A 45,231-nucleotide genomic window follows, 5' to 3' on the forward strand; every position below is an offset into this window, starting at 1 on the left:
GAATAATATGTCGGAAAGCCAATGCTTATTGGTCGCGGCATCTGGTGAGGCCATTAATACTTCACCATTTTCAACGAAACCAGAGGTACTTGAAAATGCAAACATATATACGGTTTGCTCAATTGGTGAGCGTGATGTAAAGGTTGACGAGCGCACTAAACATGCTTGGACACAAGATGTGTCGACGGTTAACGCCGAAATAGCAAGGTTAAGACCGACTCAGTTGCTAATGGAACTTGCAAACCTATACTCAGCGAACATTTCTATACTATTCAACATTTGCGGCGAAAGTTTGACCTTTATCGGTGAGCAAAGCGGTGCTTCTCAAGCTTTTAAGCATGCAATTGAACACACGTTGACTGCGACTGAGTCGCCAATTTCACTCGTTGGTGGTGTCAGCAATGGAAGTCGAGAGATCATCGCTGAAGCAATCGAGCATTCGGTAAACTCGCTTGCTGAAGGTCGAAAGTTTGCGAAAGCTTCTGCCAGTGCATTGATCTCGACTAGTGAGGCTCATCGTGATATCGCAGTAGCTAAGGTCTCACTTGTAGGATCTTATGATGATGAAGCCGCTTTGCTTGAAAAAATCAATGAGCCGCAGTACGTAAGTTGTTTAGTTACCACAGAGCTTACTACGGATGTTGAAGGCAGTCTTGACTCAATCACTGAAGGAGATGGTACCAAGATTATAAATTTAACTAAGCGCTTTGGGTATCTTGCAGAGGCGTCATTGAGCTTCCAGTTTGCACTTGCCGTTGTGTTATTAAATAAGCAGCCAGAAAAGCACTTCCTTGTTGCTTGTCAAATGATAGATGGTCGCTATCAAACGTATGAAATATCTAAATAAAACTGAGAGATAGAGATATGTTAGTAGGTAAAGAAGCGCTCGAATACTCTTCAAGGAATATACTGAACAATCAGCGTTATCCTTTTTCTCCTTATCCTGAAGGGTGGTATGCCGTGGCAATGGCGGCTGATATCCCGGTTAAGGGCGTAGAGGCAACGAGAGTGTGTGGTGAAGAAGTCGTTGTTTATCGTGCACAAAGCGGTGAGATTAACGTCGTCAATGCTTTTTGCCCCCATCTCGGTGCACACTTGGGCTTTGGAGGCATTGTACAAGGAGAGTCTATTCGCTGTCCTTTTCATGGCTGGAGGTTTGATTGCTCCGGCAGCTGTGATGATGTCCCTGAAATGCAAAAACCCATAAAAGTTAAGATTGGTACTTTTCCCAGTAAAATTGTCAACGGAATGGTGATGGTTTGGTGGTCACCGGAGCGAGACAAAAAGCGCCAGCCAAGTTGGGATATTGAGCCGGTTGACTTAACGGGGTGGACTGAGCCTGTGTTGCATGAAGAGTGTATTTGGATATTGAATACCCATGTGCAAGAAATTGCTGAAAATGGGGTAGATATTGCACATTTCAGCGTGGTACACGGGGCAAATAAGGTCGGTGAAATCGAGTCGGTTGAATATGATGGTGCGGTCGCTACTTGGCAGTCGATAAGCCAAATTTCTACTCAAACTGGCGATGTTGACTCTGTTACACGCGTCCGTTTATTTGGCTTAGGATTGCAGCAAGTTCATGCACTATCAGCGAACAAATTTCCGTCTGCGAGAACCTTTCTACATTCTACCCCAATAGATGAACACTCTATTTGTATTCGTTTGGCGGTTTCGATTCAAAAAACCGGTAAAGAAAATCGCGACTCGCAAATGCTTAGCTTTTTAATCCCAAAACTTGCGGCTGAATTGGCTAAAGATTTTGATATTTGGGAGCGAAAAAAATATCTAGWAAACCCGCCAATAAGTAGAGTTGATGGTCCAATCCGACAATTTAGAAAGTGGGCAACACAATTCTATATTGAGTCACCAACTTCTGATTGATATCAGTTTTAGGGGGGACGGCAGTATTGTGTTTTTACGATATCAATGAAAACCCATTGATATTGACTAAGTCTCCCAATACAGAATTACAATTTTTGAATAGGGAACCTTTCTATGTATCTTTCTACAGAGGTTGAAAAAGTCGCGAGTAAATTCAGTGCGCCACCGTTTGATTTTGATGGTTGCTTTATTCATGACTATGACGGAGAGGCATATTTTAAGTTTATTCTGATTAATGCGTTTTCTATCGCTTTACCGAGTGGTGAAAAGTTTTTCATTGATAGCTTAAAAAAAAGCCTATCTAGTATTGAAGATCCAGAGACTAAAAGTGCAGTGCGTATCTTCATGATGCAAGAAGCGGTGCACAGCAAGTATCACAGCATTTATAACAAAACATGTTGTAGGGAAAACGGCTACTCGCTGGCCCGCTTAGAAGCGCCATTTTTATTTAATAGCGCTTATGTAGCAAACAATAATAGTGACCAATATTGCTTAGCCTTAACGGTGTGTTTAGAGCATTTGACCGCTGTGGCGAGTGAAGCTTTGCTGACCCATGATTGGCTAGATATTTGTGCACCATCAGTCGCAGAATTTTGGAAATGGCATGCCTTAGAAGAAATTGATCACCGCTCGGTTGCCTATGATCTGTATATGACTACGTATAAAGATAAGGCATTTTTAAATCAAGTGATGAGTGAGGTTTATCTAAAATTTGCACGCTTTTTGGAAAAAACCATGCACACAATGGCAAGTAGTGATGGTAAAAGCGCCAAAGCACTAAAAGTTTGGCTTCGAGAGTCTGATTTTATGGTAGGGCAACAAGGGGTGATCCCCTATTTTATGCAATTAATTGAGCGCTTCTATGAAGCTGACTTTCATCCAGATACACATTTTGACTTATCAATTTTAGCGTCTTTATAGTGAAATCGCCTCGCCGAGTTGGCGAGGCAATTAAAACTAGCCAAAAAGCTTATAAGCCATGCCAATTACAGCCACTGCAGTGGCGAATAACACGACGTAAGACATCTTCTTCGCTGAATCAAGTTCTTCACCATAGCCCATATCGTTGATCATGTGCTTGATACCAGCAAAAACATGGTAGATAAAGGCAGTGAAAACTCCTAAGGTGATCAGCTTAACAAACCAGTGGTCAAGCGCTGATACAACGGTATTAAAACCCGCTTCTGAAGCTAAGCTCAGATAGAAAGCGTATAGCACAAGAGGGAAAGAAAGAAAAAATAGTACACCTGTTACCCTATGTGCAAAAGACACATAAGCCGTGATCGGCACTTTCACTTTATGAAGACTAATAAAGACCGGTCGTTTCTTACTTTTATTCATACTAACTTCCGTTTACGATAGACATTTTGTTTACGCATTTTACGAAAAATGCAACATTGACACAAGTTATAAATATATTCAGATTTGCTACCGGACTCTATTAAATTTTTATTATTTATATACTTATCGTGCGCGCTGAGTCATGTGTAAGGTGGGGGACTCTAGCGCCAAAAACAAAGCTTTTAGCATTCGCTCAGAGATATCACTCCCACATTGCTTCAAAGTAGCTTTCAAGAATGATACAAGCAGACATGCCATCTACCTTACCTTTTGCAAGGTTCTTATAGCCACCTTGTTCAAATAAGCGTGCCCTGGCGTCTGCTGTCGTCAAGCGCTCGTCTTGCGTTTCTACCGGCAACCGGAAGTGGTTATGCAGGCGGTTGGCAAACTTTTTTGCCCTGAATGTTAAATCTTGATTAGTACCATCCATATTCAGTGGTAAGCCAACTACTAATAAATCAGGTTGCCATTCGTTAATAAATACCGCAATGTCATCCCAATTTGGGATGCCATCGTTTGCCTTAACGGCACCCAAACTTGATGCGGTTGCGGTGATTTCTTGGCCGATGGCCAAGCCGATACTTTTAGTGCCAAAGTCAAAACCGATGACGCTACGTTTACCTTTTGGTACTTTTTCTTTTTTGTTTTCCATGAATACTTCGTTTATTAACCTAAGCTCAAAATGGCAGGCTAGTTAAGCATGGCCTGCTTGTGAGCTTAATTGTGCAACGTCGATACCAAGCATTTGCACTGCTTTTTCCCAACGTTTTTCGGGTGGTGTATTAAATATGATTTCGGGGTCAGCCTCGACAACCAACCAAGTGTTGTCTTTGAGTTCTTCCTCAAGTTGGCCGCTAACCCAGCCTGCATATCCCAAGGTAATGATAAACCCTTCAGGAGAGTGTGCCGATGTTAAAGAGGCTAAGACGTCTTTGGAAGTGGTGATCATAATTTCAGAGCTAAGTTCTTGGCTTGAGGCGTAACCAAACTTTGGCGTGTGTAATACAAAGCCTCTATCGGTGTGAACCGGCCCGCCAGCGTAGATATTTACCTTAGCCGCATGACTAGACTTATCATTATCTATATCAATTTGATCAAGCAATTCGCCCACGGTGATATCGATAGGGTGGTTTACCACCAACCCCATCGCGCCATCTTCGCTGTGTTCACAAAGATAGGTTACCGTATGATTGAAAAAAGGGTCGTCCATGCTGGGCATTGCCACTAAAAAGTGATTAGCGAGTGATTTCATAACCAGACCCCCTTAATGGTTAGTTTTTAGTATGGTCGAGTTTTCGCTCGATCGCATCATAAAACTTATCCATAATTGAAATGTCATATGCTGCTTCAATTTCTTTCACACAAGTTGGTGCGGTGACGTTGATCTCGGTGAGCTTATCGCCAATGATATCTAGGCCAACGAATATCAGACCCTTTGCCTTTAACGTTGGGGCAATGGCTTCGGCAATTTTCCGGTCCGATTCGCTAATAGGTCTTGCTTCACCACGGCCGCCTGCCGCGAGATTACCACGAGTTTCACCGCCTTGTGGAATGCGAGCTAAGCAGTATGGCATCACTTCACCGTCTACCACTAACACGCGCTTATCACCGTCTTTAATGGCTGGAATATAGTTTTGCGCCATAGCATAGCGAGAACCATGCTCGGTAAGCGTTTCGCAGATCACACCAATATTTGCGTCATCTTGTTTTACTCTAAAAATAGACGCGCCGCCCATCCCATCTAAAGGCTTGAGAATGATATCGCCATGTTTAGCTAAAAACTCGCGAATTTGTGATTGATTACGTGTAACCAAAGTATCTGGAGTATGTTCGCTAAACCACGCTGTAAATAGCTTTTCATTGGCGTCGCGCAGGCTTTGTGGTTTATTTACCACCAGCGAACCCGCAAGTTCGGCGCGCTCAAGAATATAAGTGGCGTAAATATATTCGGTATCAAAAGGCGGATCTTTACGCATTAAAATAACGTCAAGGTCGCCTAAATCGATTTCTTGTTTCTCAGCTAGTTCATACCAATGGGAAGTATCGTCAAATACCTGCGCTTTTGCTGCGGTCGCTTTGGCAACGCCTTGGTACAAGAAAAGGTCATTCATTTCCATGTAATACAATTCATAGCCGCGCTGCTGTGCCGCCAGCATCATGGCAAACCCGGTGTCTTTTTTAATGTTAAAGCCACTGATTGGATCGGAAATGATCCCTAATTTAATCGTCATAGACGCTCCCATTGCGCTTGCTGAGTTTACCCATGATATGGGGGTTGCTCGGTGTATTTAAAGTGCTAAATCGCCAAATTGCAGCTGTAGTGCGCTCAGTACCGTTAGCGCTGCGGTTTCTGTACGAAGTACACGTGGGCCTAAACGGACATCAACAAACCGCTGTTGAGCAGTGGCGTCTAGCTCTTCATCGGTAAAACCGCCTTCTGGTCCTACTAAAAAGCGGATCCCAGACTGAGTATACGGCAGTGTTTTTATTGAATGTTCTGCACGAGGATGTAGCGTAACTTTTAGCTCGTCGCTTTGCTGTGCAAGCCACTCAGACAACTCCATCGGCGGGTGAATTACGGTGATGGTATTGCGCCCGGATTGCTCGGCTGCGGCAATTGCAATCTTTTGCCATTGCTGGTGTTTTTTTGCTAGACGCTCACCACTTAATTTAACGCCACAGCGTGTGGTAAACAAAGGAGTAATTTCGCTCACACCCAGCTCTACCGACTTTTGAATAGTGAAGTCCATTTTATCGCCGCGAGAGATCCCTTGTCCAAGGTGTATGGCAAGTGGAGATTCTACATTTTTGTCTTCAAATGACTCAGGCACAGCAACGACTTTCTTTTTCCCAACTTCACTTAATTGACATAGGTATTCGCCGCCTTGTCCGTTGAACAGGCTGACTTTATCTTTGGTTGTCATTCTAAGTACTCGGCCTATGTGCCCAGCAGCGTCGTCATCTAAAGTAACTGGCACACCAATGGCCAAAGGTGAGTTGTGATAAATGTGTGGAATACGCATAATTCGATTATTCAGTTGCTGTTTTGTGGCAATGGTAAGCGCTTGTGCGCGGTTAGTCTATAGGCTCTATTATCCCAGCACTTTAGCTTTACCACATAGTAACCCGGTGAGCTTGGCAAGCATCAAGTCAGGGTCGGGCAGGCCTGCGGTATCAGGATGGCAGGATAAGTGATTGATAGTCGCTTGTGAATGTAGTTTAGTAACTTGAAAACCTTGCAAAGATTGTTCAATTAAAAACCGGAGTGGATGAAGGGAATCAAAAATGAAGCGCTGCTCCTCGGTGGCTAAATGGTAGTCAAGAGAATAGAGCAGCACGGCATGAATGTTATGGTGACGATGCAAATAGCTCGCAAGTTCAGAAACGCTGATTTCATTGCTAAAGTCGCAATAGCAATAGTCTTTTATTTGTTCTTTAAACATCATCTTGAGCATTTGCTTAGTGTTGTCACCTGCGATAACTATGTTGCTGGCATGGTTAGCGCGCACATTTTGCAAATGTTCGACGAGTTCTTGGCTAAAATCCCAATTACTATCGACCAGTAAAAATCCATCACTTAAAACATTCATGCAGTATTGCGTTACACCGAAAACAAGTTAATAAGTAAATAGCCTATGGAGCAGAAAACCGCAAACTCCAAGCACGCTATGCCAACGTTATCTTGGTGGTCTACCTCTAGACCAATATTGACCTTAGGTAAGGATAAGTGCAGTAACACGTAACTGCCGATGTAAAGGAAAAGCCACATTACACCGCAATGCATGACAACTGAAAACAAGTTTTCTACCACTTTTGCTCCGTGGTAGGGAGCGCTGTGCAGTCCCGCATACATGGCTAAGGAGAGACCGATAGATTTACCCGCATAACGAATGCCGATAGAAGTGTTTCTGAGATTAAAATTTTGCTGCAATGAAGCGCCTTGATTAAGCTTGGCAAAACGACTTTCTCTGATTTTACTATCTAACGCGAAAAGCAGTTGCAATAGCATAAAGCCGAGGGCTACGACTAATAAATCACTCCAGCCTTTCGGATGCACCCAATGATATAAGCCGAGTACCAAAATGGTATTACCGAGTAACATGCCTGAGTCCACCATAGCAGCGCAGATATTTTGTTTTAAAATCGCTTCTTCTTCGTCAAACTGGTACAAAATCCATTTGCGATGGATCCATTGGCCAAAGTATACAAAGGCAATGATCAACCCAATATGCAAGGCAACTTGCAGAGGGTGTGTTTGTGCTCTCACCACGCCTAAATCATTAAATAAGTAAGCAACACAAATACACAGCATCGTCACTTGACTGGCATAGCTGATCCCAAGTGCAAAGTTGTCACGTTGTGCGAGCTCATCATCAAGTAGATGATTGGCGCTACGTTGGATCATTAAGCGTAGCGATATCGTTAAACCGCAGACAATGGCAAAGCAAATCAAAATCGCTAAAAAGTTGATATTGTTTAAAGACAAGTAACTCATACTCGGTGTAAGGTTGTGTTTTAGATAGAGTTACTATAACACTGCTCACAAAGAGAGCCAGTCTACCGGGGAGTTTTTTATGTCGGAATTGTTTGTTCAAGCAGCGCTAAATACGCTTGCGCAAGAGCGGTACCAAATGATTTATGGTGACGCGCCGATGGAGCCCAAACTGGCACGGTTGCTGGCGCTAAGTGATTTTGCCGAGCGTACACTTGCACGATTTCCTGAGTGGGGAGCTTGGCTGCTTGATGATACACAGATGCAAATGCGCGACTGTCCTGATGTGTTTGACTTTTCCGCGCCATTGATTGAAGAAAAGCAAGCTTGGCAGCAACTGCGTCACTATCGATTAAAGTATTGGCTTAAAGTGATGTGGCTGGATTTGGTCGCAGGCAATGAGATTGATGACAGTATCCGCTACGTCTCGCAGTTGTCCGATACCTTGATTTCAAACGCTTATCAATGGGCATACTTAAGCGTAGAAGCACAATCATCAGGCTCACCAAAAGATGAAGATGGTAGCCCGATACCCATGACGGTATTAGGCATGGGGAAGCTTGGCGGTAAGGAGCTGAATTTTTCCTCTGATATCGATTTGATCTTTGCCTATCCAAGAAGCGTCGATACATCCGGTGGCCGGCGTAGTGTTGAGGCGCAAGTTTTTTACACTCGAGTGGCACAAAAGCTTATTTCGGCGCTAAATCAAGTCACGATTGATGGTCAGGTATTCAGAGTCGATATGCGTTTAAGACCATTTGGAGATAGTGGTCCTTTGGTGATGAGTTATGCCGCAATGGAAGATTATTACCAAGATCAAGGTCGCGAATGGGAGCGCTATGCGATGTTAAAGGCGCGGCCAGTTGGCGAGCCATCGCCGTATTGGCAGGAGTTTTACGACCTAATTCGGCCGTTCGTCTATCGCCGCTATATCGACTTTTCTGTGATAGATTCACTGCGAAAGATGAAAAACATGATTGCCCAAGAAGTGAGGCGCAAAGGCTTAACAAATAACATTAAACTGGGCGCGGGTGGCATTCGAGAAGTAGAGTTTATCGTGCAGGCTTTGCAACTGATACGCGGCGGTCGCGAAACGCCATTACAAACCCCTTCTTTGTTACAAGCATTAGAAGAGCTTGAAGCGCTTGAGATTGTCCCTGTCGAGGTCAAAAATCGTCTGCATGAGAACTATTTAGTGCTGCGTAAAGTTGAGCAATACCTTCAAGCATTTGACGACAAACAAACGCAAACTTTACCCGATAACAACATAGACTGTCTGCGCCTGAGCCACTTATTGCAATGTAACGATTACGCTGAAGTAGAGCAAATGCTAAAGGTTGTGACGCAGCATATTCGAGCTGAGTTTAGTCAAGTCATTGGTGAACCGCCTGAAGAAGAATTAGATGAAGACGATAGCGCGGTTTATGCGTGGCAAACGGGAGAAATCGCGCAGCTGGGCCAGTGCCGAGCTGCACCGTGTTTTGATACATGGCAAACTGACTTGATGGAGTTTAAGCAAGGGCTGAGTAAAAAGCAGGCGGGCACTCGTGGTCGCGATATTCTCGATAAGTTAATGCCTGCTTTATTACGAGAGCTCAGTAAACAAAACATGGAGCCGGCGCTCGCTCGTGTGCTCAGTGTGATCAATAAAGTGGCATCTCGTACAGCCTATTTGGAGCTACTGTATGAAAATCACGGTGCGTTGACTCAACTTATCAAGCTTTGTTGTCATAGCGCGTGGATTGCTGAGCATATAGCTAAATATCCAATTCTCCTTGATGAACTTATTGATCCGCAAACTCTTTATAAACCTTTGCCATTAACGGCCTATAAAAACGAGATCCAGCAAGCTTTTTTGCGTATAGACGAACAAGATGTCGAGCTACAGATGGAAGCGCTGCGACAATTTAAACAAACGCATCAGCTAAAAGTTGCGGCTGCAGATGCCACAGGCGTGTTGGATATTATGAAGGTGAGCGATCATCTAACTGCGCTTGCTGAAGCGATTATTGCAAAGGCCGTCGATATTGCTTGGGGGCATATGGTGGCGCGCTTTGGTGCACCTCAAGGTGCAACGATAGAAGAAAAAGGCTTTGCTGTAATCGCCTATGGCAAGGCGGGGGGATATGAGCTCGGTTACAACTCAGATCTAGACCTAGTGTTTGTGCATAATCGTGACGGCGAAAGTCAAACTCAGGGTGATAAACCTATCTCTTCAAGACAGTTTTATATGAAGCTGGCACAGCGCTTAATGCATTTGTTCAATACCAAAACGCTCTCTGGCATGCTTTACGAATTAGACACTCGACTTCGCCCTGAAGGAAATTCGGGCTTACTCGCTATCAACCTCGAAAGTTTTTATCAATATCAGTTAGAGCAAGCTTGGACTTGGGAGCATCAGGCGTTAGTGAGGGCTCGTATGGTGCTAGGAGAGCCACAAATGGCCACACGATTTGATGAAATACGTCATGCAATACTAATGCAGCAGCGAGACGTGCCTAAATTAGCGGAAGATGTTCGCAATATGCGTGAAAAAATGCGAGCTCACCTAAATCAAGATAGTGTCAGTCATTTTGACTTAAAGCAGGGGAGCGGTGGCATGACGGATATTGAATTTATCAGTCAGTACATTGTTTTACGATATAGCAGTCAGTATCCAGCACTTTGTTCTTATCCAGATAATATTCGTATTTTGGAGCAAGCGGGTGAAGTTGAAGTGATTGATGGTGATGAAATGAAGCATTTAATCTCTGCATATTGTTTGTTTAGAGATCAATACCATTTTAATAGCTTAAATCAATTAGGTAGAGTTGTGGAGCGTGAAGCATTTGACCAACACGCTCAACAAGTCGTTCAAATTTGGCAGCGGGTACTGGCTTAACCCGCTAGCTTACGGCAGTTTTCACGTACATAGATTGGTGGGTTTTCGGTGATAACCGCGGCGCGCTCTCGCGGACAGAAAAAAGTATAGACTTGAAATTCAAAGTCGTCGTTTATCGCCGTTCCAACTTGGTAAAGAGCCGTAATAAAGTCAGTATCAAGACGGAAATTATATTTCACCACGTAATCACGCTCTAGATACCAAAATAGTTCCACACCTTCTTCTTTGGCTTGCTTGGTAAGCACATCTTTTAAGGTGTCGCCTGTATCAAAGCGTCTTGGTTGCTTTTCACCGGTCCATTTAGGATTAGATGGTTTAACAGCAAGCGCCCTTTGCGCCAGTGCATCATCAAGAGGATAGGTCGGTTTCCCGAGTGTGATAACGTACTTTTCACGATCAGTATCACGATTGCTCATGCTATTTCTAAAGCTTTCGTAAAATTGCGACAGGCCTTGCGCTGCAACATTGGTGGTCTCCCTAAAGTTCATATCTTTAGAGGCACCAAAAAGGAAATAGTAGGCAGCCCAAATGAGTAACACACCTAGTGATAGGTGTTTAGTCCAAAACCAGATTGACGATAATTTATTTTTTTTCTTCTTAGCCATTTCAAACTACTCCAAGACTCTAAGCCCTAATAAAACGAAGGTGCCTTTTCATCAGGTCGCGTTTTAAAGCGACGATGTACCCACATGTATTGATCCGGCGCACAATTGATTGCTTGCTCCATTCTCTCGTTGACGCGAGTAACATCCGCAAGATTATTGCCACTTGGGAATGATTCTAAAATAGGTTGTATATCTAAATGATACATCCCTTTTGCGTCTCTCGTACAGTGTAAGCTTAAAGTCTCAGCCTTTTTGCTTGCAGAAAATAATAAAGTACCAGTTGTTGTCGCTGCATCAGGGACCGCAAAGAAAGGTGCGAACTCACAGCGCTTGCGGCCATAATCTTGATCTGGCAAGTAATAACAAACGCGTTTGCTTGAGAGTGTTTTCAATAACCCTTTGACGTCTCGCTTGGTGACTAAGTACTCATTTGAGCGTAGTCGCCCACGGGTCATAAAAAACTCCATAAGTGGGTTATTGTGTGGGCGATAGAAGCCAACACCTTGCATTTTAGTGCCTAGCACTCGGCTGGCCATCTCAAGGTGCAACATATGGGGAACCAGCATAAGTACCCCTTTTCCTTGCTTTTGCACGGCTTCAATATGTTCTAGCCCTTTAATCGAGCCTACCACTTGATTGATGCGCCACTGTGGCCACCACCATGCCATCCCCGTTTCAAGTGTTGCTATGCCGGTATTTTCCATGTTTTTTAGTAGCATAGCTTTGTGTTCTGATTCACTTAGGTGGGGAAAGCAAAGTTTCAAATTGACATCAGCAATATGACGGCGACGCTTCATATATTTATGGACCAGACGTCCAAGGCCTCTGCCCAGTGCAAATTGAACACTTTGCGGGAGCCATGAGATTAAATACAGGGCGAAAACACCAAGCCAAGTCAGCCAAAATTTAGGTGCTAAGAATGACCATTTGAAAGGTGAGTGAGTAACCAAAGTAATATACCTAAGACTTAATTTAAGCGGCTAGTTTATCTATATTGCTGTAAAAATACAAAAAGCCAGCATAGCTGGCCTTTTCAGAGGTGATAATCGAAGTACTTAGCCTTCAATCAAACCTTGGTTGATTGCTTCAAGGTCGGCACGAGATAGCGTACCTGCAGCTTGCTTTAAACGTAGCGATGATAGTACATAGCGATAACGAATATCAGCAAGGTTACGCTTCGCGTTATAAAGGTTTTGTGTGCTGACCAGTACGTCCACGATGGTACGAGTACCTACATCAAAACCAGCTTCCGTTGCTTGCAACGCACTTTCTGCAGAAACAACTGCTTGCTCTAGCGCACGGTAAGTTGCAACGTCAGACACCACTTGGTTATAAGACGTGATCACTGAGCGCGTCATGTTACGCATTGCCGCTTCCATATCTTCGCTGCTAGCAACAAAGTTTGCACGAGCTTGATCGGTTGCTGCAACCGTACGACCACCTGTGTAAATTGGTACGTCTAACGTTAAACCTACTGAAGTTCTGTCACTACGTGGTGCGTGTTGTCTACCTGCACTGTCAGCTAATGAATCAGAATAAGTAGCGTTTAAGTTTAGTGTTGGGTAGTGTCCAGCTTGAGCCAAATCAATTTGATCTTTGGCGATGTCTACCGCAGATTTTGCAACTTGAAGATCTAGGTTCTTCGCTTTTGCAATCTCGATAAAATCGCTCGTATTTTGCGTAGGCTTTACCGTTGAGAAGGTTTCAGTATTCAACTTATCTAGTTTAGCGTGATACTTACCCGTAATTGTACGTAATGTTTCACGTGCCGTTTCAACAGCATTACCCGCTATAATTTCGTCAGCAACTGCACGGTCAAATTGCGCTCTTGCTTCATGCACGTCTGTAATTGCAGTCAGACCTACTTCGTAGCGCTGTTTTGTCTGCTCTAGTTGACGTTCAATAGCACGCTTCTCTGCTTGTACAAATTCTAAGCTATCTAATGCGCTTAGCACATTAAAATAGCCTTCAGCGATACGGACGATCAAAGTCTGCTTTTGCTGCTCATATTGAGTCGATGCTTGCATTGCACGTTTTTCAGCGATCGATAGCCCCTGCCAAGATGCCATATTAAAAATGGTTTGGTTTAGGGAAATTGAACGTTGAAAAGTATCTGTGTCAGACTCATGTAATGTATAACCTGTGCCGTCATGTTGCTCGCTCAACGCACCTTCTGACGTGACATCGGTATAGCTCATTTGAAAGCCAAGCTGAGGTAGTAATACACCTAACGCTTGGTCTTGAGCATATTTTTGCGCATCAGCCTGCGCTTTAGCTTTTAATACGGTAGGATCGTTAGCAGTTGCAATGTCGTATACTTGCAGTAGGTCTTCCGCGTGGGACAGGCTGCTTGAAAGTGCGCACGACAACCCAACGACTAATGATAGTAGAGTTTTTTTCATTTTTCGCTCAGTCCTTAGACAATTTTTATACTGTCAGCATGTTACCCTGTTTTTGCGGCCCAATTAAAGACCCAATGCGTAAATCATCGCCAACAAGTGTAACAGAATATATTAATACCACTTGGGTATTGTAAAGTGGAAAAAGTTAAAGGTAAACGACTTCGTTTACTTATTCAGGCATGACCCTAATATAAGGGTGATTGGTTAGCTTTTAAACCATTGCTGTAAAAAAATGCAGGATTATTTTATGAAACCTTTGAGTCAGTTCAGTAAAGTCGATGTCACTGTTTCTTCAATCGAAACAATCTTCAATGGCTTTTTTACCATTCACAAGTACCAGTTTACCCATGCACTATTTAATGGTGGGGTATCAGAGCTTATAACACGCGAGATCTTAGAACGCGGTCATGCAGTTGCAATACTGCCGTACGATCCTATTACTGATAGCGTGCTGCTTATTGAACAAGTTCGAATAGGGGCGTTGGCTTCAAAAAGTTCCCCTTGGCTTTTGGAATGTATTGCAGGTATGGCTGAAGGGAGCGAAGATTATGAGTTTGTTGCGAGAAAGGAAGCCAAAGAAGAAGCTGGACTTGAGCTTGATAAGCTCATTTATATGCGCTCTTATTTATCAAGCCCTGGTGGTACAACAGAGCGACTATATTTGTATTTAGCGCTTGCTGATTTATCTGAAGCGGGTGGAGTCTATGGGCTGGCTGAAGAAGGCGAAGATATCAAAGTGCATGTAATGCCATTTGATGAAGCCCTCGCGCGCCTTGATAATGAGGAAATCGATAACGCTGCCACTGTAATTAGTCTACAATGGTTGGCATTAAATAAAGCGCGGATAGAAGCAGTTTAGGAGTCGTATTTTTGTCACAAGTGCTGAGCTCAAAGCAGTATATTCAATCTCTGCCCCGTTATATCACACTGTGCGAACGTAATTATTTACGGGCGCTAAAATTGCTACCTGAAGAAGTGGTCGGCGAAAGCCGAGTGATTGACTTAGCGTCTGCACGCTACTGTTTGAGCGTAGCTGGGGTCAGTAAATACACAACGGACGTTCACATCGAGCAAATGGCGACGATAAGCGCCCATTTACCACACTTTTCGTTGTCTGTGCGCCTTTATCATGATGCTAAAGTGGCCGAAGTCATTCACCGTGATTATCATCGCCGAATAAAGCCATCCTATGATTACCCAAATCCAGATATGCATCAAAAAGATGAAAAATATCAAATTAATGCGTTTTTAGCTGATTGGCTTATGGTGTGCTTAGAAAAAGGCCGCGTGCATTTAAACTGGGATGTTAACAATGGCTTGGTTTGATCTTGAGCTACAGTTCGATACTGCGCAAATTCGTATTGGCCATTTTACGGATTGTCATTTGTTTGCCACGCCCGCTGGGGAATACTTTGCAGTAAATACCGCCGCTAACCTTAAGCGCACTCTGGCCGCGATGGCCAAGGAGCATTTTGATTGTGTGGTGTTTGGCGGTGATTTAACACAAGATCACAGTGCGGCTTCTTATCATGAGTTTGCCCGTATAGTGAGGGAGAGTGAGTTGCAATGCCCTGTGCTTTGGGTGCCGGGTAACCACGACGAGCTAGCTTTACTCGAAGAAATGAGTATAGGGCAAATCGTTCGTCATAAGCGCATCTCAGGTCCGTTTGGCCAAGTGCTATTGTCAAATTCAAAAGGTGAAACTCCCGCCGGATGGTGCGCTAAGTCACACTTAGCGGCGCTCAAAGACATGCTTAACAATAATACGATTGTTTTTACTCACCACCATCCTAGGCCGATTGATGGCTATTTAGATAAACACATGCTCGAAAATGGTCCTGCACTGTTAAACCTGTTGGTGGACTCAGGGCAAGCTTCAGGGCTATTTCATGGTCATGTGCACAATGAATATCAACAACAATTTCGCACTTTACCTATCTATGCTACGCCTGCAACATCAATCCAATTTGATAAGCACACAAAGGACTGGTGTCAGTCTGATTTGGGTCCTGCTTATCGTGTCATCGCATTTAGTAAAAGCGCTATAACAACAGAGGTAAAATGGCTCGGAAAGTAGTTTATATTCACGGCTTTAATAGCTCTGAGCTATCCTATAAAGCAACGGCATTTGGTGAATATATGTTGGATAAACAAACGCCATATATTGTTCCAAGACTGCATTATGACCCGAGAGTCGCATTGGCACAGTTGGATAGCGTCATTGATTCTGATACTGTGTTATTAGGTAGCTCGTTAGGCGGCTATTACGCCACCTACTTTTCGCAACATCTTGGCTGTAAAGCGGTGGTGATAAACCCTGCAGTTAGGCCTTTTTCATTATTAAATGGCTACCTTGGACCACAATACAATCCTTATCAGGATTGTCATTATGAGCTGCTGCATGAGCATATTGATGCGTTAAAATCCTTGTATGTCGAGCAGCTTAGTAATCCAGAAAACTTGCTATTATTGCAACAAACGGGCGACGAGGTGCTGCCTTTTGAAGAGGCTGTGCGTTATTATAGCCACTGTCGTCAAATTATTGAGTTTGGTGGGGATCATAGCTTTATTGAATTTCCACGCTATTTTGACACCATCACCAAATTTTTAACTATCAAAAATTAGAATTTATGCACAAAGCTCTGCTCAAAGCTGTACGTTGTGCATATACTAGCGGATAAAAAGATAACTAGAACTAGCCTATGAGTCAGCAAAACTATAATGCCGAAGCTATTGAGGTACTCAATGGCTTAGAGCCAGTTAAGCGCCGTCCAGGCATGTATACCGATACCACCAGACCTAATCATTTAGGCCAAGAGGTTATCGATAACAGTGTCGATGAAGCCTTAGCCGGACATGCCACCAAAATTGACGTGATCTTGCACGAAGACAACTCTTTTGAAGTCATCGATGACGGTCGAGGAATGCCTGTGGACATTCACCCAGAAGAGGGCGTGCCTGGGGTTGAATTGATCCTGACCAAACTTCATGCCGGGGGCAAGTTTTCCAATAAAAACTACCAGTTCTCCGGTGGTCTTCATGGGGTGGGTATATCAGTTGTTAATGCGTTGTCGACTCGAGTCGAAATTACCGTTAAACGCGATGCGCAAATCTATGAAATGGCATTTGAAAACGGCGATAAAGTCGAAGACTTACGAGTGACAGGAAGTGTTGGTAAGCGTAATACCGGCACCTCAGTACACTTTTGGCCCGACGCGAGTTATTTTGACTCAGCTAACTTCTCAATTACTAAGTTAAACCACTTGCTCAAAGCCAAGGCTGTATTGTGTCCTGGGCTTAGAATTCGTTTTGTAAATAAACAGACGAAAGAAACGCAAGAATGGCACTATGAGGCAGGTCTTGAGGATTACCTAAAAGACAGCGCTGAAGGCTATGAAGTGCTGCCGAAATCTCCATTTACAGGCAGTTTCAGTGGCTCAACCGAAGGGGTTGATTGGGCGCTTCATTGGTTGCCAGAGGGCGGCGAATCTATCGCTGAAAGCTATGTAAACCTAATTCCAACGGCACAAGGTGGAACCCATGTAAATGGGTTACGCCAAGGCTTACTTGAAGCGATGCGGGAGTTTTGTGAATTCAGAAACCTGATCCCGCGTGGCGTGAAACTGACGCCTGATGATGTTTGGGATCGCTGTAGTTATGTCTTGTCGGTTAAGATGCAAGACCCACAATTTGCCGGTCAAACCAAAGAAAAGCTGTCATCGCGTTCGTGCGCTACCTTTGTATCTGGCATTGTCAAAGACGCCTTTAGTCTATGGTTGAACGAACACACTGAAACTGCAGAGTTACTTGCTGAACTGTGTATCAGCAATGCGCAAAAACGTTTGCGTGCTGCGAAAAAAGTGGTTCGTAAAAAAGTCACTTCGGGTCCTGCTTTACCGGGTAAATTAACCGATTGTTCTGGAAGTGAAACCGAACGCTCAGAAATCTTTTTGGTGGAAGGGGATTCAGCAGGTGGCTCGGCAAAACAAGCACGAGACCGCGAATTCCAAGCAATCATGCCACTGCGCGGTAAAATCCTAAATACCTGGGAGGTGGAATCTGGGCAGATCTTAGCCTCGCAAGAAGTACATGATATTTCTGTTGCCTTAGGTATCGACCCTGACTCTGAAGACTTATCTGGTCTACGCTATGGTAAAATATGTATCCTTGCGGATGCAGACTCCGACGGACTTCATATTGCTACTTTGTTATGCGCGCTCTTTGTAAGACACTTTCCAGAGCTTGTTCGTAAGGGACATGTTTTTGTTGCTATGCCGCCGCTATTTCGTATCGATGTTGGTAAGGAGGTTTACTATGCTCTTGATGAAGATGAGAAAAAGGGCATTTTAGACCGTATTGAGGCCGAAAAGAAACGCGGTAAAGTTAACGTTCAGCGCTTTAAAGGATTGGGTGAAATGAACCCGTTGCAATTGCGTGAAACCACTATGGATCCAAATACTAGGCGTTTAGTTCAGCTGACATTAGATGAGCCTGAGCAAACCCTCGAAATGATGGATATGCTGCTAGCTAAAAAGCGCTCTGGCGACCGTAAAATTTGGCTTGAACAGCACGGAGATAAGGCAGAGGTTTAACATGAAAATACATAGTAAATTGACCACGATAGCGACGACGCTGGCAGCTGCGCTATTAAGCTCACAAGCACTGGCAAACGATATGCTTTCGCGCCTTTCAGTACCTAAAGGGTATGAGCTGAGCTATTTTGCTAAAGATGTTGAGAATGCAAGACAAATGGCGGTGGGCAAAGACGGCACTGTGTACGTTGGCTCTCGCAAAGCGGGCAAAGTTCACGCACTCATTGACAATAATCGTGATGGTGTAGCCGACAAGAAAATCTTAGTTGCAGAAGGGCTGAATATGCCCTCCGGTATCGCCCTAAAAGATGGTGACTTATATGTTGCTGAAGTTGAGCGTATTGTACGTTTTAAGCAAATCGCAAAAAACCTCAAGGCACCGATAAAAGAAGTGGTGTTCGATGATTTGCCTGACAAACGTCACCATGGCTGGAAGTACCTGACAGTATCGCCTGAAGGTGAACTGATCATTCCTGTTGGCGTGCCTTGTAATATTTGTGCCGAAGACCCGAAGTTTGGCCGTATATTTTCACTAAATCTTGAGACGAAAAAGCTTTCGACGATTGCCAAAGGCGTGCGTAACTCAGTGGGTTTTGATTATCACCCAGTAACCGGAAAGTTATGGTTTAGCGATAATGGTCGCGACATGATGGGAGATGACATTCCACCATGTGAAATTAACCGCGTTGACGAAATAGGTCAGCATTTTGGCTTTCCGTATGTTCATGGCGGCAGTGTGCTAGACCCTGAATTTGGCGAGGGTAAATCGGTGACTGACTACACCATGCCAGCACTTGCATTACAAGCACACGTTGCACCGCTGGGCATTCACTTTTACCGTGGCGAGCAATTTCCAAAGGCAATGAAACATCAGCTTTTTGTTGCTGAACATGGCTCTTGGAACCGCAGCAAAAAGGTGGGCTATCGAGTAATGCGAGCAAACGTGCAAGATGGCCAAATTAGAGGCTATGAGCCTTTCCTTACCGGCTTTATGGAAAACGAAACAACCTATGGTCGACCTGCCGCAATTGCAGAGCTTAGCGACGGTAGCCTGCTCGTTTCCGATGATTACGCCAATGCGATATATCGCATCAGCTACAACAACAAGTAAGGTGTAACATGACAGATCCTCAAGCCTTGTCCTTGCAAGGCATTGAACAACTTCCGATGGGGCGTTTTACTGAAGATGCCTACCTGAACTACTCCATGTATGTGATCATGGATAGGGCGTTGCCGCATATTGGCGATGGCCTGAAGCCTGTACAACGTCGTATTGTATATGCGATGAGTGAGCTGGGCTTATCTGCTCAAGCAAAATACAAAAAATCTGCCCGTACCGTCGGTGACGTATTGGGTAAATATCATCCTCATGGCGATAGTGCTTGTTATGAGGCCATGGTTCTCATGGCGCAGCCGTTCTCTTATCGCTATCCGTTGGTGGATGGCCAGGGTAACTGGGGCGCTGCGGATGATCCTAAGTCATTTGCTGCGATGCGTTATACCGAGGCGCGTTTATCTAAGTTTTCAGAAGTACTGCTGAAAGAGCTTGGTCAAGGTACGGTTGATTGGACCGCTAACTTTGATGGTACCTTAGATGAGCCACAAGTGTTACCCGCGCGTTTACCACATATCTTATTGAATGGGGTGACAGGTATTGCGGTGGGAATGGCAACTGATATTCCACCGCACAACGTGCGTGAAGTTGCTGAAGCTTGTTGTTTGTTATTGGATAAGCCTAAATCCGAACTAGAAGAAATTCTAGAATTGGTCAAAGCGCCTGACTATCCAACCGATGCGGAAATCATTACGCCGCAAGAAGAAATCAAAAAGCTTTACACCACAGGTCGAGGCTCAATCAAGATGCGTGCTGTGTACACCGAAGAGCAAGGCGAAGTGGTGATCACCGCGTTGCCACACCAATGTTCGGGTGCCAAGGTGCTAGAGCAGATAGCAGCGCAAATGACAGCGAAGAAACTCCCCATGGTAGCGGATTTACGTGACGAATCGGACCATGAAAATCCGACGCGTATCGTCATCGTACCGCGCTCAAATCGAGTTAAGGTCGAGCCATTAATGGCACACCTATTTGCCACGACGGATCTTGAAAAGAACTACCGTGTTAACATCAATATGATTGGTTTAGACGGCCGTCCACAAGTTAAAGACTTGCGTCAGATTTTATCTGAGTGGTTAGTATTCCGTCGTGAAACGGTACGTAGACGTTTGCAGTATCGTTTAGACAAAGTACTTGCGCGTTTGCATATTCTTGAAGGTTTGATGATTGCGTTTTTGAATATCGATGAAGTCATCGAAATCATTCGCAACGAAGACAAGCCAAAAGAAGAGTTAATAGCGCGTTTTGGTCTTTCAGATAAGCAGGCAGAAGCAATTCTAGACCTGAAATTACGCCACCTTGCAAAGCTTGAAGAAATGAAGATCCGTGGTGAGCAAGATGAGCTTGAAAAAGAGCGCGATGGACTGGAAAAAACCTTAGGCTCTGAACGTCGCATGTCGACGTTGATGAAAAAGGAAATTCAAGAAGCTGCTGAATTGTATGGCGATGATAGACGCTCACCGGTAGTTGAGCGTGGTGAAGCCAAAGCGCTTAGCGAAAAAGATTTGATCCCATCAGAGTCTGTAACTGTTGTGCTATCTGAAAAAGGTTGGGCGCGTTTTGCAAAGGGTCACGATATCGATGCTGAAGGACTAAATTACCGCTCAGGAGACAGTTATAAAGCTTCTGCGAAAGGCAAGAGTAATCAGCCTGCGGTGTTCTTGGATACCTCAGGGCGAGCCTTTGCAACCGATGCGCATAGTTTACCTTCAGCCCGAAGTCAGGGTGAACCGATGACGGGTCGCTTTAACTTGGCGCCAGGATGTAACTTTGAACATGTAGTCATGGGCGAAGAAAAGTCGACTTACCTGATGGCGACTGATGGCGGTTACGGCTTTATTAGCGATTTTGCCGATATGGTGAGCAAAAACAAAAATGGTAAAGCGTTCGTTAGTGTACCAAAAGGTGCCCATTTGATGGCGCCAATTCAAGTATTCGATGTTGCCACCGATATGTGTATGGCGATTTCGAGCGAAGGCAGAATGCTGCTATTCCCATTACGTGATTTACCTAAGCTTGGTAAAGGTAAGGGGAATAAGATTATCTCAATCCCTAGCGCGAAAGTGCAAAGCCGCGAAGAGTTTGTCAAAGTGTTAGCGGTAGTACCTGAAGGTGTTTCTGTTACCTTACATGCAGGTAAGCGCAAGCTAACCTTAAAGCCGAGTGATTTAGAGCACTATTACGGTGAGCGAGGTCGTAGAGGTAATAAGTTACCGCGCGGATTACAGCGTGTTGATAGCTATGACTTAGAGCACAGTGGTGGCGAGACACCAGAAGGCAATGACGCTAGCGTAGATACCGAAGAATAACCGATATAGGCCGCCCACCGCGGCCTTATTTTTATCTCTTGAAAACCATCGCGAGGTGAACTCGCTCCCACCAAATTAACAACCCTGTGTAGATTTCTGTTCATCCATTGAACTTTGTGTAGGAGCCGGTTCACCCGGCGATCTTTTAGCAGCTTAGCACATCGCGAGGTGAACTCGTTGCCACCAATTAAATAACGCTATGCGGTGTCTGTTCACCCATTGAACTTTGTGTAGGAGCCGGTTCGCCCGGCAATCTTTTAGCTGCTTAGCACATCGCGAGGTGAACTCGCTCCCACCAAGTAAATAACACTATGTAGGTGTCTGTTCACCCATTGAACTTTGTGTAGGGGCTAGTTCACCCGGCGATCTTTTAGCAGCTTAGCACATCTCGAGGTGAACTCGGTGCCACCAAGTAAATAACACTATGTAGGTGTCTGTTCACCCATTGAACTTTGTGTAGGATCTAGTTCACCCGGCGATCTTTTAGCTGTTTAGCACATCGCGAGGTGAACTCGCTCCCACCAATTAAATAACGCTATGCGGTGGCTGTTCACCCATTGAGCTTTGTGTAGGGGCTAGTTCACCCGGCGATCTTTTAGCTGCTTAGCACATCGCGAGGTGAACTCGCTCCCACCAAGTAAATAACACTATGTAGGTGTCTGTTCACCCATTGAGCTTTGTGTAGGGGCTAGTTCACCCGGCGATCTTTTAGCTGCTTAGCACATCGCGAGGTGAACTCGGTGCCACCAAGTAAATAACACTATGTAGGTGTCTGTTCACCCATTGAACTTTGTGTAGGGGCTAGTTCACCCGGCGATCTTTTAGCAGCTTAGCACATCGCGAGGTGAACTCGTTGCCACCAATTAAATAACGCTATGCGGTGTCTGTTCACCCATTGAACTTTGTGTAGGAGCCGGTTCACCCGGCGATCTTTAACTTTAGGATACGGCGTCCCAAATCAAAAATGAAAATAAAAAGACACTATTATTGCAGCATTTTATTGCGCTTTACGTTAAAATATTCGGTTATACCAATCACACAAGTGCCTATGACTTGCAAATAATTGTAATTGGTATCAATTGGCAGCGCTTGCTGCTTGTCACCATTACACGGGCTTCCTAACGGGGTATTTATGTCAGATAAGTGCTATATCACAGCGCAACAATTGCTAGAAGATTCATTTCGCTTAGCCGCTAAAGTTTATGAAGACGGATTTAGACCTGACTTTATTATCGGTATTTGGCGTGGTGGTGCGCCTATTGGTATTGCAGTTCAAGAATATTACGATTACAAAGGTATAGAGACTGATCATATCGCAGTGCGTACTTCTTCTTACTATGGCATTGGTAAGCAATCTAAAGAAATCAAAGTACACGGCCTGCATTACATCGTTGAAAATGCAAATGCTGGCGATTCATTACTAATCGTTGATGATGTGTTTGACTCTGGTCGCAGCATTTTTGCGTTGAAAGAAAAGCTCGCAGAGCTAATGCGTTTGAACTTGCCTAGCGATATTCGTGTTGCTTGCCCATACTACAAGCCTGCGAACAAGAAAGTACCAATGACACCAGATTATTTTATTCACGAGTCTGATGAGTGGCTGGTATTCCCTCACGAGCTATCAGGTTTAACACCGGAAGAATTAGTGGATGGAAAGTCTGACTTAGCAAATATTAAACACCTATTTGCAAAATAAGCTAATCAGTACTCAAGGGCGAGCAAGTACTCGCCCTAGTTATTCTTATCGAGAAAGATTAAGCTTGCGCGAAGCTATCAACAAAATCCTCAAGCGCATCAATATCGACCGGCTTTAAGCCTTCACTACTGCGTACTATCAAGCCCTTTTCGACCAATTCACTGACCACACGACGATATGCACGCTCAGTGGTCGCAAATCTTTCGGCTTCAGCACTTACCGTTGAGTAGGCACGAAGTAAAGTTGGATTTGAATTCTCGGCACGTAATAAGCAATCTTTAGCGATGTTGTAACTAAGCGGGAGCAGCAACTTGTCTAAATTTATCTTTTGATTTTCAGTAAACTTAGCGGCGATGGTCTGCGCGGTATATAGGCTCAGTTCCGGTTGCTCTAGTAGTAATTTTCGCCAATATTTTAGCTCAATGAGGTGATAGGTTACATCACTCAAGCAAGTCACGGTATAAATACAAGGCTGGTGATTCAGCGCTTCGATTTCACCAATTAGCGTGTTGTTACAGTCCAGCTGACCGAGCAATAAGCGGCGGCCGTTACCGACATCATAACTAAAAGACACAGTACCACTGGTCACCAATATGAGTTTACTCAATGGTTCATCTTGGTGGATCAAGACTTCTTTTTTGCTGTGCTGAAAACTATTACCAGCAAAAGCGAGTAACTGTTCGACCAAATTGGTTGAAAAATGATATTGAAACATCTAGATGGCTCTTCGGACAAATGTCCTATTTATTAAACTATAATGACGTTAGCATGAATTTTTCAGTTTTACGCTAACTCACACCGTTTAAGTAGTATCGGTTTTATCTCAGCGCTGTGGCGAAGAATTTAATAAACGATATTACCATTAAACCCCCACTTCCCGTGTTAGAGCTAATTTATTGGTGCTAATTTCTAGGGGCTTGTGGGTTAGCCTTTTTATTCTGCTCGATACGTAAATCCGAGCATAAACTATATGCTAACGCAACTTAGGGGAGAGGACAAATGAGTTGGGAATATTTAGGCTATTTAGCCTCTGCTTTTTTGGTCGTTTCTTTGATGATGAGCGATGTTGCTAAGTTGCGTTGGTTCAATTTAATGGGTTGTATTTGTTTTACTGCCTATGGTGCACTTATACAAGCTTGGCCGGTGGCATTAACTAATGGTCTATTGGCACTAGTTAACACCTACCACTTGGTTAAATTACAAAAAGATCAACGCTGATATTTAAGTTCACCTGCAATCCACGTCTGCTCGACTTTAATATCATCAATTTTATCTTCGGTTACGGTAAAGTAATCTTGGTCAATTAAAATAAAATCGGCCCACTTTCCTTGTTCTAAACTTCCCAGTTTATACTCTTGAAATGCGGCATACGCAGCATCAACAGTAAATGCTTGTAGTGCTTGTTCTCTGCTTAGCTTTTCTGTTGGGCGCCAGCCATCTTTGGGTAAATCCTGATGGTCTTGTCTGGTGATTGCGGCATGCAGACCATGGAAGGGGTTTGCAAGCTCCACTGGAAAGTCAGAACCCGCCGCCACTCTACTTCCTTGCTTTAAGAATGTTTGCCATGCGTAAGCGCCGCTAAGTTGTTTGTCGTCTAGGCGCTTTTCGGCCATATGCATATCAGATGTGGCATGAACAGGCTGCATTGATGGAATGATATCTAACGTCTTAAAGCGGGGGATATCATCTGGATGGACAATTTGTGCGTGCTCAATGCGATTTCTGAGCAGTCTGCCACCTGCTTTTTTAAAAACGTGTTGGTATGAGTCGAGCACGATGCGATTCGCTCTATCGCCAATGGCGTGCGTGTGTGCGCTGTAGCCGCTGCGTATGGCTTGGGTGATCAATGCTTCAAGCGTCGCTTGATTTTCGAGCATCAGCCCTTTGTGGCCTTTGCGATCATGATAGTCGCGAATAAGTGCCGCACCTCGGCTGCCAAGTGCACCATCAGCATAAATTTTTACACTACGAATAGAGAGTTGATCTCGTGTATCTTTGATTACTCCGGCGTCTAACATCTCCGCGAGTTTAGGTGAGCTTGCACTGAGCATAGCGTAGACACGTAGAGGCATTGAGTGTTCCTTAGCGCGTGCTTGGTAAACCTGCCACGTAGTGTAGTCAATCCCGGCATCATGGGCTGAGGTAATGCCTAGACTCAGCAAGTGTTCTCCGGCTTTATTCAGTGCCTTATTTACCTGTGCATCCGACTGAGCAGGGACATGAGTGCGAATAAGATCTTCCGCTTTGTCGATAAAAATTCCGCTCGGCATACCGCTATTCAGTGTAATGATTTCACCGCCTTCAGGCGTCTTTGTTGATTTCGAAATGTTGGCAAGCGCCATCGCCTTTGAGTTTACCCAAATAGCATGACCATCTACTCGAGTGAGCATGACGGGCTTATCTTTTACGTATTTGTCGAGATCGGCTGCGGTTGGGAACTGTCCGCCGGGCCATAAGGTTTGATCCCAGCCTCGACCTATTATCCATTCACCTTCATGGGTTTTTGCGTAGTGGCTAAGCCGCTTTCCTACTTCTGCAATGGTTTTGCTACCGCGTACGTCGAGTGTGAGTAAATTGTTGCCAAGGCCTATGATGTGGCCATGTGCATCAATTAAACCAGGTAATAGGGTTTTTCCCTCACCATCAAATTTGGTTGCACTCGGATATTGGGCGCTGAGATCCTTTGGACTCGTTTTTACGACTTTACCGTCTTTAATGACCAAAGAAGAAAAGCGCTCAACTTGCTGTGATTTAGTCGGTGTATAACCATTTACATTGTGAATTACGGTTACTTGAGCTGTTGATGACAGGCTAAAGCTAGCCAAAAGCGCGAGGAATGTTTTTTTCATTATATTGTCCTTCACTGAGAGTGTTTATTCAGAATAATCATCTAACTCAATAAAGCCAAGTCTTTGAGTTGAGAGTATACTTGGGTTTTAAAGGAGTGGAGTGTCAAAGTGAAGTTGTTTGTTGTATACCTAGGCGGCCGTATTCAAGGTTGCCATATTGAAATGCATGATGTGCGCTTTGTCGCGGCAAATACAATTGAAGAAGCTTATCCAAAATTAAAGCAGCAATGGGTTGGTGATAAAAACTCGGTGCATATGGATAGCTACACAATCATTGAACATGCCGATGGCTATGCTATTGAACTTACCGAAGAGCGTGTTGAGCAAGCTGAGCATTTGTATTTTGTGAACTTGGGAGGATATAAGCCTGATAGTTTAGTTGAGGCGCATGACTTTGGGCTGTTCGTTGCAACGAATGCGGATGAAGCAAAAGAGAAGGCAAAAACGTTTTTGCTTAACGGCTTTAGCCATATTCATAAAGACGATTTACATGATGTGGATGACTGCTTTGCGATTGATTTATTTGATCAAAACTTAAATATCAAGCTCTCGCACAGTGGCCAATCAACACCGCTTACCCCGTTGTGGTTTGGTTATTATCCTCTATAACCAATGTGAGGGATATTCTAACCCTCACCTTCATTGCTTTCATCGTTATCTGCCTTTATAGCTATTTTGATAGCGACAATCACAATGGCGAACATTAAAAATGGCAGTGCAGCTAGAGAATACTCAACTATGTGGCTGTCTTTGTAGCTAGGTTGCAAAATAAAATGGCCACCCACACACATTAAGATCACCACAAACAGCAAAGGCAGCATCATAATCTCTTTGTTCTTTTTGTGTTTTTTCATTCTGAACTCAGCTAGTTATTCTTAATTGAACAGTGATCACTCTCTCACACACGGTGCAAAAAAGCCTTGATCGAAATCAGTGCGGCGGATTATACCAATTCACTCTGAGTTAGAAATAAAATTCATGAGTTTATACCAATTGTATTAATTAAATGAGCTATTTGAAGCGGAGGAATAGCTTTAGTAGCACCGCTCTCGCGTCCTGCTACCGCTAAGGTACCTATATCCATATAGGCAAGGCAAAAATTTTGCTATTTAGTTGTTCTAAATGAGAAATTTTTAACGACGCTAATATGGTATTTCACCCTTCAAATTGGTTGGAGAGTTAATGCAATTGGTATTATTACTTGGGAGGGGGGAAGGTCCGTGGTATAACGAAAGCCTATCGCTGTAAAAACCAACAAATACTATGACCAAAAACAATAAACAAACCATTGTTATCAAGCTCGGCACAAGTGTTTTAACTGCAGGCAGCCAGACCTTAAACAAACCCAGACTTGTTGAGCTGGTAAGGCAGTGTGTAACGTTACGCCAAGCAGGCCACCAGGTCATTGTTGTCTCTAGCGGTGCTGTGGCCGCAGGGCGCGGTGTATTACAGCAACCAATTGGTCATTCACTAGCTGAAAAACAGATGTTGGCTGCGATTGGGCAAGGCCAATTAATTCATTTATGGCAGTCATTGTTTAGTATTTACGACGTCAATGTGGCGCAAATGCTACTGACACGAGCCGATCTTGAACACCGCGAACGTTATCTAACGGCACGGGACATGCTCACTAAGCTTTTAGAGCATCATGTTGTGCCAATCATAAATGAAAACGATGCAGTGGCAACATCTGAAATCAAAGTTGGCGATAACGACAACCTCTCAGCCTACGTCGCAATTTTAGCAAATGCTGATAAATTGGTATTACTCACCGATCAGCATGGTCTCTTTACTGCGGATCCCAGAGCCAATCCAGATGCGCAGTTAATAGAGCAAGTAACACATATAAATGATGAGCTTAGAGCACTAGCGGGTGGCAGTGGTACACAGCTTGGCACGGGTGGCATGGCTACGAAGCTACAAGCGGCGGACATTGCTCAACGAGCAGGCGTTGATGTCGTGATAGCAAAAGGCAGCGAATATGACATTTTACCGCAAGTACTCAACCAAACCGCACCAAGCACGACGTTTTTGAAGTTTGACGCGCCTGTTGGAGGACGCAAGCGCTGGTTGCTTTCTGGCCCTAAATCAACAGGCAGGATAATTTGTGATAGTGGGGCTATCAAGGCGATATGTCACCAAGGTGCAAGCTTACTCGCCAAGGGAATTATTGCCGTTGAAGGCCAATTTCAGCGTGGTGAGTTGGTACAGGTATTTTGTCAAAAAGGCAAACTCAAAGCACAAGGGTTGACCAGTCTAGATAATCAAGAGCTCAGCCTTGTGCTTGGCTGCCACAGCAGTGAGTTTGCGCAGCGCCTTGGTTGTGAGAGCGCGGAGGAAATTATTCATCGTGATAATTTAGTTGTGTTAAACCAGCCTGATCATCAAGATGCGATAAATACGATATAAATTGCAGTAAATTCAGATAGCTGTTCTACACTTATTAGAGTCGCGTTTGCTAAGAGGTCTTGAATGTCTATCAGCTATTCACCTTGTGGTCATGAGTTGGCCCTAGAGCTTTTAGCGCAAAAGAGTGAACTGGTGTTAACACAGGCACTTGAACGGGTGATCTCCGGTGTTTGTAAGGAAAGTTACGCGTTTTATTTCAGCAAAAGCTTATCGGAAAAAGAAGTCCCCAAATCCATATTTGTGAGCCATCGCGACTTTTGTGTTGTGGTGGGGCCAGTGGATGCGGTGGTAGATAAATTACAGCAGCGCCAAGACGACAAACATCTCATACAATACCACGGCGATAGTGTCATCCCGTTTTATCACCAAGCTCAGCTCGTTGGTTTTTTATATATAGAAGGCCAAGTAAATCTAACCACTGCGACTTTAATGAAGCACTTACTCACTGTTTTTGCACATCAAATGGCAACGTTGTACTTTGCTCGTATCGATCCGCTCTCCGATCTACTCAATCGCCAAACGTTTGATGAAAAAGTGATGGAAATAACCAATGGGGACGGGTTTACGGTATGCCGTGATGACAGTGAAGACCGCAAGTGGTATTTAGCGATGGTAGATATCGATCACTTTAAACAGGTAAACGACAATTTTGGTCATGTGATTGGCGATGAAGTGATCCTGTTGGTAGCGCAAAAGATCAAAGCTAACTTTAGAGCAGAAGACTATGTGTTTCGCTACGGCGGAGAGGAGTTTGCGGTGCTATTTCAAAGTCGCAATGATGACTCTGCTGCAGTAGCACTTGAGCGCTTGAGAAGTACAATAGCTTCCAGCCGATTTCCGCAAGTAGAGCATGTTTCTGTGAGCCTAGGTTTTACTGAAGTGGTCGATACACTACAAGTTTCAGAGCAAGTTCATAAAGCCGATTTAGCGCTTTACCATTCCAAAGAGCATGGCAGAAACCAAGTCACAAATTACCTCACCTTAGGGTTAACTGAATCACAATACGCATGCGTGGAAATAGAACTGTTTTAAACTCACCTTATATATAGCGCTTAAAGATTATGCTAAACTCCCCAACCTATTTTTTAGCGAATTTAGCAAAGGTTTGGGAAACGTTATGCAATTTGTAAGATGGTTTTTAGGACGTCTGATTTTACTTTTTGATTTTATTTTTACCCCACGCAGTAAAAAACGTGCCGCAGAACAACAGCAAAAGCTAGATGCAATGACGGCAAACTTAAAGTTATATCAATTTAAGGCATGTCCATTTTGCGTCAAAGTGCGCCGTGCAGCCAAGCGTGAAGGGCTTAAGCTTGAAACCCGTGATGCCAAAAATGATGAGCAATATCGCCAAGAGCTGCTAGAGCAGGGTGGTAAGGTGAAGGTGCCATGCTTGCGAATCGAAGAGCAGGGCAAAGTCACTTGGTTGTACGAATCCAATGACATTGTTGCTTATCTAGAAAAGCTTGAAAAAGCAGCTTAATTCACGCGCCTTACTATGCGCTAATCAGGCGCTATGCTAGCATAGCGCCATTAATCGACTAATCTATTTTTAAGAGAATTTTGATGACTATCCGTACTCGTGTTGCACCCTCTCCAACAGGTGATCCGCATTTAGGAACGGCTTATATTGCCTTATTCAACTATTGCTTTGCGAAGCAGCAAGGTGGTGAGTTTGTATTACGAATTGAAGATACCGATCAGGTACGTAGTACTGTTGAGTCTGAGCAAGCTATCATGGACAGCTTGCGCTGGTTAGGGCTTGACTGGGATCATGGTCCGGATGTAGGTGGCGAGTTTGGTCCATACCGTCAATCAGAGCGTTCTGACTTATATAAAAAGTTTGCACAGCAGCTTGTAGATGATGGTAAAGCGTTTTACTGTTTTGCAACGGCTGAAGAGCTAGACCAAATGCGTGAAGAGCAGATGGCAGAAGGCTTGCGTCCTAAATATGACGGCCGTGGCTTACGTCTATCTGAAGAAGAAATAAAGGCAAACCTTGAAGCAGGCAAGCCTTACGTTATCCGCATGAAGATCCCAGAAGATGGCACATTTAAATTTAATGATTACCTGCGCGGTGAGATTGAGATCCCATGGGAAAACGTAGACATGCAAGTATTGTTGAAAGCTGACGGCTTCCCAACTTACTTCCTTGCGAACGTAGTAGATGACCACCACATGAAGATAAGCCATATCTTCCGCGGTGAAGAGTGGATCAACTCTGCACCTAAACTACTAAAGTTGTACGAAGACTTCGGCTGGGAAGCGCCTGTACTTGGTCACTTACCGCTACTTCGTAACCCTGATAAGTCTAAGCTGTCAAAGCGTAAAAACCCAACTTCAATTAACTACTACAAAGAAATGGGTTTCTTACCAGAAGCACTGCTTAACTATTTAGGTCGTATGGGTTGGTCAATGCCGGATGAGCGTGAAAAGTTCACTTTGGCTGAGATGATTGAACACTTTGATATGAAACGCGTATCACTTGGTGGGCCTATCTTTGATATCGACAAGCTTAACTGGTTAAACGGTCTGTGGATCCGCGAAAACCTAACCGATGCCGAGCTTATCCAGCGCTTTGTTGACTGGAAGTTTAACGGTGATATGTTGGCTCGCGTACTTCCTGAAGCCAAAGCGCGTATCAACACGCTATCTGATTTGGTGGGGCTAGCCGGTCACTTTGTAGCGGGTTTACCTGAATACGATCCCGCGTTATTAACGGCTGGCAAAGCGGACGAAGAAGTGGTTCGTCAAGCTCTGCAATTCTTTATTTGGGAATTGGAAAAGCTGCGTACGTGGAACAAGTCTGAGATCTTCTCTATCGCAAAGGCCGTTTCGACACACCATGAGTTGAAGATAAAAGAGTTCTTAGAGCCTATTTTCGTTGCTATTACAGGCAAAACATCATCGACTTCAGTAGTAGATGCGATGGAAGTGTTAGGCTCAGACCTTTCTCGTGCGCGTTTAAGAGTGGCGCTAGAGCATATTGGTGTATCTAAAAAGCAAGCTAAAAAGCTTGAAAAAGCATACCGTGAGTATCCGTCTATCGCGTAATGACGAGACTACATGAAAAAAGCCGCTAATGAGCGGCTTTTTTATTAACTGAGCTTTTAGTATCACTTAAGGTGATGAAACGCCCATGCAATCCATGAGTGTTTCATCGTTGTGTATTTATACTTTAAACTGCTCTACTGATAAGCGTAACTCTTCGGCGAGTTTAGCAACCTCAGAACTGGAAATTGAAGTTTGGCTTGCCCCTTCAGCTGTTTGCTCTGCAATGGTTACAATCGACTCTAAACGTTCGCTAATTTCCTGTGCTACTTGCTGTTGCTCATTCGCAGCGTTTGCAATCTCTTCACTCACATCGTGGGCTTGAGAAACGGCAGCAGTAATAGAGTTGAGTGCTTCATTAGCAAGGTCGCTCTGAGTTACGCATGACTCCGCCTGCTGTTTGCCTTTCGACATTGCACCTACAGCTTCTTCGGCACCAGCTTGTAAGGATTCAATCATTGCTTGAATTTCTTGAGTCGATTCTTGAGTCTTACTTGCAAGCGAGCGCACTTCGTCTGCTACCACAGCGAAGCCACGACCCTGTTCACCAGCACGGGCCGCTTCGATTGCTGCGTTTAGTGCAAGGAGGTTAGTCTGCTCGGCAATGCCACGGATAACATCCAAAATACTACCTATCGACGCGCTGTCTTGGTGTAGTTTGTTAATCACGCGAGAGGCTTCATCTACCTCTCTTGCGAGTTGCTCAATGGTATGTTTGTTCTCATGTGAGATACCTTTGACACGCTCAGCTTCTTTATCAGCATTTTTAATTTCTTGTAATGCCTGATGCGCGCTGTTACTCACACCGTGGGACGTACTACTCATCTCAGTTGTAGCGGTAGCTGCTTGCTCTACTTGCGCCTGCTGATTCTTAATTGCTTGGCTTGACTCTGTTGTGATGGTCGATGTCTCTTCGGACGCTGCAGCGAGCTGTGTTGAACGAGAAATAATGCCAGTGATAAGTTCACGCAAGCTTGAGATCAGCGTGTTACAACTTTTAGATAGTTCGCCAAACTCATCTTTTGCCGTATCATCTAAGCGCTGTGTCATATCGCCACTGGCGACAATGTTTAAAACTCGGTTTACTTCCGATAGTGGTTTCGTGATTCGGCTAACGGTAATGTAAGCAACACCCACGGCCATTAGCGTTGCCACAATCATCCCAATCCAAGTCCATAGGTTTGCTGTGCCTACATCGGCACGTACGCCTTGCTGTAAGTTAAAGGCGACTTGGCTTGCTTCAGAGAGTAAGTCATCTAGCTGAGATAGAGCGGCTTTTGTGGTTTTCTCTGCGTCTGATAATTCTTTACGCGTTTCGGCTAATGCATTGATCAAGCGTTTTTGATTTTCTGCGATGCTATTACTGCCAGTGACGGCATCTTTCAAGTTAGTGTAATAACCTTCGAGATCAGCAAACAAACTACTATCTAGTGTGCTAACTGGGCCGCGAATTAAATCAATATTACGACCTAACTCTTCAACGAGATAGCTTTGATCTCTACTTACAATTTCCAGCGTATTGATATCTTCAACAGTGACAATATCGTTGGCGCTGGTTACAACCGAAGAAAAGTTGTTTTCTAAGTTATTTGCAGCTTGAAAAGCGCGCTTGTCAGCATCTTCCAAGCCATCCAGATCGATAATATCAACTGTCACCATTGTCGCATCTTCTGCGGCAATATCGATAGTTGATAGCTGTTCTTTCAACTTGTCGCGTAGCGAAAGCTCAGATGTTTTCTCGTTTAGCAAGCTGTTCATCGCTTTGACGAAAGCATCGTAACTTTTGCCAACATCACGGCTGCTTGAGGCTAGTTTATTATTAGCGGCAACGACCTGCTGCAGCTCAGAGTAGGTTTTGTCAAAGATCTTCTGACGCTCAGTGAATTGTTGTTTAAGCGTCGCCAGCTCAGTCTCTGAGCGCGCGTAAAAACTTCCCTGAGCCATTTTGCTCATTAAAGTGAACTCTACTTGCAGCGCAGAGCTCTTCGAGAGCGCAGGTAGAGACAGGTTATTAACCTGCTGAGTTGAGTTGTCAATGTTTGCAATTCTTAATAAAGAATTGCCCCCGATAAGAAGAAGCAACAAAGTGATGGTAATAAAACCACCCCAAATACGTTGGCTAACAGTCAAATTCATAGCTGTCCTACAAAATTTACAAAGCAATACGGATACTTATCGGATTTATTGCGGATAAGTTAAGTATTTTATAGCAGATGTGACAAAAAATTTCAGTAAAAAAGGTCGGATTACAAAAAATAGCAGCTCAACGGATAAAAATAAAAGCTTCAGGTTTTCTTCGAGTGTAGTTCAGTTTAATAAAAATTGAAGTAAGTGTTTACCTTATCGTCGATTTAGGGCCGCTAAACGGGTTAACTGTGCTGATACTTTTCGCCACTGTCGATATTTACCATCGTCATAGGGCCTCCCCACACGCAGCCGGTGTCGAGGGCAATAATATTTTTTTTGTTAGTTTCGCCTTCTAAAGCAGCCCAGTGGCCGAAAAGTAGGGTAGTGTCGGCTGGTGTTTGGCTGAGTTCAAACCACGGAGTGAGATCAGCAGCATCTTTTAGGCCAGATTTGTTCTTAAGATCCAGTTCGCCATTTTGTTTTAGAAAGCGCATTCGAGTGAAGACGTTAACAATGGCTTTAAACTTATCTTGTTCACTGAGCTTATCGAGTTCAAGTCCAGGGTGAGCGCCGTACATATTTGCGTAAAACTCAGGGGCTTTTGTTGATTGATAAATAGCTTCGGCAAAGCGTGCATATTCTAGCGCTTGCGTAATACTCCAGCTTGGATGAATACCTGCATGAGAAATAAAAGTTTGCTGCGTTTCAAGCCAAATAGCGAGGGGCTGTGCACGTAACAAGTCAGCATATTTCTGGCATTTAGGACTAGCAAAAACCGCGTCTAAATTATCTTTTGGGTTCGCAGCGGTTCCCAAAGCAAGACAAGCTAAAAAGTGGAGATCGTGATTGCCGAGTGTAATGCTAATAGAGCCAGCATGTTGATAGAGGAACTCGAGGCAAGCAAGTGAGTCAGGCCCTCTGGCGATGATGTCACCGACAAAATATAAATGGTCTTGGCTTGGGTTAAAGTCGACTTGGTCGAGTAGCCCGATGAGTGGAGTGAAGCAGCCTTGCAAGTCTCCAATTGCGTATTTTGCCATCTATTACCTGTGTTTTTTATAACTCGATGTTTTTATTCCGATGTCTAACATGTATGAGGAACGCGGGCAAACCCGCTTCCGCACAATAAAAACGATATTAATGCAAAATATTTGGACAGGAGAGTCTAAATACATTGATTGGCGCTTTAAACTCGGTGCCAAACTCATTACGCATTAAATAATAGCCTTCCATCGTACCAACTGGGGTATCGAGTACCGCGCCGCTGGTGTACTGATAGCTTTCACCAGGACGAATGGTAGGCTGCTCACCAACAACACCATCGCCTTCTACTTCGGTCTCTTTGCCATTCGCATCGGTAATGAGCCAATAGCGACTATGTAGCTTAGCGTTACATAAGCTATGGTTTTTGATGGTAATTGTGTAGGCAAACACATATTTGTCCTTTTCAGGCTGTGATTGCGCTTCAACGTAAAAGGTCTCCACCGATACTTTGATCGGTGAGCCAATATTAGTTTGAGTTGTCATATATCCAATTTGCAATTTCAATAAACTGGTTAAGCGACAGATTCTCAGCGCGAAGCGTAGGGTCGATACCTAAGTTTCGCAACTGCTCTTCGGTTAACAGGTTCGATAAGCTATTTCTTAGTGTTTTGCGACGTTGATTGAACGCTTCCAAACATACAGTATTCAAAAGTTTAGTGCTCTTAGCTGTACGTTGTGACGGATCTTTTGGGATCAATCGAACAACGGCCGAGTCAACTTTTGGTGCAGGTTTAAAGCAATGTGGCGGTACTTCAATCACAGGAATAGCGTGACAATAGTACTGCGTCATTACGCTTAAGCGGCCAAAGGCTTTGCTACCCGGGCCCGCAACCATGCGGTTAACCACTTCTTTTTGCAGCATAAAGTGCATATGCTCGACTTGATCGGCAAATTCAAATAGGTGAAATAGCAAAGGGGTTGATACATTGTAAGGTAAGTTACCAAAGATCTTTAGTTTTTCCCCTTCTTTGATTAAAGAAGAGAAGTCAAACTTCATCGCATCACCTTGGTGAACCGTTAATTTAGGTCCCAAGAATGGATGATGGATCAAGCGCTCGGCAAGATCTTTGTCGAGTTCTACAACGGTTAGGTGACCACTTAAATCACAAACTGGCTCAGTGATAGCACCTAAACCAGGACCGATCTCAACCAGATTGTCTTCAGGTTTTGGGTCGATAGCAGTTACTATCTTGTCGATAATATTGTTGTCATTTAAGAAGTTTTGACCAAAGCGTTTACGCGCTCTGTGTCCGAGATGTACTTTATCTGTCATGCATTCTGTGCTTTTTTGGTTGCGAGCTTAATTGCTTCGCGGATCGCTAATTCAAAACTACCCACTTCAACATCACCAGAGCCGGCTAAATCAAGCGCTGTACCGTGATCGACCGATGTGCGAACAAAAGGTAATCCTAGGGTGATGTTTACTGAGTTTCCAAAACCTTTATATTTTAACACAGGTAAGCCCTGATCGTGATACATTGCAAGCACAGCATCAGCATTATCTAAATATTTAGCTTGGAAAAGGGTGTCAGCTGGCAGCGGTCCAACCAAGTTCATGCCTTGTTTATTCAGCATTTCCAGTGTTGGCTCAATGGTTTCTATTTCTTCACGACCAAGATGACCACTTTCTCCAGCGTGCGGATTTAATCCACAAACTAATACTCTTGGTTGTTCAATACCAAACTTGGTTTGTAGGTCGTGATGTAAAATATGAATGACTTTGCTGAGACGCTCAGGCGTAATCGCCTTTGATACATACGCCAGTGGGATGTGCGTCGTTACTAGCGCTACACGCAGCCCTTCGGTTGCGAGTAGCATAACGACATCAGCGGTATCAGACTGCTGTGCAAAGTACTCAGTATGACCGCTAAACGAGATCCCAGCTTGGTTAATTATACCTTTATGAACAGGGCCCGTGACTACCGCTGCGAATGTCCCATCCATATTTTTTTCAGAGGCAATGCGCAAGGTTTCGAGCACATAATGGCCATTAGTTTCATCTAATTGACCAGCGACCACTTCAGCACCTTTGTCTACTTGAAGGTAGTAAATGGCACCAGCGGGTGCCGCTTCAGGCGTAGCATCACTATCAAATGGCAGTAACTTGATTTGCTCACCAAGTTCTTTGGCACGTTTTTCTAGAATGCTTTTATCAGCCACCGCAACCAACTGAGCAGGCCATGCATGCTGAGCCAGTTTGATAACAAGATCTGGGCCAATACCTGCAGGCTCACCTGGTGTAATTGCGATTCTGAGTGTCATAGCCGTTATTCCGTTTCGATAATTTCAATATGCGCTTGGTCACGCATTTCTTTAATCCATTTAAAGCTTTCTTCTTTAAATTTACGGTTAAACAGCAGACGGTGTGCGCGATTTAACTTGGCTTGTTCTGTTTTATCGGCTACGCGTTTATCTAGCAGTTGTACTATGTGCCAGCCAAATGTACTTCTAAATGGTTCACTGATCTGATCTTTTTCTAGCGACAACAAAGTGTCTCTAAACGCTGGTACGTATGTAGTCGGATCTGTCCAATCGTATTCACCACCTTTAAGTGCAGAGCCTGGGTCTTCAGAATATTCTTTAGCCAGTTCTGCAAAGTTAGCGGTACCTGCGCGCAAGTCTTTTACAAAGCCCGCTAGCATCGAGCGTGCTTTTTCTTCACTTAGGATAATTGACGGCTTGATTAAGATATGACGTGAACGCACCTCGACAGTTTCAACAACTTCACGACCACGAATATCTTGTACTTTTAGAATGTGGAAACCCGCGCCTGAGCGCAGTGGACCAACGATGTCATCTTTTTTCGCGCCTTTAATCGCTTCAGCGAACAAGGTTGGCATTTCGTTAATCCCCATCCAGCCTAGTTGACCACCATCTAGCGCTTTTGAGCCGCTCGAGGAGGCAATTGCGATACGCTTAAATTCTTTGCCTTCGTTCAAAAATTTAATCACGTTATCAGCACGCTCACGAGCGTCTTCAATCTCTTCTGGGGTCGCTTTGTTTGGGATTTTAATCAAGATATGGCCGATATCGTATTCTTCTGAGCTACCAGTTTGCTCACTCAAGATTTTTTGTAGGTTAGTAACCTCTTGAGGGCTAATATAAATACGGCGATCAACGCTAGCACGACGCACTTGGCTTGTGGTTATTTCTTTACGGATCTCTTCTCGATATGCCTGAAAGCTTTCGCCACTCGCTTCCACTGAGCGACGTAAGTCAGCGATAGTACCGCCCTGATCTTGGGCAATATTTGCAATGGTCTGGTCTAATTGTGCATCAGAAATTTGCATACCCATGCGATCACCCAGTTGCAACATTAAAGATTGCTCAATGAGTTTATCGATGGCTTGCAAGCGTAATGTTCTATCGCTAGGAAGTTCTGTGCCTTGTTGCTCAGCCTGTTCTTTAACCCGATTTATTATTTGATCGACTTCGCTTTGTAAAATTACACCATCATTTACCGTGGCAACAACAGTATCTAGCTTTACACGCTCAGCATGTGCTTGAGTAAACAGGCCTGCACTTAATGAGGCCACTAATAACAACTTTTTTAAATTCATACGGCTTTCTAAATTCTATTTATTCAAAAAATACGGTCTACGGTAACCAAAAATACCCTGTTGAAGGAGTTTACTCGCATCACCACTGCTTTGGCTTCCAAGCCCTGTAAGGACAAATTTCAGGCTGAAGCCAGAATCAAACACTGCTTCATCATTGGTAAGTGTTTGGTTTAAGTTTGTTTCAATTTGACGATTCGCAGTCACCTGAATGGCCCAACAACAAGACTGATATTGAACACCCACAAAGGATTCAACGCTTCTGTTTGCTGTCATATCACGGTGATAGCTTGCTACAAATTGCCAGTTATCGTCAATTGGTAAACTTGTAAATAGACCGACTTGGTCAATTTCATAGTCTGAGACATCATTAATATAACGATGGTTCAATTGTACTAACTGCTTGTTGTCTCCTTTATAGTCCAGGGTAAAGTGAGACTGCACTAACTCTTTGCTATCCACGTCATATTGTACCCCACCCGAAAGGTACCACCGCTTATGCCAATGTAACATGGATTCGGCGGCAAACAGTGCATTATAGTTAGTATCATCAGTAAACAGCTGTTCAGAAGGCTTTACAGATGACTCGAGGTAAATGATTTGACCTGCACTGAAGTTAAAGCGTTCGACATTGCTGCTATCGAATACACGAGTGGTTGCCCCCACGGTGAATTGGTTGGCTTCTGCAATACGGTCATAACCTGAGTAGCGGCGTGCTCTAAACAGACCAATGAAGTCATCTTGTAACTTAGCCGTGTCGTACCAGCCAATTTGGCTTTGCTCTCTGTGCGGTGTGTAAAGGTACTGAATTTGTGGCTCAAGTGTTTGTGTACCTTGTTCAAAAAAGAACTCGGTACTGCGTTCAAAATTCAGTTGTCCATGTACTCGTAAACTTGGCAAGGTACGTGTGACGGACTCTTCATAGTCTGTATCGGGGGCATCTATATTTTGTTCGTAGCGAGTGTGAAGTAGACGTGCTTCTGAGGTAAATGACCAAGCGTAGTCGCTGCGCGAAAAAGACACGCGAGGTTCTAAATGTAACCTCGATGCTTCAGAGATTGCCAATGTATCATTTTGAAAATAGGCAAACTCACCCTCAAAGTCCCAATCAAGGCCAACAAGTTCATAACTGTCACGTGTACGGAAGCTAATTTGCGGTAGTGCAGTGTAGGATTCTCTATGATCACCCAATACTTCAAAATCTTGCAGTTTTAAGTCAACCAACCAGTCGTCACCTAGATAACTCAAACTGCCGGTACGATACAATTGGGTGTCGGTTTCGTTGGCGTACTCGGATGTTAAGTCAGTGAGGTAGTTATCGTCACTCACATTGGTGACATCAACAAATGCGCGCCATTTATCACTTAAATAGCTTTTTTGTTGCCAATGCACTAAATAGCGATCGTCTAGCTGCGGCTCTGAATCATCCTTACTGAGATATTCCACCCCGATTTTACCTTGATGTTGTTCAGTTAGATATCTGAACTCGGTAATAAGCTGAAATCCTTTATTGGCCATGTATCTTGGCGTTAAGGTCGCATCATAGTTAGGGGCTAGATTGAGATAATAAGGGGTGATCAGCTCTAAACCAAACTTATTCGAGCTAGAAATTGTTGGCGTCAGCAAGCCAGATTTTCGTCTATCATCGATTGGAAATGTAAAATAGGGTAAATAAATAATAGGCGTGTCCATAATTTTGAACACCGTATTATAGGTCTCACCCCAACCGTCTTCACGAGAAAGTACAATGCTGCTTGCCTCGATACTCCAAAATGGGTCATCAGCAGGACACGTGGTAAAGCTGGAGTTGTCGAGTGAAATTTTGCTGCCTGAGGCATGCAATTTCTCTGCACCACCGCGGCCCTGCTGGTCTGTTAATTCATATTCAGCACCAAGCAAGCTCACGGTGTTAGCATTTAAATCCGCGAATAGCCCATTACTGTGAACTTTGGTAAATTGATCACGATAGAGTAGTGGTCCAGAAGCGCTGAGCAGGCCTTCTTTTTTATCGATTAGCGCACGTCTAGCTTCTAAGCTCATGGTTTCAGTGTTAATCACCACATTGCCCGAAAACTCAGCACTATCAGTACCTTGTAGTTCTAAGTCATCGGCAACGATATCAATGGCATGTTTGGGCAGAGAGGCTAACGGCTTCCAGTTTTCTGGCTGCATATAGTCTTTACATTGTGCGGCGACAATGTTCGTATTAGCAAAAGCTGTAGAATGAATAGCGGATAATACAGCCAAGCCCCAAATTTTGCGCATTTAATAACCTATTAGCTGAGCATTTAATAATAAGCTCATCATGATAAATGAAAACTGTCGGAAATACAGTAGCATTTAAATATTTACAAGTAGAAGGTGTAATAGTAAATCCATGAATAGTCAAAACCAGCGCGTCGAGTTTATTCAGCAAACACTACAAAGCGACGATTTTACATGTGAGGCTATCACCTCGGATGCCAGTTTCCGCCGTTATTATCGCGTCAAACAACAAACGAAGTCGTGGATCTTAATGGAGACACCGGTCGATAAACTCGATAATGCCCCTTTTATTGGTTTAAATACGGTGTTTGCAAAGCAAGGGCTCAATGTGCCACAAATCCTTGCGCGTAAAGAAGAGCAAGGGCTGTTACTGTTACAAGATTTGGGTTCTGAGCATTTGGCCGATAGGTTGGCATTGCCTTCTCGGCTAGAGGACTATCGTGCGTTGATAGCGCTTATTCCTAAAATAGCCAAAACACCAAAGAGTGAATGGATGAAACCCTATGATGCTGGGTTCGTTGATATGGAACTTAATATCTTTTATGAGTGGCTTGTAACAAAATGGCTTGGCTTAACACCCACCGAATATCAACAAGTGCAGTGGCATAATGTGAAGTTGAAACTCGTTGATGCGATGACTCGTCAGCCGCAGGTTACGATGCATCGAGACTTTCATAGTCGCAACCTGATATGTCATCAGTCTCAGTGGTATCTCATTGATTATCAGGATGCGGTACAAGGACCTGTCACTTATGATGCGGTTTCTTTGTTGCGGGATTGTTATACTCGCCTTGATGCACATGAGTTAACTGAGCTTCAGCAACATAGCTTTGATTGCTTAAAAGCGGCAAATTTATTAGGCGGTATGGATTTTAGTACCTACCAACATTACTTTGACTTAACGGGGATGCAAAGGCACCTTAAAGCGGCCGGAATTTTTACTCGCCTATTGCAGCGAGACGGCAAAGGCGGGTACTTAGAAAATATTTTGCCAACCTTACACTACCTCGTTGAAGTGGCGAATAAGTATAAAGAATTTCAGTGGCTTGCAAGCTGGCTAGAGAATGACATAATGCCTCAAGCTCAGGCCAAATTAGGCACAAAATAGAAGTAATAATGAAAGCGATAATTTTATCTGCTGGTCGTGGTAAACGTATGATGCCACTGACCGCAAACCAACCAAAACCTATGCTTAACGTTGCAGGAAAACCACTACTAGAGCACCATCTCGAGCGCTTAAAAGCGGCTGGGATCTGCGATATCGTGATAAATCTTGCATGGCAAGGTCAGGTGATAAAAGACTATTTCGGTAATGGTAGTCAATTTGGTGTCAATATTGAGTACAGTGATGAACCTGAGGGGGGATTAGAAACCGCAGGTGGAATCATTCAAGCTCTGCCGATGTTATGTGAACAGGATGACAGCTTTATTGTACTCAATGGCGATATTTTTACGGACTATGATGTTAGCAGCTTGGTGCAGTTACAGCTCGGCAGCGCAGCAGAGGGCCATTGCGAAGCGCACATTGTATTGGTAGAAAATCCCGAACATAACCCTGAAGGCGACTTTTGTCTTGCCCATCAGCCGCTCAATCAGCAAAAGTATACCTTGTCCGGCATTGGTAAATATCACCAAAGTTTTTTTGCCGAGCTTGGGGCTGGCTTTATAAAACTAGGGCCGTTGCTGCGCAGTGGGCTTGAGCAGCATAAAGTTTCTACTGAACTGTATTTAGGCGCATGGGACGACATCGGCACGCCGGAGCGACTAAAAATGATCAATGATAAGTTAGGATATAGCGATGTGGGGTAAGTTATTAGGCACAATTTTCGGCTTTTTATTTGGTCGTTGGTTAGGCGCTATTTTAGGTTTTTATCTCGGCCATTTATTTGATAAAAGTTTGCGTCAGGATTTTGATAAGGTCGGTGGCTTTCAAGGTTTCATGAAAGGTGAAGATTTACATGAGCGCCAAGCTTTGTTCTTTTCCAGCTGTTTTTCTGTGATGGGACATATTGCAAAATCTAATGGTCGTGTCAGCGAAATCCACATTCAAGCCGCGTCTGCATTTATGAGTGAAATGGGCTTGCAGGGTGAAGAGCGAAAAGAAGCGCAACATGCGTTTACAGCGGGAAAAAGCGGTGACTTTTCGATAAAAGAGGCTGTGACTGATTTTAAAGAGGCTTTTGCTAGACGCTATGATTTGAGACAGCTGTTTTTAGAAATTCAGATTCAAATGGCATTTTGTGATGGTCATGTGTCTGACGCGGAGAAGGCCTTACTTAAACAGGTTAGTAAGTATTTAGGCTTTGCAGAAACCCACTTTTTATTCCTGCTAAAGCGCTACCAAGCAGAATTTGAATTTCGCCGCTCGCAGGCGTCGGGGAGATCGCAACACCAACACCAGCAACAGGGCGGCCGTCAACCGGCATCACAAGATAATGGCTTAAACCGTGCTAAAGCGCTGGCTGTACTGGGGTTGAGTGAAGAGGCCAATGAGCGTGATATCAAAAAAGCCTATCGCAAATTGATGTCGCAGCATCACCCTGATAAATTGGTGTCACAAGGCTTGCCTAAGCATATGATGGAAGTGGCAAAGCGCAAAAGCCAAGACATTCAGTCTGCTTATGAATATTTAAAAAAGAGCTAACCTGAAAACTATAAGACGCGTAAAAAGCCGAGTAATTCCTTTCTGAGTCTTTGATGTTGGAGAGGATCGGTTTTTTCTCCAAAAAGCTCCCGTTGGCGATAATCAAGCTTACTATTCTTTCTTGCCCAGCGCGCTCTATCCTGCGTATTATCGACCACAATTGGATTGTCAAAACTGTAGTAAACATCCAGCAAAGCAGGGCTTATCAGAGAAAGGTTGGATGCCAGATGCTTTTGCCGTGTTGCATTAGGCAATTGTGGGCTAACAACGGCAAATGCATCTATACGTAGGTTGGGCAGTGTTGCTAAATACTCACCGAATAAACCTGCGCTATTACCAAATGCGACAACCACCAACTTTTCTGTTTGAGTCATGGATAGCGTGTTATAAAGTACCTCGAAGCGGCTGACCAAGGCCATTTTATATTCATCGAGATTTGATTCAGAAATGGGTGAAATCAGTTTCTGAACAGGCTTTTCAGCGTCGGGGAGCACGATGTCTTGCTCCAGCAAACTCGGTGCATAAGAAAGATCGGGCGGAGTGAGGGTATAAGTATCATAACCATCGTCGCTTAATCGCTTTGCAAGAAAGCTTATGCCGCTGTTATTGAGCGGTGGAGTTTGCATGTCGGGCAATAAGATCACGATGCCTTCGCGAGCGGCTGCCATATATTCTTGATGAAACACATAAAAGCTTTCATTTTCACTTTCCAGCTTGATTAGCTGCGATGGCTCGTAGAAGCGATTAGCGTCTTGCTGATAAAGAGAACCAAGCGGTGCTGCATCAATGTGCTCTGCTGCAAAAGTCGTGATGGATATAGAGGTTGCGAGTAATAAAAGCGTTCTTATGATCATGGTACAAGCGCATAAAACATCATAATTTGTTATCGACCAGTTAAGTGAAAGCTTTAGCTGTCGCTATTTTTTGGGTTAAACTGCTCGGCAGTGAAAATGAAAGGAGAAATTTGTGCAGTACAAAGATAGCAAACGAGACTATCTCTTTATGTTTTTAAAAGGGGCTGGAATGGGCGCTGCGGATGTGGTCCCGGGCGTTTCTGGTGGTACCATCGCTTTTATTACTGGTATCTATGCACGTTTTTTAAATGCCATTAAAAGTGTAAATTTACAGGCCTTGAGCACATTGCGCCGTGACGGTCTAAAAGCCACTTGGCAGCACATTGATGGTGGCTTCTTACTGGCGGTATTTTCTGGTTTGCTCATCAGTGCAGCGTCTTTGGCGAAGGTGATCACTTATTTATTGGAGGCACACCAAACACTGGTATGGTCATTTTTCTTTGGTCTTATCGTCGCATCTTTTATCTATGTTGCAAAACAGGTCTCTCATTGGAGTGGCCAAAATATTATCGCCTGCGCAGTCGGTGCTATCATAGCTTTTGCTATTACTGCCCTTTCACCGGCTGAAGCGCAAGCATCTCATTGGATGTTTTTTATTTCAGGTGCTATCGCCATTTGCGCGATGATCTTACCTGGGATCTCAGGGAGCTTTATTCTACTGTTGCTGGGTATGTATGGCCATGTACTCAGTGCGGTGAACCAGCTTGAATTTGGCTTAGTGAGTCTATTCTTACTCGGTTGTATTGTGGGGTTAATGTCGTTTTCGCGTCTACTCAGCTGGCTATTGGCGCACTATCAGCAAGTAACGTTCTCGCTACTAGCTGGCTTTTTGCTGGGCTCGCTTAATTTATTGTGGCCTTGGAAACAAGTGCTTACGACTTACGTGAACTCCAGTGGTATCGAAAAGCCATTGAGTCAGGCCAACATTCTGCCTGCGCAATACAGTACGCTGTACGGTCAAGACCCGAATACGCTGGCATGTATTGCGCTTGCCGTCGCTGGCCTTGCGTTGATCTTAACCATCGAAAAGATAAGCGAAAAATATTAATAAAATAGACATCTAGAACAATAGATACGTAAGCTCAACGAATGCCTATATGTCTATTGTTCTAAAC

At 44.1% G+C, this 45,231-nt stretch carries 43 protein-coding genes; 22 read left to right on the forward strand and 21 right to left on the reverse strand.

Translation table 11 applies throughout. From position 1 onward, the window contains the following. From L1D50_RS04555 to L1D50_RS04565, 3 genes are all read left to right on the forward strand, one after another. Positions 1–847: beta-ketoacyl synthase N-terminal-like domain-containing protein (locus L1D50_RS04555; RefSeq protein ID WP_239965611.1), on the forward strand; the 847-nt coding region annotated here is incomplete at its 5' end. Between the two features lie 17 nt (positions 848–864). After that, positions 865–1,884 carry a Rieske 2Fe-2S domain-containing protein gene (locus L1D50_RS04560; protein WP_239965612.1) on the forward strand — a complete coding sequence of 340 codons (1,020 nt, stop codon included), beginning with the start codon at positions 865–867 and terminating at the stop codon, positions 1,882–1,884. Positions 1,885–1,998: 114 nt separating this feature from the next. Continuing rightward, a complete protein-coding gene (locus L1D50_RS04565; RefSeq protein WP_128728615.1) occupies positions 1,999–2,805 on the forward strand; it encodes a metal-dependent hydrolase in 807 nt (268 codons plus the stop codon). Positions 2,806–2,841: 36 nt separating this feature from the next. Here L1D50_RS04565 and sdhC read toward each other — a convergent pair whose 3' ends face one another. The 7 genes from sdhC to L1D50_RS04600 form a co-directional block, all read right to left on the reverse strand. After that, positions 2,842–3,225, reverse strand: a complete 384-nt coding sequence (sdhC, locus tag L1D50_RS04570; protein WP_128728614.1) for a succinate dehydrogenase, cytochrome b556 subunit — start codon at positions 3,223–3,225, stop codon at positions 2,842–2,844. Positions 3,226–3,427: 202 nt separating this feature from the next. After that, the gene (gene ruvX / locus L1D50_RS04575) at positions 3,428–3,877 is read right to left on the reverse strand and encodes a Holliday junction resolvase RuvX (RefSeq protein ID WP_017217006.1); all 450 of its coding nucleotides are present in this window, start codon (positions 3,875–3,877) and stop codon (positions 3,428–3,430) included. Between the two features lie 42 nt (positions 3,878–3,919). Then, complete coding sequence (locus tag L1D50_RS04580) at positions 3,920–4,477, reverse strand: YqgE/AlgH family protein (protein ID WP_128728613.1); 558 nt, start codon at positions 4,475–4,477, stop codon at positions 3,920–3,922. Between the two features lie 19 nt (positions 4,478–4,496). Then, positions 4,497–5,456 carry a glutathione synthase gene (gshB, locus tag L1D50_RS04585; protein WP_010379037.1) on the reverse strand — a complete coding sequence of 320 codons (960 nt, stop codon included), beginning with the start codon at positions 5,454–5,456 and terminating at the stop codon, positions 4,497–4,499. Positions 5,457–5,513: 57 nt separating this feature from the next. After that, complete coding sequence (gene rsmE / locus L1D50_RS04590) at positions 5,514–6,248, reverse strand: 16S rRNA (uracil(1498)-N(3))-methyltransferase (protein WP_239965613.1); 735 nt, start codon at positions 6,246–6,248, stop codon at positions 5,514–5,516. A gap of 69 nt (positions 6,249–6,317) precedes the next feature. After that, complete coding sequence (locus L1D50_RS04595; RefSeq protein ID WP_128728611.1) at positions 6,318–6,815, reverse strand: hypothetical protein; 498 nt, start codon at positions 6,813–6,815, stop codon at positions 6,318–6,320. Between the two features lie 11 nt (positions 6,816–6,826). Further along, positions 6,827–7,720 (reverse strand): hypothetical protein, encoded by an 894-nt coding sequence (locus L1D50_RS04600; RefSeq protein ID WP_128728610.1) that lies wholly within the window; start codon positions 7,718–7,720, stop codon positions 6,827–6,829. A gap of 79 nt (positions 7,721–7,799) precedes the next feature. Here L1D50_RS04600 and glnE point away from each other — a divergent pair, with 79 nt between their 5' ends. Then, positions 7,800–10,598: a bifunctional [glutamate--ammonia ligase]-adenylyl-L-tyrosine phosphorylase/[glutamate--ammonia-ligase] adenylyltransferase gene (glnE, locus tag L1D50_RS04605; protein ID WP_239965614.1), complete on the forward strand. Its 2,799-nt coding sequence runs from the start codon at positions 7,800–7,802 to the stop codon at positions 10,596–10,598. Here the strand turns inward: glnE and L1D50_RS04610 are convergent. The 3 genes from L1D50_RS04610 to tolC form a co-directional block, all read right to left on the reverse strand. Further along, positions 10,595–11,203, reverse strand: coding sequence for a TcpQ domain-containing protein (locus L1D50_RS04610; protein ID WP_128728608.1), 609 nt, complete (start codon positions 11,201–11,203; stop codon positions 10,595–10,597). The two genes, glnE and L1D50_RS04610, sit on opposite strands and share 4 nt — an antisense overlap. A gap of 26 nt (positions 11,204–11,229) precedes the next feature. After that, complete coding sequence (gene lpxL, locus L1D50_RS04615) at positions 11,230–12,153, reverse strand: LpxL/LpxP family Kdo(2)-lipid IV(A) lauroyl/palmitoleoyl acyltransferase (RefSeq protein ID WP_128728607.1); 924 nt, start codon at positions 12,151–12,153, stop codon at positions 11,230–11,232. A gap of 105 nt (positions 12,154–12,258) precedes the next feature. Further along, positions 12,259–13,605, reverse strand: a complete 1,347-nt coding sequence (gene tolC, locus L1D50_RS04620) for an outer membrane channel protein TolC (RefSeq protein ID WP_128728606.1) — start codon at positions 13,603–13,605, stop codon at positions 12,259–12,261. A gap of 247 nt (positions 13,606–13,852) precedes the next feature. On the opposite strand from tolC, the gene L1D50_RS04625 reads away from it, so the two are divergent. The 8 genes from L1D50_RS04625 to L1D50_RS04660 all read left to right on the forward strand — a co-directional run bounded on the left by L1D50_RS04625 (position 13,853) and on the right by L1D50_RS04660 (position 23,316). Beyond that, entirely contained in the window at positions 13,853–14,464 is a 612-nt protein-coding gene (locus L1D50_RS04625) for an NUDIX domain-containing protein (protein WP_128728605.1), read from the forward strand. 11 nt (positions 14,465–14,475) lie between these two features. Continuing rightward, complete coding sequence (locus L1D50_RS04630) at positions 14,476–14,931, forward strand: DUF1249 domain-containing protein (RefSeq protein WP_239965615.1); 456 nt, start codon at positions 14,476–14,478, stop codon at positions 14,929–14,931. Continuing rightward, the gene (locus L1D50_RS04635) at positions 14,918–15,682 is read left to right on the forward strand and encodes a metallophosphoesterase (RefSeq protein ID WP_128728603.1); all 765 of its coding nucleotides are present in this window, start codon (positions 14,918–14,920) and stop codon (positions 15,680–15,682) included. Before L1D50_RS04630 ends, L1D50_RS04635 begins: the two co-directional genes overlap by 14 nt. After that, positions 15,667–16,230 (forward strand): YqiA/YcfP family alpha/beta fold hydrolase, encoded by a 564-nt coding sequence (locus L1D50_RS04640; protein WP_239965616.1) that lies wholly within the window; start codon positions 15,667–15,669, stop codon positions 16,228–16,230. Before L1D50_RS04635 ends, L1D50_RS04640 begins: the two co-directional genes overlap by 16 nt. A 77-nt stretch (positions 16,231–16,307) precedes the next feature. After that, positions 16,308–18,197 carry a DNA topoisomerase IV subunit B gene (gene parE, locus L1D50_RS04645; RefSeq protein WP_128728601.1) on the forward strand — a complete coding sequence of 630 codons (1,890 nt, stop codon included), beginning with the start codon at positions 16,308–16,310 and terminating at the stop codon, positions 18,195–18,197. A gap of 1 nt (position 18,198) precedes the next feature. Continuing rightward, complete coding sequence (locus tag L1D50_RS04650; protein WP_128728600.1) at positions 18,199–19,308, forward strand: PQQ-dependent sugar dehydrogenase; 1,110 nt, start codon at positions 18,199–18,201, stop codon at positions 19,306–19,308. Positions 19,309–19,316: 8 nt separating this feature from the next. Continuing rightward, positions 19,317–21,620, forward strand: coding sequence for a DNA topoisomerase IV subunit A (gene parC / locus L1D50_RS04655; RefSeq protein WP_128728599.1), 2,304 nt, complete (start codon positions 19,317–19,319; stop codon positions 21,618–21,620). 1,132 nt (positions 21,621–22,752) lie between these two features. Then, a complete protein-coding gene (locus tag L1D50_RS04660; protein ID WP_128728598.1) occupies positions 22,753–23,316 on the forward strand; it encodes a phosphoribosyltransferase family protein in 564 nt (187 codons plus the stop codon). Between the two features lie 58 nt (positions 23,317–23,374). Here L1D50_RS04660 and L1D50_RS04665 read toward each other — a convergent pair whose 3' ends face one another. Further along, positions 23,375–24,031 carry a Crp/Fnr family transcriptional regulator gene (locus L1D50_RS04665; RefSeq protein WP_128728597.1) on the reverse strand — a complete coding sequence of 219 codons (657 nt, stop codon included), beginning with the start codon at positions 24,029–24,031 and terminating at the stop codon, positions 23,375–23,377. 284 nt (positions 24,032–24,315) lie between these two features. On the opposite strand from L1D50_RS04665, the gene L1D50_RS04670 reads away from it, so the two are divergent. Next, on the forward strand, positions 24,316–24,534 hold the full coding sequence (locus tag L1D50_RS04670; RefSeq protein ID WP_010379202.1) for a YgjV family protein: 219 nt from the start codon (positions 24,316–24,318) through the stop codon (positions 24,532–24,534). Here L1D50_RS04670 and L1D50_RS04675 read toward each other — a convergent pair. Continuing rightward, the gene (locus L1D50_RS04675) at positions 24,525–26,165 is read right to left on the reverse strand and encodes an amidohydrolase (protein WP_128728596.1); all 1,641 of its coding nucleotides are present in this window, start codon (positions 26,163–26,165) and stop codon (positions 24,525–24,527) included. The two genes, L1D50_RS04670 and L1D50_RS04675, sit on opposite strands and share 10 nt — an antisense overlap. Positions 26,166–26,273: 108 nt before the next feature. On the opposite strand from L1D50_RS04675, the gene L1D50_RS04680 reads away from it, so the two are divergent. After that, a complete protein-coding gene (locus tag L1D50_RS04680) occupies positions 26,274–26,774 on the forward strand; it encodes a DUF1543 domain-containing protein (RefSeq protein ID WP_128728595.1) in 501 nt (166 codons plus the stop codon). A 17-nt stretch (positions 26,775–26,791) separates the two neighbouring features. Here the strand turns inward: L1D50_RS04680 and L1D50_RS04685 are convergent, their stop codons facing one another. Continuing rightward, a complete protein-coding gene (locus L1D50_RS04685; protein ID WP_128728594.1) occupies positions 26,792–27,019 on the reverse strand; it encodes a hypothetical protein in 228 nt (75 codons plus the stop codon). A 409-nt stretch (positions 27,020–27,428) separates the two neighbouring features. Here L1D50_RS04685 and proB point away from each other — a divergent pair, with 409 nt between their 5' ends. The 4 genes from proB to gltX all read left to right on the forward strand — a co-directional run bounded on the left by proB (position 27,429) and on the right by gltX (position 31,628). After that, positions 27,429–28,574 (forward strand): glutamate 5-kinase, encoded by a 1,146-nt coding sequence (gene proB / locus L1D50_RS04690; RefSeq protein ID WP_138521989.1) that lies wholly within the window; start codon positions 27,429–27,431, stop codon positions 28,572–28,574. Between the two features lie 63 nt (positions 28,575–28,637). Beyond that, the gene (locus L1D50_RS04695) at positions 28,638–29,606 is read left to right on the forward strand and encodes a GGDEF domain-containing protein (protein WP_138521987.1); all 969 of its coding nucleotides are present in this window, start codon (positions 28,638–28,640) and stop codon (positions 29,604–29,606) included. An 85-nt stretch (positions 29,607–29,691) separates the two neighbouring features. Next, a complete protein-coding gene (locus L1D50_RS04700; RefSeq protein WP_128728591.1) occupies positions 29,692–30,057 on the forward strand; it encodes a glutaredoxin in 366 nt (121 codons plus the stop codon). A gap of 83 nt (positions 30,058–30,140) precedes the next feature. Next, the gene (gltX, locus tag L1D50_RS04705; protein WP_239965617.1) at positions 30,141–31,628 is read left to right on the forward strand and encodes a glutamate--tRNA ligase; all 1,488 of its coding nucleotides are present in this window, start codon (positions 30,141–30,143) and stop codon (positions 31,626–31,628) included. A 117-nt stretch (positions 31,629–31,745) separates the two neighbouring features. On the opposite strand, the gene L1D50_RS04710 is transcribed toward gltX, so the two are convergent. The 7 genes from L1D50_RS04710 to lptD form a co-directional block, all read right to left on the reverse strand. Then, the gene (locus tag L1D50_RS04710) at positions 31,746–33,761 is read right to left on the reverse strand and encodes a methyl-accepting chemotaxis protein (protein WP_128728589.1); all 2,016 of its coding nucleotides are present in this window, start codon (positions 33,759–33,761) and stop codon (positions 31,746–31,748) included. Positions 33,762–33,994: 233 nt separating this feature from the next. After that, positions 33,995–34,792, reverse strand: coding sequence for a symmetrical bis(5'-nucleosyl)-tetraphosphatase (locus L1D50_RS04715; RefSeq protein ID WP_138521985.1), 798 nt, complete (start codon positions 34,790–34,792; stop codon positions 33,995–33,997). Positions 34,793–34,889: 97 nt separating this feature from the next. Next, positions 34,890–35,279 (reverse strand): Co2+/Mg2+ efflux protein ApaG, encoded by a 390-nt coding sequence (gene apaG / locus L1D50_RS04720; protein WP_010374721.1) that lies wholly within the window; start codon positions 35,277–35,279, stop codon positions 34,890–34,892. Then, entirely contained in the window at positions 35,263–36,069 is an 807-nt protein-coding gene (gene rsmA / locus L1D50_RS04725; protein ID WP_010606006.1) for a 16S rRNA (adenine(1518)-N(6)/adenine(1519)-N(6))-dimethyltransferase RsmA, read from the reverse strand. Before rsmA ends, apaG begins: the two co-directional genes overlap by 17 nt. Further along, complete coding sequence (gene pdxA / locus L1D50_RS04730; RefSeq protein WP_239965618.1) at positions 36,066–37,058, reverse strand: 4-hydroxythreonine-4-phosphate dehydrogenase PdxA; 993 nt, start codon at positions 37,056–37,058, stop codon at positions 36,066–36,068. The genes rsmA and pdxA overlap by 4 nt, the downstream gene beginning before the upstream one ends. 5 nt (positions 37,059–37,063) lie before the next feature. Beyond that, positions 37,064–38,356: a peptidylprolyl isomerase SurA gene (gene surA / locus L1D50_RS04735; RefSeq protein WP_239965619.1), complete on the reverse strand. Its 1,293-nt coding sequence runs from the start codon at positions 38,354–38,356 to the stop codon at positions 37,064–37,066. A gap of 15 nt (positions 38,357–38,371) precedes the next feature. Continuing rightward, positions 38,372–40,618 (reverse strand): LPS assembly protein LptD, encoded by a 2,247-nt coding sequence (lptD, locus tag L1D50_RS04740; protein WP_239965620.1) that lies wholly within the window; start codon positions 40,616–40,618, stop codon positions 38,372–38,374. Positions 40,619–40,730: 112 nt separating this feature from the next. On the opposite strand from lptD, the gene L1D50_RS04745 reads away from it, so the two are divergent. Genes L1D50_RS04745 through djlA form a run of 3 tightly spaced genes read left to right on the forward strand, consistent with a single transcriptional unit; the run spans position 40,731 to position 43,262 of the window. Next, positions 40,731–41,726 (forward strand): phosphotransferase, encoded by a 996-nt coding sequence (locus L1D50_RS04745; protein ID WP_128728584.1) that lies wholly within the window; start codon positions 40,731–40,733, stop codon positions 41,724–41,726. 8 nt (positions 41,727–41,734) lie between these two features. Further along, positions 41,735–42,427 (forward strand): N-acetylmuramate alpha-1-phosphate uridylyltransferase MurU, encoded by a 693-nt coding sequence (gene murU, locus L1D50_RS04750; protein WP_128728583.1) that lies wholly within the window; start codon positions 41,735–41,737, stop codon positions 42,425–42,427. Continuing rightward, positions 42,417–43,262, forward strand: coding sequence for a co-chaperone DjlA (gene djlA / locus L1D50_RS04755; RefSeq protein WP_138521981.1), 846 nt, complete (start codon positions 42,417–42,419; stop codon positions 43,260–43,262). The genes murU and djlA overlap by 11 nt, the downstream gene beginning before the upstream one ends. Positions 43,263–43,270: 8 nt before the next feature. Here djlA and L1D50_RS04760 read toward each other — a convergent pair whose 3' ends face one another. After that, positions 43,271–44,116 carry a DUF3530 family protein gene (locus L1D50_RS04760; RefSeq protein ID WP_128728581.1) on the reverse strand — a complete coding sequence of 282 codons (846 nt, stop codon included), beginning with the start codon at positions 44,114–44,116 and terminating at the stop codon, positions 43,271–43,273. A 112-nt stretch (positions 44,117–44,228) separates the two neighbouring features. Between L1D50_RS04760 and L1D50_RS04765 the strand changes: the two genes are divergently transcribed. Beyond that, complete coding sequence (locus L1D50_RS04765) at positions 44,229–45,164, forward strand: DUF368 domain-containing protein (RefSeq protein WP_239965621.1); 936 nt, start codon at positions 44,229–44,231, stop codon at positions 45,162–45,164. Positions 45,165–45,231 lie beyond the last annotated feature (67 nt).

This window comes from Pseudoalteromonas sp. Isolate6 (assembly GCF_022398435.1).
In the GTDB taxonomy this organism is placed as follows: domain Bacteria; phylum Pseudomonadota; class Gammaproteobacteria; order Enterobacterales; family Alteromonadaceae; genus Pseudoalteromonas; species Pseudoalteromonas galatheae.

Coding starts and splice junctions, on each gene's coding strand:
- L1D50_RS04600 (WP_128728610.1), bottom strand. CDS start 7,720: ATGAGTTACTTGTCTTTAAACAATATCAACTTTTTAGCGATTTTGATT.
- L1D50_RS04650 (WP_128728600.1), top strand. CDS start 18,199: ATGAAAATACATAGTAAATTGACCACGATAGCGACGACGCTGGCAGCT.
- pdxA (WP_239965618.1), bottom strand. CDS start 37,058: ATGACACTCAGAATCGCAATTACACCAGGTGAGCCTGCAGGTATTGGC.
- murU (WP_128728583.1), top strand. CDS start 41,735: ATGAAAGCGATAATTTTATCTGCTGGTCGTGGTAAACGTATGATGCCA.
- proB (WP_138521989.1), top strand. CDS start 27,429: ATGACCAAAAACAATAAACAAACCATTGTTATCAAGCTCGGCACAAGT.
- L1D50_RS04685 (WP_128728594.1), bottom strand. CDS start 27,019: ATGAAAAAACACAAAAAGAACAAAGAGATTATGATGCTGCCTTTGCTG.
- L1D50_RS04675 (WP_128728596.1), bottom strand. CDS start 26,165: ATGAAAAAAACATTCCTCGCGCTTTTGGCTAGCTTTAGCCTGTCATCA.
- ruvX (WP_017217006.1), bottom strand. CDS start 3,877: ATGGAAAACAAAAAAGAAAAAGTACCAAAAGGTAAACGTAGCGTCATC.
- L1D50_RS04610 (WP_128728608.1), bottom strand. CDS start 11,203: ATGGCTAAGAAGAAAAAAAATAAATTATCGTCAATCTGGTTTTGGACT.
- parE (WP_128728601.1), top strand. CDS start 16,308: ATGAGTCAGCAAAACTATAATGCCGAAGCTATTGAGGTACTCAATGGC.
- L1D50_RS04715 (WP_138521985.1), bottom strand. CDS start 34,792: ATGGCAAAATACGCAATTGGAGACTTGCAAGGCTGCTTCACTCCACTC.
- L1D50_RS04710 (WP_128728589.1), bottom strand. CDS start 33,761: ATGAATTTGACTGTTAGCCAACGTATTTGGGGTGGTTTTATTACCATC.
- apaG (WP_010374721.1), bottom strand. CDS start 35,279: ATGACAACTCAAACTAATATTGGCTCACCGATCAAAGTATCGGTGGAG.
- L1D50_RS04700 (WP_128728591.1), top strand. CDS start 29,692: ATGCAATTTGTAAGATGGTTTTTAGGACGTCTGATTTTACTTTTTGAT.
- L1D50_RS04760 (WP_128728581.1), bottom strand. CDS start 44,116: ATGATCATAAGAACGCTTTTATTACTCGCAACCTCTATATCCATCACG.
- L1D50_RS04665 (WP_128728597.1), bottom strand. CDS start 24,031: ATGTTTCAATATCATTTTTCAACCAATTTGGTCGAACAGTTACTCGCT.
- L1D50_RS04745 (WP_128728584.1), top strand. CDS start 40,731: ATGAATAGTCAAAACCAGCGCGTCGAGTTTATTCAGCAAACACTACAA.
- L1D50_RS04640 (WP_239965616.1), top strand. CDS start 15,667: ATGGCTCGGAAAGTAGTTTATATTCACGGCTTTAATAGCTCTGAGCTA.
- L1D50_RS04580 (WP_128728613.1), bottom strand. CDS start 4,477: ATGAAATCACTCGCTAATCACTTTTTAGTGGCAATGCCCAGCATGGAC.
- gltX (WP_239965617.1), top strand. CDS start 30,141: ATGACTATCCGTACTCGTGTTGCACCCTCTCCAACAGGTGATCCGCAT.
- djlA (WP_138521981.1), top strand. CDS start 42,417: ATGTGGGGTAAGTTATTAGGCACAATTTTCGGCTTTTTATTTGGTCGT.
- L1D50_RS04660 (WP_128728598.1), top strand. CDS start 22,753: ATGTCAGATAAGTGCTATATCACAGCGCAACAATTGCTAGAAGATTCA.
- rsmE (WP_239965613.1), bottom strand. CDS start 6,248: ATGCGTATTCCACACATTTATCACAACTCACCTTTGGCCATTGGTGTG.
- rsmA (WP_010606006.1), bottom strand. CDS start 36,069: ATGACAGATAAAGTACATCTCGGACACAGAGCGCGTAAACGCTTTGGT.
- L1D50_RS04565 (WP_128728615.1), top strand. CDS start 1,999: ATGTATCTTTCTACAGAGGTTGAAAAAGTCGCGAGTAAATTCAGTGCG.
- tolC (WP_128728606.1), bottom strand. CDS start 13,605: ATGAAAAAAACTCTACTATCATTAGTCGTTGGGTTGTCGTGCGCACTT.
- L1D50_RS04695 (WP_138521987.1), top strand. CDS start 28,638: ATGTCTATCAGCTATTCACCTTGTGGTCATGAGTTGGCCCTAGAGCTT.
- L1D50_RS04670 (WP_010379202.1), top strand. CDS start 24,316: ATGAGTTGGGAATATTTAGGCTATTTAGCCTCTGCTTTTTTGGTCGTT.
- gshB (WP_010379037.1), bottom strand. CDS start 5,456: ATGACGATTAAATTAGGGATCATTTCCGATCCAATCAGTGGCTTTAAC.
- parC (WP_128728599.1), top strand. CDS start 19,317: ATGACAGATCCTCAAGCCTTGTCCTTGCAAGGCATTGAACAACTTCCG.
- glnE (WP_239965614.1), top strand. CDS start 7,800: ATGTCGGAATTGTTTGTTCAAGCAGCGCTAAATACGCTTGCGCAAGAG.
- L1D50_RS04635 (WP_128728603.1), top strand. CDS start 14,918: ATGGCTTGGTTTGATCTTGAGCTACAGTTCGATACTGCGCAAATTCGT.
- sdhC (WP_128728614.1), bottom strand. CDS start 3,225: ATGAATAAAAGTAAGAAACGACCGGTCTTTATTAGTCTTCATAAAGTG.
- L1D50_RS04595 (WP_128728611.1), bottom strand. CDS start 6,815: ATGAATGTTTTAAGTGATGGATTTTTACTGGTCGATAGTAATTGGGAT.
- L1D50_RS04625 (WP_128728605.1), top strand. CDS start 13,853: ATGAAACCTTTGAGTCAGTTCAGTAAAGTCGATGTCACTGTTTCTTCA.
- lptD (WP_239965620.1), bottom strand. CDS start 40,618: ATGCGCAAAATTTGGGGCTTGGCTGTATTATCCGCTATTCATTCTACA.
- surA (WP_239965619.1), bottom strand. CDS start 38,356: ATGAATTTAAAAAAGTTGTTATTAGTGGCCTCATTAAGTGCAGGCCTG.